Raw genomic sequence first — 56,069 nt, forward strand, 5'->3', positions numbered from 1 at the left:
TCCAGCACCTGGCCGGCATGAAGGACTCGAAGACCATCGTCGCCATCAACAAGGATCCGGAAGCGCCGATCTTCTCGGTGGCCGATTACGGCATCGTCGGCGACCTGTTCGAGGTCGTGCCGGCGCTGGTCAAGGAACTGGGCTAAGCTTTAAAACCGTCAGGTCGGGCAATGCCCGGCATGACGGCTTAGAGCTTCGCGAACGCCCGCTCGATATCGGCAATCAGGTCGTCAGTATCTTCCAACCCGATATTGAAGCGAACCAGAATTCCCGCATCCGCCCAATTCCGGCGCATACCCTGGATCCGGTAAGGCATCACCAGGCTGTTCGCCCCACCCCAGCTGTAGCCGATGCCGAACAATTCCAGCGCATCGACGAAGCGGTCGGTCTGCTCTTCCGTATAGCGTGCATCGAACAGTACCGAGAACAGGCCGCCGGCGCCGGTGAAGTCGCGCTGGAAGAATTCGTGGCCGGGGCAATCCTCGAAAGCCGGGTGCAACACCTTCGCGATTTCCGGCCGGGCCTTGAGCCAGGCCGCCACTTTGCGCGCGGCCGCGTCGTGGGCTTCGAAGCGCAGCTTCATGGTCGGCAGGCCGCGCATCACCAGGTAGGCATCGTCGGCGCTGACACCCATCCCCAGGCGCATGTGGGCCAGGGCGATGCGGTCGATCAGCGCCTTCTCGCGGGTGATCACGGCGCCCATCAACACGTCCGAGCCGCCCGACTGGTACTTGGTCAGCGCCTGCATGACGATGTCGACGCCGAGGTCGAATGCGCGCAGGCCCAGGCCGGCCGACCAGGTGTTGTCGAGCGCGACCAGCACGCCCTTCTCTTTCGCGACTGCGCAAATCGCGCGCAGGTCCGGTACTTCCATCGACACCGAACCCGGCGCCTCGGTCCAGATCAGCTTCGTGTTCGGCTGGATCAGATCCGCGATGCCGGTGCCGACCAGCGGATCGTAGTAGCGCGCCGTGATGCCGAAGTCGGCGCTCAGCCAGCGTCCCAGTTCGCGGTTCGGGTTGTAGACGTTTTCGGGCAGCAGGACGTCGTCACCGGACTTCAGCAGGGCCAGGTCGACCATCGAGATCGCGGCCAGGCCGGACGGCGCCAGCAGGCAGTGCGAGCCGCCTTCGATCTCGGCCAGGCGGGCTTCGAGCCTGAAGGTGGTCGGGGTGCCGTGCAGGCCGTAGGTGTAGGCGTTCTTGTTCTTCCAGTCGCCGCTGCGCATGCTGGCGACGTCCTTGAACAGGACCGTCGAAGCGTGGTGGATGGCGCTGGGGAAGGCGTCGAAGCCTTCGGGAGCGCGATAATCGCTGTGGACCAGGGTGGTTTGGAGGGATTTTTTGCTCATCTTCTACACCATATCGTCATCCCCGCGCAGGCGGGGATCCATGCTGAAGCACCAACGTCGAACCGGTTACCCTACCGCGAGCAATTCGAATCCTGCGGCTCAGTATGGGTTCCCGCCTGCGCGGGAACGACGTTCAACTGTTGCGGGTACTAGTGACACGAACAATCAGGCGACGGTCGCCCAAAGATCATGCGCATCCGCCTTGGTCACCACAACCTCGATGAACTCGCCGACGGCCGGCTTGGCCTTGCCCGGCTGGAGCGCACGCTTGATGTGGACCACGCCGTCGATTTCCGGCGCGTCGGCAGCCGAGCGCCCCAAAGCTTCGCGCGGTCCGACTTCGTCGACCAGCACGCGGATCTTCTTGCCGACCTTGGCCTGCATGCGCTTCAGCGAGATCTCTTCCTGCAGCAGCATCACGCGCGCACGGCGTTCTTCGCGCACGGCTTCCGGCACCGGATTCGCCAGTTCGTTGGCGGTCGCGCCTTCGACCGGCGAGTAGGCGAAACAGCCCAGGCGGTCGATCTGCGCCTCGCGCAGGAAGTCCAGCAGGTATTCGAATTCCTCTTCCGTCTCGCCCGGGAAGCCGGCAATGAAGGTCGAGCGGATCACCAGGTCCGGATTCATCTTGCGCCAGGCCAGGATGCGGTCCAGGTTCTTTTCGCCGCTGGCCGGACGCTTCATGCGCTTCAGGACGTCCGGATGCGCGTGCTGCAGCGGAATGTCCAGATAAGGCACGAGGTTCTCGCCCATCAGCGGGATCACCTGGTCGACGTGCGGGTAGGGGTAGACGTAATGCATGCGCACCCACGCGCCGTACTGTTGCGCCATCTCGCCCAGGGCCTCGGCCAGCTGGGTCATGTGGGTCTTGATCGGGCGGCCGTTCCAGAAGCCGGTGCGGAATTTCACGTCGACGCCGTAGGCGCTGGTGTCCTGCGAGATGACCAGCAGTTCCTTCACGCCGGCCTTGAACAGGTTTTCGGCTTCCTGCAGCACGTCGTGGATCGGACGCGAGACCAGGTCGCCGCGCATCGACGGGATGATGCAGAAGCTGCAGCGGTGGTTGCAGCCTTCCGAGATCTTGAGGTAGGCGTAGTGCTTCGGGGTCAGCTTGACGCCGTGGTCCGGCACCAGGTCGATGAAGGGATCGTGCGGCTTCGGCAGGTGCCGGTGGACCGATTCCATCACTTCGGTGACGGCGTGCGGACCGGTCACGGCCAGCACCTTCGGGTGCACCTTGGTGATGATGTCGTCGCCCGCCGCATCCTTCTTGGCGCCGAGGCAGCCGGTGACGATCACTTTACCGTTCTCGGCCAGCGCTTCGCCGATGGCGTCCAGCGACTCCTGCACGGCGGCGTCGATGAAGCCGCAGGTGTTGACGATCACCAGGTCGGCGCCGGCATAGGACTTGGCGGTCTCGTAGCCTTCAGCGCGCAACTGGGTCAGGATCTGCTCGGAGTCGACCAGGGCCTTCGGGCAGCCGAGCGAGACGAAGCCGACCTTGGGCGCGGCAACGCCGGGCGCGGCCGGAGGAATCACGACCGGGTTCGAAGCCGGGGCCTCGGCGGCGGCGGCTGCGGAATCTTGGGTGGCGGAAAGCGGATTGCGGCGGAGTTCAGGCATGTGGATTGCGACGGAAAATTCTGGGCAATCCGCGATTGTACAGGAAGCGGGGGATCAGGAAAACCGAAGGGTCATTTCAAGGCCTGCTGAGTGGCGGCATGGGATCGCTACGCCACACCGTCGTCCCCGCGAAGGCGGGGACGACGGATTTGAGGGCGCGGGCTCTTCGCGCTGTGATGTTACTTCTTGGTATCCGTCGGCACCCCAAACGGGAAAGTCCCGAACATCGCCTTGCTCTGGCTCTGCATCTGCTCCTGCATCTGCAGGAACAGGTTCTTGCTCTGGTCGATGTAGTTGTTCATCATGCCCTGCATCATCGGGCCCTGGATGTTCATGAACTGGGTCCACATCTCGGTCGAGAAGGGTTTGCCCTCAAGGGCGCCGGCGGCCGAGCCGACGAACTTGTTCTGGATGTCGGTGAAGGCCTGGACATTCTTTTCCAGGTAGGAGCCCATCATGCCCTGCATCGCATGGCCGTAGTAACGGATGATCTGCGACAGCACGGCGCTCGAAAACATCGGCGCGCCGTGTGCTTCTTCTTCCAGGATGATCTGCAGGAGGATGCTGCGGGTCAGGTCTTCGCTGGTCTTGGCGTCGACCACCGTGAATTCGTCGGCGTCCAGCACGAGCTGCTTGACGTCGGACAGGGTGATGTAGGAGCTGGTCTGGGTGTCGTACAGACGGCGGTTCGGGTACTTCTTGATCAGGCGTTCGCTACTCTTTTTTCCACTGCTCATCTCAGGTTCCAAATATTGCGCCGCGGCGCTCTGTTATGCGGTCCGCGGACCGGCTAGCCGAGCCGCGGGCGTCTCCGATTCCAAGAGGATATTCTCTAAAATACCACGTTGCGATCGCAGGCGCAGCAATTATTCAACAGGCAACTCACGTATTTTTAAAGCAAGTTGCCCGTCTATCAAGAACTCAGTCGGCACGTGCCTTCACGTAGCGGCCGGGCGCCGGCTCGATCGGCTGGTGGCGTTCATTGCCCGGCTTGGCCGGCGGCGGGACGTCCTTGCCGCCGTTCTCGGCCAGGAATTTCGCCCATTCCGCCCACCAGCTGCCCTTCACTTCCGTCGCGCCGGCGAACCAGTCGGCAGCGCTCCTGGGGCGGTTGCGACCATTGGACTGGTTCACCCAGTGACTGCGTTTGCCTTTCGAGGCCGGGTTGATCACGCCGGCGATGTGCCCGGACGCGCCCAGCACGAAGCGGTTGGCCTTCGGCTTTTTCGGGTTCAGCAGGTTCATCGAGGCGAACGCCGCTTCCCAGGGCACGATGTGGTCTTCCTTCGAGCCGTAGACGAAGACCGGGCAATCGATCTTGCCGAGGTCGACCTGGACGCCGGCCACCGTCAGCGCGCCCGGCACCTTCAGCTTGTTCTCCAGATAGGTATTCCGCAGGTACCAGCAGAACATCGGGCCCGGCAGGTTGGTGCTGTCGGCGTTCCAGTACAGCAGGTCGAAGGCCGGCGGGGTCTTGCCTTTCAGGTAGTTCTGCTGCACATAGTTCCACACCAGGTCGTTCGGACGCAGCGAGGAGAAGGTCGTCGCCAGGTCGCGTCCCGGCATCAGCCCCCCCTTCGCCAGCTGCTGTTCGCGCAGCGCGACCTGGGTCTCATCGACGAAGACGTCCAGCACGCCGTTGTCGGCAAAGTCGAGCAGGGTCGTGAACAGAGACAGGCTGGCCGCCGGCTGGCGTCCGCGCGCCGCCTCGACTGCCAGCGCGCTGGCGGCGATGGTGCCGCCGACGCAGAAGCCGAACACGTTCACTTTCTCCTTGCCGGAGATCTCGCGGGCGACCTCGATGGCCTTGACCGCGCCCTGGTCGACGAAATCGTCCCAGGTCTTGCTGCCCATAGCCTGGTCCGGATTACGCCAGGACATCATGAATACGGTATTGCCCTGCTCCACCAGATAGCGCACCAGCGAATTTTCCGGCTGCAGGTCGAGGATGTAGAACTTGTTGATGCAGGGCGGCACCATCAGCAGCGGCACCTCGTGCACGGTCGGGGTTGCCGGGGTGTACTGGATCAGCTGGAACAGATCGTTCTCGAATACGACGGTGCCGGGCGTGACGCCGACGTTGCGGCCGACCTCGAACGCCGACTCGTCGGATTGCGAGATCCGGCCCTTCTGCATATCGGCCAGCATGTTCTGCAGACCCTTGGTCAGGCTCTCGCCCTTGGTCTCGATCAGTTTCTGCTGGGCTTCCGGATTCGTTGCCAGGAAATTGGCTGGCGACAGTGCGTCGACAATCTGCTGCACGGCGAAACGGATCTTGTGCTTGTCGCGCGGCGGGGCTTCGACCGCCTCGGCCATCGCCAGCAGGAATTCGGCATTCAGGAGGTAGGACGCGGCGCTGAAGGACGACACCGGGTTCGCCGTCCATTCGGGCGCCGAAAAGCGCTTGTCCTTGAACTCGGGCGTCTTGCCGCTCATGACGTCCTGCCACAGGCGGATCGCCTTCTGCAGGTAGTCGTTGCGCAGGGCTTCGAGTTTGGCCTGCGGCAAGCCGGCGCCGAAATCGCCCAGCATGCGCATCACCGGCGCCGCCTGCTGGGCCATGCCGCCGCCAAACGCCGAGGGGTCGGCGAACTTCATCCAGGATTGCCAAACGGAGGGATCGGAAAACTGCGACATCCATGCAGCGCCAGGCTGCGCGGTAGCTACGGGCGTATTCATATCGGCGTCCATTGTTTAGAATCGGGTATTCGAGCGTGCAACAAAGGAAAGTCTTATGTGGATCGTCGCCATCGGATGGATGTATGTCGTGACCCTGATGGCGGCCACCGAGCCTTCCGTGGTTGGCGGCATCATGACCTTCCTGTTTTACGGCGTGTTGCCATTATCTCTCGTTTTCTACCTGACGGGAGCATGGCGGCGCGGCCGGGCGCGCAAGCGGGAAGCTCAACACTCTAAGCGTCCCGATACGCCCGTTACTTAATGTAGATCAAACTCGCTTGACGCCCGCTGCCCGCACCGTCACGCCGGTAGGAATAGAAACGATCGCGTTCCGTGAAGGTACAGCGGTCGCCGCCGTGCACGCGGGTCACGCCGCCGCGCGCCAGCAGCCGGCGCGCCAGCAGCGGCATGTTCGCCAGATGCTTGCCTTCGCGTCCGGGATAAGGCCGGAACCCCTCCTCTGCTCCACCGTCCGGCAGCGCGGCGCGGAAGGCATCCAGCACGTCTGGGCCGACTTCGAAAGCGTCCGGTCCGATGGCCGGACCAAGCCAGGCCGTGATCTCGCCCGCGCCTTGCGCGCGCATCGCGGCTACGGTGGCGCCGAGCACGCCGCCGGCCAGCCCGCGCCAGCCGGCATGGGCCGCGCCCACCACCTTGCCTTCGAGGTCGGCGAACAGCACCGGCAGGCAATCGGCAGTCAGGATCGCGCACACCACGCCCGCTTGCGTCGCGATGCTGGCGTCCCCGGTGCGCACCGGTCCGCCGGGCTGGACCGTGGCGGCATCGACCACCTCGGCGCCGTGGACCTGCGCGATCCAGGCCGGGCGTCCCGGCAGCAGGGCCTGCAGGCGCGCACGGTTTTCGGCGACGGCGTCGGGGTCGTCCTTCACGTGTAGGCCGAGGTTGAGGCCGCCGCCGCCATTGCCGTCATCGAAAGGCGCAGCGCTGACGCCGCCCAGGCGGGTGGTCGCCAGCGCATCGATGTTGGCAGGCAGGTCCGGCCAGTCCGGCCGGACCAGGTGCCCGGGATGCAGCCCCGGCATCAGGCCGCTTCCGGCTCTTCGATGCCGGCGCGTTCCAGCAATTCCGCGAAATCGGCGGCGAGCGGCACCACCCACTCCATGTGTTCGCCGGTGGCCGGATGGGTCAGGCCCAGGCGGCGCGCCTGCAGCGCCTGGCGGTGGAAGAAGGACAGCAGGTGGGATTTGCCGTACACGGTGTCGCCGACGAGGCTGTAGCCCAGCGACTGCATGTGCACGCGGATCTGGTGGGTGCGGCCGGTTTCGAGGCGGCACTGCACCAGGCTCACCGGGCGGCGGTCCAGTTCGCCCTTCGCCAGCAGCTCGTAGTGCGTGATGGCCGGCTTGGCCATCGGCGCATTCGACACCGCCATCTTGGTGCGCTCGGTCGGGTGGCGGCTGATCGGCGAATCGATGGTGCCGGACAGGCGCGGCGTGCCCCACACGAGGGCGAAGTATTCGCGCTTGACGGTGCGGGCCGCCAGCTGGCGCACCAGGTCGGTCTGGGCTTCGAGGGTCTTGCCGACCACCATCAGGCCGCTGGTATCCTTGTCGAGGCGGTGCACGATGCCGGCGCGCGGCACCGAGACCAGTTGCGGGCAATAATGCAGCAGGCCGTTGAGGAGCGTGCCCGACCAGTTGCCCGAACCCGGGTGCACGACCAGGCCGGCCGGCTTGTTGATCACGAGGATGGACTCGTCTTCATAGACGATGTTCAGTTCCATCGCTTCCGGCGTATAGGCCGTGTCTTCCGGCGCCGGCTGGGGTACGACCAGCACGGTTTCGTCGCCGTAGGCGGTGCCCTTGCCCTTGGCCGGCTTGCCGTCGACCGTGACGTGGCCTTCGTCGAACCATTGCTGCAGGCGGCTGCGCGAGAACTGCGGCACCAGCCCGGCCACGACTTTGTCGAGGCGCTGGCCGCAGTGCGACGGGTCCAGGGTCAGGGTAATCGGCGAGAAGTCGACACCACTCGGCGCCAGGCCGGGTTGTGGTGCGAACTCGGCGTCCAGGTCGTCGTCCAAATCGGGGTCGAGAGGCATTTCCGCCGAATTCGGCGCAGCATTTAATATCACGTTGTTCCCATCGGCTATAATCAGCCGTTCGTTGTATCTCGGTAAAAACTTTCTTGCAAAAAGCTATGCAAAAAAAATTGTCTGTATTGGTTGTGACGGGTGCTCTGCTCAGTTTGTCAGCTTGCGGCTTGTTGCCGGGAAAGTCCGACGAAAGCAAGAACGTGTCAGCATCGAAATTATACGCTGACGCGCGTGAAGAAATGGATGGCGCCCACTACGAAGCCGCCATCAAGCTCTTCGAAAAGCTGGAAACCAACTATCCGTTCGGTACCTATGCGACCCAGGCGCAGATGGAAATCGCCTACGCGCACTATAAAGCCCAGGACCAGGCCGAGGCCCTGGCCGCGGTGGAACGCTTCATCAAGCTGCACCCGAATCATCCGCAGGTCGACTATATGTATTACTTGCGCGGTCTGATCAACTTCAACGACCAGATCGGCTTCATGAGCTTCATCTATTCTCAGGATCCGACCGAACGCGACCCGAAAGCGACCCGCGAAGCCTTCGCCGCCTTCAAGGAACTGGTCGACAAGTTCCCGAACAGCAAATACGCGCCGGACTCGATCCAGCGCATGAACTACCTGATCAACGCGATGGCTTCCTACGAAGTCCACGTGGCGAACTACTACTACCGCCGCGGCGCCTACCTGGCCTCGCTGAACCGCGCCCAGGAAGCCGTCACCAACTTCCCGACCTCGCCGGCGCGCGAGGAAGCGCTGTTCATCATGATCCGCAGCTACGACAAGCTGGGCATGTTCGACCTGCGCGACGACACCCAGCGCGTGTTCCAGACCAACTACCCGAACAGCCACTTCCTGGGCGGCAAGGGCAGCGGCGATGCGCCGTGGTGGAAGTTCTGGGCCAAGTCCGGGCCGCAACCGGCGCCGAAGGATGCTGTGCAGTAAATTGAAACGCCTGCTGATCGCAGGCGTTTTTCTTTTGGCGGCTCCAAAACGTCGTTTCCGCGAAGGCGGGAACCCATACTGAAGCACAGAAATCGGTCGACCTGAACTCTCGCGATCATTCGTCAGATCGCAGCTTCGATCGCTCGGCATGGGTCCCCGCTTTCGCGGGAAAAACGGGGGTTTATTCGACCCGCCGCCTGAACACCCACGCCTTCTCCGTCGACACACTCTCGTCGAACGCATAACCATCGACATCGAAGGCCTTCAATGCCTGCGGGTCGGTAATCCCACGCTCAGCCGCATAACGCGCCATCATCCCGCGCGCCCGCTTGGCGAAGAAGGAGATGATCTTGTACTTGCCGTTCTTCCAGTCCTCGAACACGGGAACGACCAGCGGCACGTTCAAGAGCTTGGGCTTGACCGACTTGAAGTACTCTTCCGACGCCAGGTTCACCAGCGCGGTGGCGCCGTTCGCCGCCAGCGCCTCGTTCAGCGCGCCCGTCACCGTCTCGCCCCAGAAAGCGTACAGGTCCTTGCCGCGCGGGTTGGCCAGCCTGGTGCCCATCTCCAGGCGGTAGGGATGCATCTGGTCGAGCGGACGCAGCACGCCGTACAGGCCGGACAGGATGCGCACGTGGTCCTGCACGTAGTCCAGCGCCCTGGCGTCGAGGCTGCGCGCGTCCAGGCCGGTGTAGACGTCGCCGTCGAAGGACATCACGGCCTGGCGCGCATCAACGTGGTCGGGGTGCCAGCTGGCGTAACGGGTCACGTTCAGCACGGCCAGCGGGTCGGAGATGCTCATCAGGGCGCCGACCTGGGCCGGCGAATACGCCTTCAGCACGCGGATCAGCTCCGCGGCGCGGTCGATGAATTGCGGGGTGGTCCTGCGGTCGGTGGTGGGCGGCGTGTCGAGGTCGAGCGATTTGGCGGGCGAAAGAACGATCAGCATGGGTGAGAAATGCGTACAACAAGTAAAATTGCCGACATGATACCCGCTTCAGCCAAACCCATCGTCATCGATACCAATGTCTGCCTCGACCTCTTCGTCTTCCGCGACCCGCGCTGGGCCGGCCTGCTGGCCGCGCTCGAGAGCGGCGCGGTCCAGGCAGTGACCCGCGCCGATTGCCGCGAAGAATACCTGTACGTCCTGCACTACCCTCACCTGCCGCTCGACGACAGCACGCGCCCGGACGCGGCCGCCCGTTTCGACGCCCTGATCCGTGTGGTGGCGCCGGACAGCCGCGCGATCCGCCTGCCCGTCTGCACCGACCGCGACGACCAGAAATTCCTCGAGATCGCCCGCGACGCCGACGCCGCCATCCTGATCACCAAGGACAAGGCCTTGCTCAAGCTGGCCAAGAAGACCGCGCGCGAAGGCCTGTACCGGATCATGACCCCGGACGCCTGGGTCAAACTCGCCCCTGATATGTGAGAAACGCCATGTCTACACCCATACTTCGATCGCGCCTGCCGGCCGTCGGCACCACCGTCTTCACCCTGATGTCCGCGCTCGCCAACGAGCATGGCGCGGTCAACCTCGGCCAGGGCTTCCCCGACTTCGGCTGCGACCCGCGCCTGCTCGGCCTGGTCGACGAGGCCATGCGCGCCGGCCTGAACCAGTATCCGATGATGTCCGGCGTGCCGCTGCTGCGCGAAACCATCGCCGCAAAAATACAGGCCTTGTACGGCCACGCCTATGATGCCGTGACCGAGATCACCGTCACTGCCGGCGCCACCCAGGCGCTGACCACCGCCATCCTGTGCGCCGTGCATCCGGGCGAGGAAGTCATCATCATCGAACCGGCCTACGACAGCTACCTGCCGGCCGTGCAGCTGGCCGGCGGCGTGCCGGTGACGGTGTCGATGCGGCTAGGCCACAGCGGCTACAGTGTGCCCTGGGACGAGATCGCCGCTGCGGTGACGCCGCGTACCCGGATGATCGTCATCAACAGCCCGCACAACCCGACCGGCTCCATCCTGCGCAAGAGCGACCTGGACGCCCTCGCCGATATCGTCGACGGCACCGACATCCTGATCCTGTCGGACGAAGTCTATGAACACATGGTCTTCGACGGCCAGCAGCACGAGTCGGTCAGCCGCGATCCGAGGCTGGCGGAGCGCGCCTTGGTCGTCTCGAGCTTCGGCAAGACCTATCACGTGACCGGGTGGAAGGTCGGCTACGTGGCGGCACCGGCCAGCCTCATGGCCGAGTTCCGCAAGGTCCACCAGTACAACGTCTTCACCGTGAATACGCCGATGCAGCACGGCCTGGCCGCCTATATGCGCGACCCCAGCCCCTACCTGGAGCTGCCTGCCTTCTACCAGAAGAAGCGCGACCTGTTCCGGGCAGGCCTGGCGAATACCCGCTTCACCCTGCTGCCGGCGGACGGCACCTATTTCCAGTGCGTGAAATACGACGGCATTTCCGACCTGAGCGAATCGGAATTCGCGCAGTGGCTGACGCGCGAGATCAAGGTGGCGGCGATTCCGGTGTCGGCGTTCTACAGCCAGGGCAAGGGGTCGGGGATCGTGCGGTTCTGCTTTGCGAAGCAGGATGAGACTTTGGAGGTGGCGTTGGAGCGCTTGGCGAAGGTGTAAGAAGCATCGTCATTCGCGCGACATGAGCACGTCGTTCCCGCGAAAGCGGGAACCCAAGTTTGCATGCGTTTCGACAACTCGAGCAGAACTTGGATCCCCGCCTTCGCGGGGACGACGTTTCAAGGCAGCGGGCACCGTTACCAGTATGTTGCAGGTAAGCCGCTTAACGTCCCAACTGCTGCAGCCGCCGCTCCACAAACGCCTGCAATTCCGCCGACAAAGTGCCGCTCGCACGCGCCCGCTGGAAGGCTTCCAGCGCCTCCGCATTGCGCTTGTCGGCCTGCAGCGACATCCCCAGTCCCATCCACCACACGCCATTGGCAGGCGCGGTGCGCAGCGCGGCCTGGTACTGCTCGGCCGCCTCGCGGTAGCGCTGTTCGCGCTGCAGGGCGCCGGCCAGGAAGGCGTGATAGTCGGCGTTATTGCCCGCATAGGGCAAGGTACGCGTGAGGGTGTCGATGCCGGAAGCCCCACGTTCGATCTGCAGGCGCGCTAGCAGCATGGCCAGTGCCGGCTGGCGCGGGTCGAGGATCAGGCCGGCCTGCAGATGGCGGATCGCCTCGTCGGTGCGCCTGGCTTCGATCAGCAGGCCGACCAGGGTCTGGCGCGCCGCATCGTGGTTCGGATCCAGCTTCAGCGCCTGCTCCAGCGCGGCGAAGGCTTCCGTCATCCGTCCATCCTGCAGCGCGTTGAGCGCGTGACGGTATTCGCCCTCGGCGCGCTGGACGCCCGATTCCTGGCGGCCCTGGCCGGCGCTGCGCTTGTCCCTGGCGGTGTCGGCAGCGCTTTCGGCGGCGCGCGACGGCGCCGGGGACTTGTCCTCCCGGCGGGCTTCCGTCCTGGCCCTGGCTTTGTCCTTCGGCTTCGCCTCGTGGGTGGCCGCGCGGGCACGGGCCAGCGGGCTGGGCGTGCCTGCCGTCATGCGTGCCTGCAGCTCCGCCATGATGGCCTGGCGTGCGGCGCGGGCTTCGTCGCTGTCCGGCGCATAGCCGTCCACGCTCTTCGGATGCACGCCGGCGGCCGGCGCTGCGTCGAACCTGTCGTCGTGGCGCACGGCCACGGCGGGCGCCGGCGCTGCTGACACGGCCGCAGGCACGCCGGCGACCGGCGCCACGACCGGGACCGAAGTCACACGCGTTTCCGGCGCCGGCACCGCAGCCACGACAGTCGGCTTCACGCCGCTGCGATTCGCCTGGACCTGCGTCCATCCATACCACGAAGCCAGGGCGATGAGCACGGTCGCGCCGGTACCAAGGGCGGCCAGCCTGAGGGTCCGGCCATCGACGCGCTCGCCCAGCCGCTGACGCTCGCGCGCCACCGGCCGGATCTGGAATGGCAAGGACTCGGCGCCCGGCGTGCCGCGCGAGTCGAGGTCCTGGAGCATCTTGTTAATCAGGCTCATCGCAGGCTCGTCATCGTGTGATTGCCCAGCCGACGGTGGCGGCGGCACCGGCCAGCACGGCGCCGATGGCGGCCCAGGGCAGGAAGCGGCGTCCGCCCTTTCCCTTGGTGCTGGTCGCCAGCGTATCCTTCGCGGCTGCGTTTACGTGGGCGCGCGAGATGCTGTGGCCGCCCTCGCCGTAGCACAGCATCAGCGATTTATGTGCCAGCACGTTGACCAGGCGCGGCACGCCGCCGCTGGCCTTGTACAGGCTGGCGATGGCGCCGCTGGAAAACAGGCGGGCGCCAGCAAAGCCGGCCACGCGCAGGCGGTGGGCGACGTAGAAGTCGAGGTCGTCGCGGCTCAGCGGCCCGAGGTGGTAGTGGAAGGTGATGCGCTGGGCCAGCTGGCGGATCGATTCCAGCTCCAGCTTGCGGTTCAGCTCCGGCTGGCCGAACAGCACGATCTGCAGCAGCTTGCGTTTTTCCGTTTCGAGGTTGGTCAGCAGGCGCAGCGCTTCCAGGCTCTCGACCGGGATCGCCTGGGCCTCGTCGAGGCAGAGCAGCACGCGCTTGCCCTGCCCGGCCAGCGCCAGCAGGCGGTCCATGATGGACTTCAGCAGACGGTGCTGGTCGACGTCCTTGTCGAGGGCGATCTCGAGCTCGTCGGCCAGGGCCAGCATCAGGGTGCGCGGCTCCAGGTAGGGGTTCGGAATGTAGGCGGTGACGAAGCTGTCGCCCAGGGTCGCCATGAACTTGCGGCACAGGAGGGTCTTGCCGGTGCCGACTTCACCGGTGATCTTGATGAAGCCTTCGCCGTTGCGCGCCGCCACCAGCAAGGTGTTCAGCGCTTCCTGCGAGCCCGGGCTGCCGAAGAAGAAGCTGGTGTCGGGCGTGATCCCGAAGGGCGGCTCGCGCAGGCCGAAATGGGCCGTGTACATTACCGCATTCCTCGGGTGCGCGGGTCGAGCTGCTCGATGCGGCGGCCGGTGTCGAGCAGGTCGTCGTTCCAGTTGTTGATGCCTTCGACGATGGTCGGCTTGATCAGCACCACCAGTTCGCGCTTCTGGTTGACGCGCTTCTTGGCGCCAAACAGGTTGCCCAGCACCGGCACGTTGCCGGCCACCGGCACCTGCGAATTGTCGACGGTCGAGGACTGGCGCATCAGGCCGCCGATCGCCACCACCTGGCCGTTCGAGCCGCGCACGATGCTGTCCAGCTCCGAGGTCGCCGACGCCGCCAGCGGCAGGTTCAGGTTGCCGGCCGTGCCCAGGCTCACCGACTTGTTCACGGTCGAGACCTGGCTCACCGACGGGTGCACGTGCAGCAGGATGTTGCCGCGGTCGTCGATCTGCGGGGTCACGTCCAGCACCACACCCGAGAAGAAGGCCTGCAGGGTCACGTTCGGCGAGGTGGTGGTATTGCCGGACGCGTTCGCGTTGGTGGTGGTGCTCACGCCGGTCACGTAGAACTCGTCGGTACCGATCTTCAGCACCGCCTTCTGGTTGTTGACCGCTGCCACACGAGGGCTCGACAGCACGTGCACCGTGCCCTGGGTCTCGAGGAAGGAGATCAGGGCCGCGAAATTGCTGGTCTGGACAGCCAGGCCGAACATCGAGCCGGCGGCGCCGGCCGCATTCGACAGCGAGAAGCCGGTGCTGGCCGACAGGCCGGTGCTCGGATCGCTGATGACGCCCGGCTGGCCGCCATTGAAGGGCAGCGGCGTCAGGGTTGAACCCGGCGCCACCAGGCCGCCCGAGACGCGGTTGTCATGACCGCTCCTGATCGAAGCGAAGGACGCCCAGTTCACCCCGCTCTGGAAGCTGTCGTTCAGCTCGACCTCAAGGATCTTCGCCTCCAGGATCACCTGGCGGTCGACCGCCAGCTGGGTCGCCTTCAGGTAGGCGTCGACGTTGCGCAACTCGTCCGGCATGGCGCGGATCACCACCACGCCCGACTGCGGACTGACGACGATGCTGCGCCCGCCCTCCTTCGAGCCGACGATGGCTTCGATGGCCGCCTTCAGGTCGGTCCAGAAGTCGTTGTTCGAGGTGGTACTGACGTCGGTGCTCTCGACCTGGTTCTGGTTCTGGCCGTTGGGGTTGTTCGGGTTGTTCTGGTTCTGGTTGTTGTTCTGGTTGCTGCCGTTGTTCTGGTTGCCGTTGCCGTTCTGGTTGTTGACGGCATTCGCCACCGAGGTCGAGGACACGCGCAGGTTCGACACCCCGCGGCGGCTGCCGACCAGGTAGTTCACGCGGAACATCTTGGTCTGCATGGTCAGCGGCTTGACCGAGATGCGGGTGCCCTCGATCTTGTAGTCGTAGCCGTAGACTTCGCGCACCGCGTCCAGGGTCTCCTCCAGGGTCACGTCCTTCAGGTTGACGGAGATGGCGCCGCTGACGTCCGGATGCACCAGGATGTTGTAGCGGGTGCCGGCGACGATCGAGCGGAAGAACTGCTGGGCGGGAACGTTGTTGAAGGAGACATTGAAGCGCTCTTCCAGCGCAGGGCGCGCCTTCGGCAGCTGGGTCGCGAGGCTGGCTGCAGGCGGCAGCAGGGCATTGGCGACCGCATCGTCGACGGCCGGCGCCGCCGGGCGTCTGGCGGCATCGCGCGCCACTTCATTCTTGATGGCGTCGAAGGTCGTGTTGGCGGGCGGGGTCTGGCAACCGGCCAGCGCCAGCATTGCCGCCAGCAAGGCTGCGAACGGTTTGTTCAGCTGCTTCATTGTCGTCCTCCGCTGCGGTGCGCGGCGCCGGCCGACACGCGGGTCATGCCGCCCGCGCTGTCCTGCACGTACAGGCGCAGCACCTGGAGTTCGCGGCCGCGCTGCAGCTCGACCTCGCTGTCGGCGATGCGGACCACGCGCGCGCCGCGGACGCTGTCGCCCACGCGCACGCCCTGGCCGTCGATCACGGCGATGCGATGACCGCCGGCGGCGCCGAGCATCACCGACTGCAGCTGCGGCGGGACGTCGGCCGCCGCTGCGCCGGGACCGGAACCGGGAGGCGCCTGCAGCGCCGCGGCCGGCGGACGGGTCGGGTCAGGCAGACGCTGGGCCGCTTCCGGAATCGCGGCGGCGGCAGCATTGGCGGCGCCGGCAGCGCCGGCCAGCGCCAACAGCGCCGCCAGGGCCGCGGTCGTGGACAGGGGGGTGGCTCGCTTCATGCTCTTCCTCACAGCTTCATCCATTTCGGGTCCAGGCTCAGGGTGTACAGGGTCAGGGTCAGGCGTACGGTCGGATACTGCTCGACCTGGAGCTGGGCCTTGCCCCAGAACAGCTGGGTGGGCAGCGCTTCGAGCGCCGTCATGTAATCGACCATGTCGAGATAGCTGCCGCGTACCGTCAGTTCGACGCCATGACGGAACAGCAGGTCCGGCTGCTTCGCCGCGATGGGTGCGCCGGCAGCGGCCTTGTCGGCCGGGTCCGCGCCCAGTTCGTTCAGCGAGCCGACCGGCAGGGTCTGCATCGACACCAGCTTCAGGCGGCCGTTGGCGCGCAAAATCGATTCCAGCAGCGGCGCGATGCGCTCGGGCGGCACCAGACCGTTCTGCATGGCGCGCATCTGCTCGCTCATGCGCGCGGTGTCGGCGCGTGTCGCCGCCAGGCGGGTGCGCAGCGCCTGGTCCGGATCGGCCTCGGCTTCCGCGACCTTGCGCCCGATCGCGCTCTCGGTCTCGGCCAGGCTGGCGCGCTGCAGTGAAATCTGGTTCTTCAACAGGTCCTGCTTGCGCTGCAGGGGAGCGAGCAGCGCCGCCTGGCCGAGGAAGGCCAGCACCGCCATCACGGCGGCGAACACCAGCAGGCGTTCACGCTGGCTGAGCGCGTCGATGCGCGCGGCAAGCCGGGACCAGCGCTGCTTCATGGCCGGTCTCCCTTGTCGCCCGCCGCCGCCGACTGCAGGCTGAATTCGACATAGGGGGCGGGGACGCTGCTTTCCTTGCCGTCCGCGCCGGCCTGCTTGAGCGGCGGCGCTTCGCCGATCTGCATGCTGCCGACGGCCTTGCCCTGCAGGACAGGCTCGTTGCGCAGGCGGCCCAGGAAGCCCGGCACCATGGCCGGATCGAGCGCCCTGCCCTGCACGCCGATCTCGCGACCGGCGCCGCCGACGCTGACGGCGGTCAGCCACAGGCCCTCGCGGCTCTGGCGCGCCATCGCGCGGAAGTATTCGGCGTAGCCCTGGGTATTCCCCAGTTCGCCGCGTTCGATCACCTGGGCCACATGCTGCAGCGCCGCGCGCTGCTGCTCGGCCTCGACCATCTGGGCTGCCAGCGCCGGATCGCTGTGGCGCGGCGTGAATTCCGCCGACACGCTTGCCAGCCGCTTCTGCGCGACTTCCAGGCGGCGCGCGACGGTGTTCGCTTCGCCCTGCAGCTGAGCCAGGCACAGCTCGGACCAGGCCCCCATCGCGGCCAGGCCGAGCACCAGCGCACCGGCGGCGATACCCATCGCGCGCGCCGAGAACAGCGTGGTCTGTCTCTGGAAGGCCGGATTGAACAGGTTGATCTGCTGGCTCATCCCGCCGCCCCTTCCTCGCGCAGCGCGGCGCCGATCGCAACAAAGAAGCGCTGCTGGGCCGCCGCACCGAGCAGCTCGGGAACGTACGCGAGGTCGAGCAGCATGCCCAGGTCGAGGGTTTCGACGCGGGTGTAGAGATTACTCGACAGGTATTCTTCCAGGCCCTGGGCGCCGCTCGGCGCCAGCACGAGCCTGGCCACGCCGATGAAGGAGAATTGGCGTTCGAAGTGGTCGAGCGAACGCTGCAGCTCGAGCGTGATCTTGTCGAAGGCCTGGTGCTTGCGTTCGTGGTCGGTATCGAGCAGCTGGGCCAGGGTGGCGTCGATGCGGCGCGACAGATACAGCTCGCCGCGGCAAGACACGGTCAGCAGGCCGCCATCCTCGCCGAAGGACAACATGGCGATGCCACGGCCGTCGGTCTCGAGCATGGTCGACAGGTTACGCTGGGCCATTTCGGGAATGTCGATGGTGCCGAGTTCGACCTTGGCCTGCTGGAACAGGTCCTGGCGCGCCTTGATCGTGCCGTTGCGCGACGCCACCGCGAATACGCTTTGCTGGGGACGCACGGCGGCATTCGGATCGAGCGGGATCTCGACCAGGTCGAAGGTCGCTTCGGCGACCGGGAAATCGAGGATGTCCTTCAGGCGGAAGCGCATCGCGGCCTTGCGCTCGTCGGGCGGCACATTCGGCGCCTCGACCGCCATGATCTGGTAGTCGCCGCCGCCCAGCACCGTGGTGCAGCGGTAATCCTGCGCATGCAAATCCTTGCCGGCCTTTTCGAGGACGTCGGCATTCGCCTGGCCCGGATAGTGACTGGCCACGGTCACCGCCGGTTTGCCGTCGCCGCGGCGCACGCTGGCCGCCACGATGCCGTCGCGTTGCAACACCATTGCCAGCCAGGCGCCTTGTTTCTTTTTTTTCCTAAAAAAACGCATGCGGAGCAATGGTATGGTGACTTTTGAGTGGTTTCGCTAGTCCTTGATTATATTCAACTGTGGTTAAAAGCCGATACCATTTTTTCACTAAGGAAAAATATTCCGAACATTCTTCACAGAACTGACGATTTCCTGTTGTAAGTACACCTCATGGTGGACGGACACTTTCTCCACGTGCGGCGGCAGCAAAAATGATTTTGCGATTAGCGGCCAACTCATGCACACTCGCGGGTGTATTGTTTCTGGCCATTAATTAAATAGTTTGAAGAGATTCGCGGACAGCTTTTTCTCGATGTTCAGGCGCGGGCGCACGGGCGGACCCGCGGCACTGGCGCATCTGTGCGCCTGGTGCGTCCTGGTAAGCGGCTGCCTTGCGGGCACGGCTGCTGCCGCAGCCGATCTCGTCTTCAACGGTGGCGCTGCGGGAAATTGCTCTCTCTCCAGCAAAACCTATACCTGCAATGGCTTCCCGCTGACCACCAACACCGATACGATGACGATCGCCGATGGCTACACGGTCGTCGTCAACAGCAGCGGCGTCAACTTCGACTACAACCAGAGCCTGGCGATGAGCGGCTCGGCAACCCTGAACGTGACCGGCAACCTGAATATCGGCAATATCAAGCCGAGCAATCTGGCGATCAGCAGCGGCAACCTCATCAGTGGCGGAACCTTCACGATCGGCAACCAGGCGCAGTCGATAACCGCCAACATCAGCGCCGTCACCATGAACCTCGGTTCCGGCTCGACGACCAGCATTACCGGCAGCGTCAGCGCGAGCGGCAACGTCTCGATCGGCTCCCACTGCACGATCAACGGCGCGGTGAACGGCAACGTCATCGACACCGACTCGCCGGTGGTCATCAAGGGCAACGTCACGGCCAGGACCAGCTTTACCCTCGCATCCGGCAGCTCGGTTGCCGGCGACATCGTCGCCCCGACGGTCTCCTTGCTGGCTTCGCAAAGCGCGGTCAACGGCAAGATCACCGCCAAGACCTCGCTCCGGCTAGGCGACAAGGTCAACGTGACCGGCGACGTCAGCGCCGGCAACCTCACACTCGACAGTTCCAACGCGATCATCAACGGCAACGCCACGGTCGACCGTGCAACCCTGAACTGGGCCGGCCGCGTCACCAAGATGATCTATTGCACGGGTGGCACGACCAACGGCCAATGCGACTGCGTCACCAACAACAGCGGCTTCCCGGTCAACACGGACCAGGGGCCGCATTGCGCGGTTGCGCCATCCGCCACGCCCATCGACCACTTCCTGATCGTGCACGACGGCAGCGCCAGCGCCTGCACGCCGGAGCCGGTGACGGTCAAGGCCTGCGCCGATTCGGCATGTACGAGCCTCTATACCGGTGGCGTCAGCGTCACCTTGCAGCCGGGGGGCAAGAGCTTCGCCATCGGCTCGAGCGGGGTCAGCATCAACGCGACCGTCAGTCAGTCCGTTCCGGGTACGGCGACGCTGGCGCTCGGTGGGGCCAGCGTAGCGGCCGCCAATGCCCTCCAGTGCAGCAGCACGTCGAACGGCAGCGCGTCCTGCAGCATGAATTTCGATGGCACCATCGGGCTCGGCCTGACCTTGCAGGACCAGTATTCGGCAACCGTCACGCCGTTCACCCTGACAGCCACCGTCTCCGACCCGAAGACGAAATCCTGCGTGCCTGCCTTGGTCGGCCAGCAGAAAACAATACAGCTGAGCTGCGCCTACGGCAATCCGGGTAAGGGCAGCCTGCCGGTCAAGGTGAGCAGCCTCGCCAACGTGGCAAGCAACGACCCGTCGTTCCAGACCCTGAGCGCCGCCGGCGCAAGTACCAGTACCTGCACCGGCAGCGCCCGCGGTTTCCCGATCACCTTCGATAACAACGGCAGCGCGACCTTCTGGATGTACTATGCCGACGTCGGCAAGCTCGGCATCGCCGCCTCGACCTCGGACAATAGTGCGAAGGACGCCAGCGGCAATGTCATCGTCGCGCCATATTCGTTCAGCCTGAAAACCACGTCGCCGACGATCGCGGGCAAGGCCTTCGATGTTACCGTTACTCCTCTCAACGCAGAAGGCGTCACAACCCCCAACTTTGGTCTGGAAGCCACCCCCGAGACCGTAAACTTCAGCATGGGCGCACTCGACACGGTCGGCTGCAAGCTGAATGCGACGGATCTGGGCCAGCTGAGCCTCGTGGACAGCAAAATGACCGGGACCGGCTTCTGGGGTCAGTTCACCTATACGGAAGCCGGCGCCTTCAACATCAAGGCCGAGCAAACCAGCGCCAAGTACCTCGGCGGCGCCAAGCCCCGTCCGGCCGCGGTCCAGACCAGCCTCGGCGCCGCCAGCGGCTGCGGCGCGATCCTCTCGATGCCGGCCTATTTCAAGGTCAAGGAAAGCCGGGTCGCCACTGGCAGGAATTTCTACTATTCCGGCGAGCCGGTCGACGTCACCGTCACTGCCATGAGCGCGCTGGGCAATGTCACGACGCTTTACGACAGCGGCTTCGGCTACAGCAAACCGCTGCTCTTGACCGCCTACGATGCCACCGGCAGCACGCCCATTCCCGCCAGCTCCAACACCACGCCGCCTTTCCCCAATCCCGGCACGCTGTCCGGGCTCGGCAGCTCAAGCGCAGCGCCGCTGCCGGCCAGCGCCTTCGTCAGCGGAGTCGCCACCCTGCCCGCGACGTCGTCCACGCCGCTGGTGTTCACCTTCGCGAACTCGCCGAGCCTGCCATTGAAGATCCGCCTGCGCGCGACGGAAACGGCAGCCGGCGGCGTCAGCTCGAAAGATGCCCCCGCCGGCGGCGAAGACGTCTATGAAGCCCGCAGCGGCCGCGTCACCATCGCCAGCCGCTTCGGCAACGCCAAGGGCGACCTGGCCCTGCCGGTCACCCTGCAGTACTGGACCGGCGGCAGCTGGATCCAGAACACCAGCGATGGGGACGACCTCCATCCGATTCCCACCTCGGCCATCGCGATCCAGGCCGCCTCGCCGCTTCTGCCGCCCGCCTTGACCCCGGCCGGCATCGACCAGAACCGCCAGGTCATCAGCATGACAAAGGGTTTGGGCAGCTTGAGCCTGCACCCCACCGGCGGCACCGGCACCGCGACCGTCGCCATCAACCTCGGCACCGCCACCACGGACACATCCTGTCTGCCCGCCCCGCGTCCCGCCAGCGCCGGCGCGAAGATGCCCTGGCTGCGCGGCCCGAACGGCATCTGCGCACCTTCGGCGGCACCGGCCGCAGACCCGGCCGCGCGCGCCACCTTCGGCATCTACACGCCCGAGGCCAAGCGCCTGATCCACACGCGCGAGGTGTTCAATTGAGGGAGCGCGGCTTCACGATGGTCGAGCTGATCGTCATCATGGTCCTGCTGGGCATCATGGCGGCGGTCGCCGTGCCGCGCTTGATCAACAGCGGCGAGCGCGGCGCCCAGGTGTTCGGCGACCAGCTCGTCAGCGGCCTGCGGCTGGCGGCGACCTCGGCGCGCGCGCATCGCCGCCTCGTCTGCGCCAGCCTGGGCCCCAAGGCGCTGACCCTGCGCATCGCCGTGGAGAACCCGGCGAAATCGGCGCCGGCCTGCGCGAGCCTGCTGGCGAATGCGCCGGACAGCGATTTCTCGACCTCGGATCCGGACGTGCTGGCCAGCGGCTTGAGCGGCAATCTGTACTTCCAGCCGAACGGCGACATCAGCTCTGACGTCGACGGCAAGACCCTGATCGACACCGCGCAGATCACGATTTCCGCGCAAGGCTCGCCCCAGCGCGTCATCACGCTCGCGGGAGGCACCGGCTATGTCGAATAACCGCGCTCGGGTGCGGATGCGCCGGCGCAGCGCCGGTGTCACCCTGGTCGAGCTGATCATCGCCATGGTCATCATCGCCGCCGCCCTGGGCGGGCTGGTGGCGGCCTTCAGCACCGGCAACCGCGCCAGCGCCGACCCGCTGATCCTGCAGCAGAAGGTGGCGATCGCGGAGAGCCTGATGGGCGAGATCCTGCTCAGGCCCTACGGTCTGAACACCACCGCTTATAACCCCATCGTGCGCGATACTTTCATCGATGTGAGGGATTTCGACGGCTATGGAAAGAACCTGTCCGGCATCCGCGACGCCAGGAACAATCCGATCGCCGGCCTGGAGTCGTACAACGTGACCGTCAGCATACCCCTCGACGACACGCTCTCGAAGCTGAGAGCCGGCACACCGAATCTGAAGATCACGATCACCGTCACCTACAAGATGGACGCCAGGCCCGAGGACGCCTTCGTCCTCACCGGATGGCGCACACCCCCATGAACAAGGAACGCGGCTTCACCCTCGTCGAACTGGTCGTCGTGATCACGGTGACCGGCATCATCGCAGGCATCTTCGCGATGCAGTTCGGTCCCGCTCTGCAGAATTACCTGGCGGTGGGCCGGCGCGCCAACCTGACCCACATGGCCGACACTGCCCTGCGTCGCATGGTCACGGAGATCCACACCGCGGTGCCGAACTCGCTGCGCCTGCTGCCCGCGCAAAGCGCGAACGGCGCATCCTGCCTGGAGATGGTGCCGAGCAGCGATGGCGGTCGCTTCCGCACGGCCGCCGATACGCAGTGGGACCAGGACAATCCGGGGAACCCGTCGAAGTGGCTCGACCTGACCCAGCCATCCGTGGCCTTCGACGTGCTCACGCTCTTTACCACCACGCCGGTGCAAGGCGATTGGGTCGTGATCGGCAACCAGAACACTGCCGACGTCTATACGGGCGTCAGCCGAGGCCAGGTCGAATCCGTCACCACCCCGCCCGCCAAGCTCGGGACGTCCCGCATCACACTGCAGGCAGCGAAGCAGTTCCCTTATGGGTATGAGGGCGGCCGCTTCTACATCGTGCCGAATACCCTGCAGGCAGTCACCTATATGTGCAGCGCACCGGCACAGGATGGCAGCCGCACCCTGACCCGCATCGTCGGCTATGGCTTCAGCGGCACCCAGAGCTGCCCGGTCACCACCGGCAGCGACGCGATCTACCCTGGCGGCAAAAGCTCAATCGTCAGCACCAAGGTCGGCAACTGCAACTTCGCCTACGACCCCAGCCAGGGCGCGACCGCGCAGAGCGGCTTCGCGCAGCTGCAACTGACACTCACCGACAACGGCGAAACCGTCACGCTCACGGTCGGCTCGCAAGTGGAGAACATGCCGTGAAACGTCCGCCGATGTTGCGAACACAGGGCGGTTTCGCCTACATCGCCGCCGTCATCCTGCTGGTGCTGATGGCCGGTATGGCGACCGCCATCGTGCGCCTGAACACGAGCCAGGCGAATGCCGCCACCGGCGCGGCGCTCGGTGCGCGCGCCAGCCAGGCGGCGCGGGCCGGTCTCGAATGGGCGTTTTACCAGCTGAAAATGAATAACGCGCAGGGCTGCGCGGCAAAGGAGGACTTGAACGACTTCCAGAAGGACAGCGGCTTTTTGGTCACCGTGCGCTGCAAGCCTACGAGCTACAATGAGGGGCAGGATCCGGTCAGCGGCGACGTGGTAGTCAAGAACCTGTACCAGGTCGAGGCGGTGGCCTGCAACGGCAGCTCGGGGTCGTGCCCTGACAATGGCAGTAGTGCGCAGGTGGACTATACCGAGCGGCGGCGGGTGGCGACGGTGTGCATGACGCCGGCTGGCGGGGATTGCTACTAGGGGATCGGGCCAGGAGGACGGGATCGGCGAGCGCCGATCCCGGAACGAAGATTATTCGCAGTCGCTTGCGGTGGTCGTGCCCACGGTGACGGTCGGCGCGGCTGTCGCGGTGGCCGGAGGGGTGTACAGCACGTAGCATTTGGTCGCGTTGGCGTTGCCGGCCAGGCTCTTCGGCACCAGGGCGATCTGGCTGCCGGTAGTGGCCGGCTTCACCGTGGCGCTGGCGTTTTCGGTAGCGCTGTACGCAGTGTAATCGTTGGACGAGATGCCGGCTGCGGCGAGGATGCCGCCAGTCGTTCCCATCGGGTAGCCATTCGCCACTTCGATATTCACGCCCTCGACCGGCACCGTGTTCGGTGTCGCAGCGGTCGACACCACGCCAGGGTTGACCAGGATCTTGCCATGAACGATGGCGGCCGCGGAAGACAGCGCACCCTTGGCCGCGTTAACGCTGGCCAGGCGAGCATCGCCGCTAAGGTTGGCAAACTTCGGCAGCGCAGTCGCCGCCAGAATGCCCAGGATAACGATCACGACGATCAGTTCGATCAGGGTGAAACCGCCCTGCGCCTGGACCTTGATATTCTTGTTCATCAAACTCTCCGAATGAAGTGAGGTTTTGCGGTTTCGACGCCGCTCGTGGTGGTTTAAGACCGCCTATCCGCTGACTTGATTCAGGGCCAGGCTTTTCTTGCTTGCGCGCAGAAATTCTACCTTGAATCTAAGCAATCTAGATGTACTAAAGGAAAAACTTTCAGTGTTTTTGGGTAAATACACAAGAGTTTTGTCGCGCGGGTCAAACACCCAGCCCGGAGCGCCGATCTCCCTGGGGTCGGGCGCATAGTATTCGCCCAGGTAATTCGCGGGCTTCCAGGCCAGCAGCTTGATCGGATTGTCGGCCGCCAGGCGCTGCAGCTCCTGGTCGCGGCCGCTGGACATCAGCTGGCTGCTGCGTACCTGCAGCGAGGTTCGCAGCGCAGCCACGACCTGGCGCGCCGCCGCGATCTCGGCCTGCTCGCGGTAGAACTCGAAGCGGTCCAGCGCGACGGCGCTGACGATGCTCGATACCACCATCACGGCGGCGAATTCCAGCAGCGTGAAACCGCGCTGGGCTTTGTGTGGAAATCCTGGCTTCATTTGTTGTGCAGGGCAGCTTTGCCCAGGTCCCAGATCGGCAGGAAGATACCCAGCGCCAGCACCAGCACCATCACGCCGAGGAAGGTGATCAGGATCGGCTCGATCTGGCTCGACAGGGTCTTCAGTTCGTAATCGACTTCGCGTTCGTACATCATCGCGATTTCGTCCATCAGGTCGTCGAGCGAGCCGGATTCCTCGCCGACGGCGATCATCTGCAGCACGATCGGCGTGAACACCTGCGCATTGGTGGCGGTGCGCAGGATGCTCTCGCCGCGTTCGACGCCGTCGCGCATCTGCTCGATGCGCATCGCCAGGTAGGCGTTGTCGGCGGTCTGCGACACCACCGTCAGCGCCTGCACGATCGGCACGCCGCTGCGGATCGACAGCGCGAAGCTGCGGGCGAAGCGCGCCATGGTCGCCTTGTGGACGATCTTGCCGGCGATCGGCAGGCGGAGTTTGTAGCGGTCCCAGGCCAGCCTGCCGGCGCCGCTACGGGTCCAGGCGCGAAAGCCGAAGAACATGCCTGCGGCGGCGACGCCGAATGCCGGCCACCACGCCACCGTGAAACGCGAAAAGCCGATCAGGATCCGCGTCATCAGCGGCAGCTCGGCGTGGAAGCTGTTGAAGACCTTCTCGAACTGCGGAATCACGAACAGGTTCACGACAATCATCGCTACCGCCATCGCAATGATCACGAAGCTCGGATAGCGCAGCGCCGTCTTCACGCGCTCGCGCATGTCGCGGTCGAACTCCAGGTGATCGAACAGGCGCAGGAAGACTTCCTCCAGTCGCCCTGTCATCTCGCCGACGCGCACCATCGCCAGGTAGAAGGGCGAGAAGCACTCGGGGTGGCGACGCATCGCGGTCGACAGTTCGCGGCCGGCGTCGAGCGACTCGCGCAGGTCGCGGATCACGACCGCAAAGCTCTTGTTGACGGCCGACTCCTGCAGTCCGCCCAGCCCGCGCATGATCGGCACGCCCGACTTCAGCAGCGTATAGATCTGGCGGCTGAACAGCTGGACGTCGAGCGAGGTCACCTTCTTGCGCGTCAGGCGCGCCCACAGGCCGTCCTCTTCGCCGCCGGACACGGAGGCCGACTTGCGCGTGGTCGGGCTGATCTCGATCGGGGTCACGCCGCCGCCGAACAACTGGTCGGCGACCGCGCCGGCGTCCAGGCCCTCGAGCACGCCAGCCACCAGTTCGCCGCTTCCGTTGCGGCCTTTGTAGGCAAAGAACGGCACGCTTTAGTCCTCGAGCTGGTTACTGACGCGCATGGCTTCTCCCACCGTGGTCTTGCCCTGCACCGCCAGGCGCACCGCGCTGCGGCGCAGGGTCTCGCCGCGCATCTCCGCATGGGCCGCCTTCAGGAAATGGCCGGGGTCCGGATGGTTGATCGCTTCGTGCACGGCGCGCGTCATCTCGAGCAACTCGTAGACGCCGGTGCGGCCGCGGTAGCCGGTACCGTTGCAGTGCGAGCATCCGCGCCCGTGGAACAGCGGCACGCTCTCGGCGCGGTCACCCAGTTCCGCACGCAGCCAGGCGCGCTCCGGCGCCGGCGCCGCATACGGCTGGGCGCAGCTCTCGCAGATCACGCGCACCAGGCGCTGCGCCAGCACGGCCTGCAGCGAGCCGCCCACCATGTAGCGCGGCACGCCCATGTCCATCAGGCGCAGCGGCGTGCTGGCGGCATCGTTGGTGTGCAGGGTCGACAGCACCAGGTGACCGGTCATGGCGGCGCGCAGGCCGATCTGAGCGGTCTCCTGGTCGCGCATCTCGCCGACCAGCACGATGTCCGGGTCCTGGCGCAGCGCGCTGCGCAGCACGCGGGCGAAATTCAGTTCGATCTTGTCGTTCACCTGCACCTGGTTGATGCCCGGGAGGCGGTATTCGACCGGGTCCTCGACCGTGATCAGCTTCTTCTCGACCGAGTTGAGTTCGGCCAGCGCGCTGTACAGCGTGGTCGTCTTGCCGGAACCCGTGGGGCCGGTCACCAGCACCAGGCCGTTGGGGCGCTGGACGATGGCGCGGAAGCGCTCGACCAGGCGCGGATGCATGCCGATCGCGTCCAGGCGCAGGTTCATGCCGACCTGGTTCAGCAGACGCATGACGACCGATTCGCCGTACTGGGTCGGCATGGTCGAGATACGCACGTCGATGCGCTGGTTGCGGACCTTGACCGCGAAGCGGCCGTCCTGCGGCAGGCGCTTCTCGGAGATGTCGAGGTCGGCCATCAATTTGAGGCGCAGCGCCAGCGGGGTCGCGATCTTGATGTCGGCCTCGGTCTGCAGGTGCAGCACGCCGTCGATGCGAAAGCGGATCTGCAGGCGGCCGTCCTGCGGCTCGATGTGGATGTCGGAGGCACGCACCTGGGCGGCATCGTCGAACACCGACTGCAGCAGCTTGACCACCGGCGCTTCTTCGAGCCCGGAGTTGGATGCCAGGGCGCCGAAGTCGACCGAGGTGGTGTCGCCCAGGTCCTGCTCCAGCTCGCGCGCCAGACCGGTGATCTCGCCGGTGCGGCGGTAGATGCGGTCGATCGCCTGCAGCACCTCGGTCTCGTTGACCACCGCCAGCTCGATGGTCTTCTTGAGCAGGCGCGCGATCTCGTCGTAGGCGAACAGGTCGGTCGGATCGGAGACACCGACCAGCACGGTCTCGCTGCGGTCTTCCAGCACCAGCGCACGGAAGCGCCGCGCCTGGGTCTCGGGCATCAGCCGGACCACGTCCTGGTTGATGTTGTAGAACTTGAGATTGATGTAAGGGATGCCGAGCTGGCGCGCCAGTGCGCCGGAGATCTGCTCTTCGGTGACGAAGCCGCTCTCGACGAACACCCGGCCCAGCTTGCGCCCGGTGCGCTTCTGGTCACCCAGCGCCGCATTCAGCTGCTCTTCCGACAGGAGCTTCTGTTGCACCAGGATTTCCCCAAGCCGGACTTTTTCTGGCCTCGCCATGACACCCTTTAACGTTTTGTAGGACTAGTCCTTCAATTGTAAAACAGAAAGTCCAAACATTGACTCATGGAATTAAGTTCTGTCGTCCATACGTAACGTCAAGCGTATTCGCCATGTAATATGACCAACACCAAACCGGGGTCAGAGCACTTTTCTCACCAAATTCGGGGTCAGAGCACTTTTTGAGGAAATTGCCCCAAAGACACAATTACTTCTCCGCCCCCTGTATAGCCGGCGCCGCCATCGTGGAAGCGACTGGCTGAGAAGTGAGTAAAGGACATTGCCCGAAAATGTGCTCTGACCCCGAACTTAGCGAATAAAGTGCTCTGACCCCGAATTTTTGATAGATGGAGGACGCATGCGTCGTGCCGTACGCCGGCGGATTTTTTTGATGCGCCATGGCAGCGTTACTTATTTCGATACCGCTGGTAAGCCCTACCTTCCGGAGACTGTGCCGCTGAACGAGGATGGCCGGGCGCAGGCCGATGCGGCCGGTCTTGCTTTTGCTGCTGCCGGTGTGCGCTTCGACCGCGTGATCGTTTCCGGGCTGCCGCGTACCGTCGAGACCGCGGCGCGGGTGCTGGCGGTGACCGGGCAGGCGATCGCACCCGAGATCTGGCCGGAACTGGAGGAGATTCGCGGTGGCCGGCTGTCCAAGATTCCGACCGCCGAGCTGAAACGCGCCTTCACCGGGGCTTTCGAGGGCCTGGTGCCGGCCGGACAGCGCTTCCTGGGCGGCGAGTCGGTGGGCGAGCTGATGGACCGCGTCCACCCGGCCATCGAGCGGCTGCGTGCCGATGCGGACTGGGACACGGTGCTGCTGGTGCTGCACGGCGGCGTCAATTGCGCGATCCTGTCGCTGGCACTCACCGGCCAGCGGCTTTTCCTGGGCGGCCTTGCGCAGGCGCCGGGATGCATCAATGCGCTCGACGTCGGAGAGGATGAGCGCGACTGGGTGGTGCGCTGCGTGAACCACAGCCCGCCGGAGCCGCTGCAGCCGCAGGCGCGGGCGACCACCATGGAGTTGTTGTTCGAGCAGTACCGCAAGTCGCGTTAAAAAAGCACGCTCGTTCTGGCTTGCGCTATTATTTAGCGGAAAAAGCAGCATGGGCCCCCGCCTGCGCGGGAACGACGGCACTAAGGGAGACACGATGTTCGAAGAGATGATAGGCACCAAGCCAGTATCCGAACGCCAGCGCTTCGACGGCGCAGCCCTCGGCGCCTGGCTTCAGCAGCATGTGGAAGACTACCCCGGCGGCACGCCGGCGGTGGAGCAGTTCAAGGGCGGCCAGTCGAATCCGACCTTCAAGCTGTCCGCCGGCGGCCGTCATTATGTCTTGCGCGCCAAGCCCGGCCCCGCGGCCAAGCTGCTCCCTTCGGCGCATGCCATCGACCGCGAATTCCGCGTGATGGACGCGCTGCACAAGGCCGGCTTCCCGGTCGCGCGCCAGTACGCCCTGTGCCTGGACGAATCGATCATCGGCCGCGCCTTCTTCGTGATGGAATTCGTCGAAGGCCGCGTTCTGTGGGACCAGTCCCTCCCCGGCATGAGCCGCGAAGAGCGCGCCGCCATCTACGACGAACTGAATCGCGTGATCGCCCAGCTGCACACGATCGACTACGCCGCCATCGGCCTGGGCGACTACGGCAAGCCCGGCAACTACTTCGGCCGCCAGATCGAGCGCTGGACGAAGCAGTACCAGGCCTCGCAAACCGAGACGATCGAGGCGATGGACAAGCTGATCGCCTGGCTGCCGCAGCACATCCCGCCCGGCGACGATACGTCCATCGTGCACGGCGACTACCGTCTCGACAATATGATCTTCCACCCGACCGAGCCGCGCATCCTGGCCGTGCTGGACTGGGAGCTGTCGACCTTGGGCCATCCGGCTGCCGATTTTTCCTACCACTGCCTCAGCTGGCATATCCCGCCCGGCAAGTTCCGCGGGATCGCCGGCCTCGACCTACCCGCCCTGGGCATTCCAAGCCAGGACGAGTACATCGCCGCCTACAGCCGGCGCACCGGCCGCACGATCCGCCGCGAGGATTTCGACTTTTATCTCGCCTACAACCTGTTCCGCCTGGCCGGCATCATGCAGGGCATCATGAAGCGCTATGTCGACGGCACCGCTTCCAGCGCCCAGGCGCTCGAGAACGGCAAGGCTGCGCGGCCGATGGCGGAGATGGCCTGGCAGTTTGCGATGCGCAGCCGCTAAAAGCGCTGAGAGCCTGCTTGCTGAACCTGGGTTCCCGCCTGCGCGGGAAACAACATACTGGGAACACTTATGGACTTCGACTACTCCACCCGCTGCAAGGACCTGCAATCCAGGCTGCTCGCCTTCATGGATGATCACATCTACCCCAACGAGAAAGCCTTCAAGGAAGAAGTCGACCGCAACGGCCAGCAGCAGGGAAACCGCTGGATCCCGACCGCCCTGGTCGAGAGCCTGAAGCCGATCGCCCGCCAACAGGGCCTGTGGAACCTCTTCCTGCCGCGCTCCGAACGTGCGCCCGAGGGCCTGGCCAACCTCGACTATGCGCCGCTGTGCGAGATCATGGGCCGGGTCGCGTGGGCGCCCGAAGTCTTCAACTGTTCCGCGCCCGACACCGGCAATATGGAGACGCTCGAACGCTACGGCACCGAGGAACACAAACGCCAGTGGCTCGAACCGCTCCTGAACGGCGAGATCCGCTCCGCCTTCGCGATGACGGAACCCGACGTCGCCTCCTCCGACGCCACCAATGTCGAAACCCGCATCGAAAGAGACGGCGACGACTACCTCATCAACGGCCACAAATGGTGGATCTCGGGCGCCGGCGACCCGCGCTGCAAGCTCTTCATCGTGATGGGCAAGACCGATCCGGCGGCGGCCCGCCACCAGCAGCAGTCGATGATCCTGGTCCCGAGCGATACGCCCGGCATCACGATCAGGCGCCCGCTGCCCGTGTTCGGCTACGACGACGCTCCCCACGGCCACTGCGAGATCCTGTTCGAGAACGTCCGCGTGCCGGCGTCGAACATCCTGCTGGGCGAAGGGCGCGGTTTCGAGATCGCCCAGGGCCGCCTGGGACCGGGCCGCATCCACCACTGCATGCGTGCGATCGGCGTCGCGGAGCGTGCGCTGGAACTGATGTGCAGGCGCCTCGACAGCCGGGTCGCCTTCGGCCGCAAGATCTCGGAACAGGGCGTCTGGCGCGAACGCATCGCCGAAAGCCGGATCCGCATCGATACCGCGCGCCTCCTGACCCTGAAGACGGCATGGCTGATGGACACCGTCGGCAACAAGCAGGCCCAGTCCGAGATCGCCATGATCAAGGTGCTGGCCCCCACCGTGGCCCAGCAAGTGCTGGACTGGGCGATCCAGGCGCATGGCGCGGCCGGGGTCTCGGACGACTTCCCGCTGGCCTACCAGTGGGCCGGCAACCGCACGCTGCGCCTGGCCGACGGTCCGGACGAAGTCCACCGCAACGCGATCGCCAAACTGGAGCTGGCAAAATATAGCTGATAACATCGCTTCATGGCGGCGCATGGGCTCCGCGTAGCAGGCGGGGTTTGCGGTGCAGCTGTTTCAACGACGTTTTCTTCCTTCGATCCGCTCACGGCTGATCACGCTGGTATTCGCCTGCGCGCTGCCGATCCTGCTCGGCTACTTCACCTTCGCGCGCGATGCCGACCGCCGCGAGGCCCAGCACGTGGTCCAGGATGCGCAGATGATCGCGCGCGCCCTGGCGGCGGCCGTCGACCGCGACCTCGACAGCGGCGAGACCGCCGCGCGCGCCCTCGCCAACCAGCCCAGCCTGGCGGCCGGCGACCTCGCCACCTTCCATGCCGTCGCGCGCCGCCTGCTGCGGCCGGAATTCCCCGTCTACGCCTTCGTGCTGAGCGGCGCCGACGGCCGTGACCTGCTCGACACCCGCCATCCCTGGGGCACGCCGCTGACCACCAGCGGCAACGAAGCCGACGTCCGGCGCGTGTTCGAGACCGGCGATGCGGTCACATCCGGCCTGCACCGCGGTAACGCCACCCAGCCCTGGGTGATCTCGATCGCGGTGCCGGTCTGGCGCGACGGCAAGGTGGCGTATGCGCTATCGGTCGAGCAGCGCCCGCGCCGCATCGTCGGACTGCTGGCCGGCCAGCAGCTGCCCGTGGGCTGGGATGCCTACGTCTACGACAACCACGGCCGGATGGTGGCGCGCAGCGGCGAGGCGGTGCGCGGGATCGGTTCGCCGATTCCACCCGAGCTGCGCGATGCCCTGCTGCGCAGCCCGAGCGGCAACGTGACCCTGTCGCGCCCGGGACAGGGAATCTTCAACGCCGCCTATGCCGGCACGCCCCTGCACGGCTGGACCGTCACCATCGGTTTTCCGCGCGACGCCGCGCGTGACCTGCTGGGCCGTTCGCCCGGCGCGACCCTGGCCGGCATCGGCTTCCTGATGGCGATCAGCCTGCTGCTGGCCTGGGGCATCGGCGGCTCGATCGCGCGCGACGTCCGCGCCCTGACGGAACCGGCGGCCGATCTCGGACGTGGCCGCGCGCTTCACATTCCTGTGCTGCGAACCCAGGAAGCCGCCACGGTGGCGCGCGCGCTGCGCAAGGTCGAGGGCGACCTGCTGCAATACCGCCAGGGCCTGGAAGCCCTGGTGGCGGCCCGGACCAGCGAGCTGCAGCGCTCCAGCGCCCTGCTGGCCAATGTCTACGCCAGCGCGCCGGTGGGCCTGGCCTTCCTCGACCGCGGCCTGCGCATCATCATGATCAACGACTACCTGGCGGCGGTGAACGGGATCCCGATCGCGTCCCATATCGGCCGCACCCTGCCGGAACTGTTCGGCGAGCGCGGGGTGGCGATCGAGGCGCATTACCGCCAGGTCCTGGCCAGCAAGCGTCCGCTGATCGACGTCGAGGACAGCGGCGAGCCGCCGGCCGAACCGGGCGTGATGCGGCACTGGATCTCCAGCTACTATCCGGTCTACGATGCCGACGGCGAGATGGTCGGCATCAATGCGGTGGTGCTCGACATCACCGAGCGCAAACGCCAGGAAGAACGCAACCGCGACAACGAGGCCCTGTTCCGCGCCCTGTTCGAAGGCGCCGCCGACGCCCACGTGCTGGTGGCCCTCGGCGCCGGCTACCTGAGCGCCAACCGGGCCGCGGTGGAGCTGTACGGCTGTGCCGATCTGGCCGAGCTGCTGCAGCTGTCGCCGGCCAGCGTCTCGCCCGAATTCCAGCCGGACGGCCGCCGCTCCGAGCAGCTCGCCCACGAATACATGCGGCGCGCGATCGACACCGGCTTTTGCCAGTTCGAGTGGATCCACATGCGCCGCGACGGCACCCTGTTCCATGCCGACGTACTGCTCAACAGCGTCGAGATCGGCGGCAAGGGCATCGTGCACGGTACCGTGCGCGACATCACGGCGCGCGTCCAGACCGACGCCGCCCTGCGCGCCGCCAGCCAGCGTATCGAGCAGAACGAACGCATGATCCGCACCGTGACCGACCACCTGCCGGCCCTGGTCGGCTACTGGGACGCCCAGCTGCGCTGCCAGTTCGCCAACCGCCCCTATCTCGAATGGCTGGGCCGCCCGGCCGCCGAGGTGATCGGCCATACGGCCCAGGAGCTGCTGGACGATGCCCAGATGGCCCAGGTCCGGCCCTACCTGGACCGGGTGCTGGCCGGCGAGCCGCAGTTCTTCGAGCGCCAGCTGCAGCGCCGGGATGGCGCCGAGCCGATCCAGGCCTGGGGCAGCTATATCCCGGACTTCGACGATGCCGGCCAGGTGCGCGGCTTCTACATGCTGCACTCGGACGTGACCGAGCTGAAACGCACCCAGTCGCGCCTCGAGGACGCCCTGCACGCCGCCGAAGCGGCCAGCAGCGCCAAGGGCCAGTTCCTGGCGAATATGAGCCACGAGATCCGCACGCCGATGAACGCCATCATCGGCCTGGCACGCCTGCTCGAAGAGGCGAAGCTGGAACGGCGCGAACGCGCCTACGTGACGCGGATGCAGATGGCGGCGAGGTCGCTGCTGTCGATGCTGAACGACGTGCTCGATTACTCGAAGGTCGAAGCCGGCCAGCTGGTGCTGGAACGCACCGGCTTCCGCCTCGACGAGGTGCTGGCCAGCGTCGCCGTGCTGGGCACCGCCGCCGCCTGGCACAAGGGCATCGAGCCGGTGTTCGCGGTGGCGCCGGACGTACCGCCGCGCCTGGTGGGCGATCCGATGCGCCTGCAGCAGGTGCTGCTGAACCTGGTCGGCAATGCGATCAAGTTCACCGAACGCGGCGAGGTCGTGCTGTCGATCGGGCTGGCCGACAGCAGCGACGGCCGGGCCGAACTGGCCTTCGAGGTGCGCGACACCGGCATCGGCATCGCGCCGGAGCAGCAGCAGCGCATGTTCGAAGCCTTCTCGCAGGCCGACAGCTCGACCAGCCGCAAGTACGGCGGCACCGGCCTGGGACTGGCGATCAGCCGCCGCCTGGTGGAGCTGATGGGCGGCGACCTGCGCGTGGACAGCGTGCCCGGCAAGGGAGCCCGGTTCCGCTTCTCCGCCTGGTTCGGGCTGGACGGCGGCGCGGCGCCAGCGCTGGCGGCGCCCGGCGATGCCAGGAGCGTGCTGGTGGCCGACGACAACGCCAGCAGCCGCGAAGCGCTAGCGCAAGCCCTCGAAGGCCGCGGCTGGGACGTCGAACGCGCGGCCACCGGCGCCGAGGCCCTGGCCCTGCTGCGCGGTACGCGCCGCTTCGACCTGGCCTTCATCGACAGCGCGATGTCCGACCTCGACGGCGCCTCGGTGCTGGCTTTCGCGCGCAGCGACGGCGCGCTCGCGATGCCGCGCTGCGCCCTGCTGGCGGCCGATCCCGAGCGCGAGCGCCTGGATGCGCTGACGGCCGACCTGAAAGTCGACGCCGTGCTCGGCAAGCCCTTCACCCCGGCCACGCTGGAGGACGCGCTGGCCGAGCTGCGTGACGGCCGGGCGGCGGGCGAGAGGGGGCCGGCGGCGCCATCGCTGGTCGGCCGCCTGAGCGGACTGCGCGTGCTGGTGGCCGAGGACAACCTGCTGAACCAGGAAGTGGCCAGTTTCGTGCTCCAGCACGCCGGCGCCGAGGCCGACTTCGCCGGCAACGGCCAGCAGGCGATCAGCATGCTGGCCGACGGCAGCCGCCACTACGACGCCGTGTTGATGGACCTGCAGATGCCGGTGATGGACGGTTTCGAGGCCGCGCGCGCGATCCGCGCCATGGGTTATGGAACGCTGCCGGTCCTGGCGATGACGGCCAACGCCATGGAGGAAGACCGGCGCCGCGCCCTGGAGGCCGGCATGGACGGCTACCTGGCCAAGCCGATCGACGTCGACGAACTGGTGCAGGTCTTGCGGCGCCGCACCGGCCGCGGCGAGGACGGCCAGGCGGACCCGGTCGGCGCGGCGCCGGTGATGTTGCCGGGCCTGCTGGCCGGCATCGACCTGAAGGCCGCCCTGCCGCGCTTCGGCGGCAGCTTTGCGAGCTTTGCCGCCGTGTTCAGGCGCTTCGAAAGCTCGCAGGGCCCAGTGATCGGCGAGGTGCGCGCCCTGCTGGCCGCCGGAGACCGGGTCCGCGCCGGCCAGCTGATCCACCGCCTGCGCGGGGTCGCGGCCAACCTCGGCGCCACCGAACTGGCCAGCCGCGCGCTCGACCTCGAACAGGCGCTTCGCTTCGAGGACGAGGCTGCGCTGGCACTGCGCCTGGCGCGGCTGGAAGGCGCGATGACGACCGTGCTGGAAGCCGCGCGCGAGCTGCCGGCCGAGGCGTCCTCCGCGCCGCCGCAGGCCGGCATTGCCGACGCCGGCCTGGAACGGCCGACCGTCCAGGACGAGTTGGCGCATTTACGCGATTTGCTACAAAATAACAACATGAAGGCGATGGCGCAGTTCGAGTCGCTGCGCCCGGCCCTCGCACGGCTGGCGCCGCAGGCCCTGCCGGCGCTGTCGGAGGCGGTGGCCACACTGCGCTTCGAAACCGCGGCCGCGCTGGTGGAGCAACTGGCAGGGACACTGAGGATCAAGGAGGAGGATGCATGAGCTGGACCGACATGGCCATCAACGGTCGCATCCTGGTGGTCGACGACGCGATGGAAAACATCCAGATCCTGCACGCCGCCCTGCAGGACGAGCACGAGGTGCTGTTCGCGATGGACGGTCCGCGCGCGCTCGAGATCGCCCGCACCCAGCATCCCGACCTGATCCTGCTGGACGCCGTCATGCCCGGCATGGACGGCTATGCCCTGTGCCGCGAACTGTTCGCCGCGCCCGAGACCAGCGACATCCCGGTGATCTTCGTCACCGCCCTCAAGTCGCCGGAGGACGAGACCCGCGCCCTGGGCGCCGGCGCCGCCGATTTCATCAGCAAGCCGGTCAACGCCGCCGTGGTGCGCGCGCGGGTACGCACCCAGCTTACCGTCAAGCGCCAGCGCGATGCCCTGCGCGAACTGATCCTGACCGACGCCCTGACCGGGGTCGCGAACCGCCGCGCCTTCGACGAGCGCCTGGAGACGGAATGGCGGCGCTGCGGCCGCGCGCAGCTAGCGGTGTCGCTGCTGCTGGTCGACATCGACCACTTCAAGCTCTACAACGACCATTACGGCCATCCGGCCGGCGACGCCACCCTGGTGCAGGTGGCCGGCGCGATGCGGCGCGCCGCCGGCCGCACCCAGGACCTGGTGGCGCGCTACGGCGGCGAGGAATTCGCGATCCTGCTGCCCCAGCTCGACGAAGTGGGCGCCACCGGCGTCGCGCGGCGCCTGATGCACGAGCTGGAGGTGCTGGACCTGCCGCACGCGGCCTCGCCCACCAGCGCGCGCCTGACGGTCAGCATCGGCATCTCGTCGATGGTTCCGGGCGAGCACAGCAGGCCCGCCGACCTGGTCCAGGTGGCGGACGCCCTGCTCTACCAGGCCAAGGCCGGCGGCCGCAACCAGTACCGGACCAGCGCCGGCTGACGGGGCCTCAGGCGGCCGGACGCCGTTTGAACATGCCCATGCCCTCGACCGTGCAGACGGTCTCGCCGTGCTGGTTGATCGCGACCCACTTCGACCACACCACGCCGCGGTCCGGCTTCGTGTTCGAGGCCTTGACCCGGGTGGTCTGGTAGTGCACGTTCAGCGTGTCGCCGGCGCGTACCGGCGCCAGCCAGCGCACGCTGTCGAGGCCCGGCGAACCCATGCTGGTGGACTTCGCCAGCAGGCCGTCGACCACCATCCGCATCATCATGCCGCAGGTATGCCAGCCGCTGGCGATCACGCCGCCGTAGATGGAGTGCGAGGCCGCTTCCCTGTCGACGTGGAAGGGCTGCGGATCGTAGGCCGAGGCGAAGGCGATGATCTCCTCTTCGGTCACGGCACGGGTGCCGAGGTCGATGTCCTGGCCCGGGAAGAAGTCTTCGAAATACCAGTCGATGCTGTTTTCGGCACTCATGGCGCCTCCGCTGCCGCCGCCTGGCCGGTGAAATCCGGCTGCGCCATGAAGCGCGCCAGGTGGTGGTCCGAATCGCCCAGCGTCAGTTCGATCGTGCTCAGGCGCTTGAAGTAATGGGCCGCCGCCAGTTCGTCGGTGACGCCCATGCCGCCGTGCAGCTGGACCGCCTGCTGGCCGACGAAGCGCGCCGCCTGGCCGACCCGGTACTTGGCTGCCGACACCGCCTGCCGGCGCGCGGCCACTTCGCCGCCGCGCAGGCGCACGGCCGCCAGCAACGCCATCGAACGGGCCTGCTCGAGGTGGATGTACATGTCGGCCATGCGGTGCTGCAGGGCCTGGAACTTGCCGATCGGGACCCCGAACTGCTGGCGCGTCTTCAGGTACTCGAGGGTGGCGGCGAACAGCGCGTCCATCGCGCCCACGGCTTCCGCGCACAGCAGGCCGGCGCCGTAGTCGAGGGCCGCTTCGAGCAGCGGCCAGCCGGCGCCGGGCTGGCCGATCGCGGCCGCGGCGTCGACCCGCACGCCGTCCAGGCGGACGTCGGCGGCGCGCTGCCCGTCCAGCATGCGGTATTCGGTGACGTGCACGCCTTCGGCATCGGCCGGTACCGCGAACAGGGCGATGCCGTCCTCGCCGCGCTGCCCGCCGCCGCTGCGTGCGGACACGACCAGCATCCCGGCCTGGGCGCCGTGCAGCACCACTTTCTTCTCGCCGCTGAGGCGCCAGCCCCCGCCGTCGCGTTCGGCGCGGGTCGCAATGTCGCGCATGTCGTGGCGCGACTGGCGTTCGCCCAGCGCGCAGGCCAGCTTCAGTTCGCCCGCCGCGATCCGTTCCAGCAGGGCCCCGTGGCCGCCGCCCAGGCGCAGGAATTCGGCGCCCAGCACGGTGGCGAAATAGGGTTCGACCACCAGCCCGCGGCCCAGCTCCTGCATCACGACGAACATGTCGACGGCGTCGCCTGAAAAACCGCCCTGCTCTTCCGGCACCGGCAGCGCGGTCAGGCCCAGCTCGGCCATCGTGGCCCATGCCTGTTCCGAGGTGCCGGCGGACGAGCGCACGATCTCGCGGCGCGCCTCGACGCCGTAATCGCGCGCGATCCAGCGCTTGAGGGCGTCGGCCAGTTGCAGCTGCTCTTCCTTGAATGCGAAGTCCATGCTCATTTTCCTTACAAGCGTTCCTTACAGGCCCAGGATCATCTGGGAGATGATGTTGCGTTGGATCTCGTTCGACCCGCCGTAGATCGAGGTCTTGCGATAGTTGAAGTAGTGGGACAGCAGCGGCGCGGCGAAATCGTCGTCGAAGACGCTGTGTTCGCGCTCGCCCTCCAGGTAGGCTTCGTCGAAGGGCAAGGCCATCGGGCCGGCGGCTTCGACCATCAGTTCCGTGAGGCGCTGCTGGATCTCGGTGCCGCGCACCTTCAGCACCGAGGCTTCCGGTCCCGGCGCCTTGTCCGCTTGCGCCAGCACGCGCAGCACGGTGGTTTCGAGCGCCATCAGTTCGATTTCGAGCTCGGCCACCCTGGCGCCGAACAGCGGATCCTCGATCAGCGGACGGCCGTTCTTCTGCTCGCGGCCGGCCAGGCGCTTCAGGCGCGCCAGCTCGCGCTTGGAGCGGCCGACGGCGGCGATGCCGGTGCGCTCGTGGCCCAGCAGGTATTTGGCGTAGGTCCAGCCACGGTTCTCCTGGCCGACCAGGTTGGCCGCCGGCACCCGCACGTTGTCGAAGAAGACCTCATTCACCTCGTGGTCCTCGTCCAGCATGATGATGGGCCGCACGGTGATGCCGGGGCTGTGCATGTCGATCAGGAGGAAGGAGATGCCCTCCTGCTTGCGCACACCCGGATCGGTGCGCACCAGACAGAAGATCATGTCGGCGTGCTGGGCCAGCGTGGTCCAGGTCTTCTGGCCGTTGACGATGTATTCGTCGCCCTCGCGCACGGCGGTGGTCTTCAGCGACGCCAGGTCGGAGCCGGCGCCCGGTTCGGAATAGCCCTGGCACCACCAGTCCTCGCAGGACAGGATGCGCGGGAGGTAGGTGTCCTTCTGCGCCTGGCTGCCGAAAGCCATGATCACCGGCGCCACCATGTTCACGCCGAAGGGCATGATTTGCGGCGTGCCGGCGCGCGCGCATTCTTCCTCGAAGATGTGGCGCTGCGCCGGCGTCCAGCCGGGACCGCCGTATTCCTTCGGCCAGCCCGGCGCCACCCAACCCTGGCGCGCCAGGATCTTGTGCCAGCGGACGTAGTCGTCCTTGCCGAGCCGCAGGTGGTTGAGCACCTTGTGCTGCAGGTCGGACGGCAGCTCCGCCTCCAGGAAGGCGCGTACCTGGTCGCGGAAGGCCAGGTCTTCGCTCGTGTAATTCAGGTCCATGGGGTCTCCTCGTTGTTCTTTGCGGCGCGCCAAAAAAGCACGATCGTTCCAAAGATTGTACCCGAATTTGCTCAGCCGTTTGGACGAAAAAAAAGCGGGCCGCAGCCCGCTGGAGAGGTGTTGCCTGCGCTCCTGGATCAGCGCGCGCGACGACGGCCGAGACCGGCGACGCCCAGCAGGCCGGCGAGCATCAGCGCCACGGTCGACGGTTCCGGCAGGTCGGTGGCGTCGGCCAGGTTGCCGCTGCCATTACCGTTACCGTTACCGATGCCGATGCTGATGTCGGTGTTACCGCCGATGCCACCGTTGCCGCCGGAGCCACCGATACCGCCCTCGGTCGAGGTATTACCGTTGCCGGTCAGCTTGTCGGTGCCGGTGTTGGCGCCGGTTTCGGTGGGCGCACCGGTGTTCGGGGTGGTGATGCCACTGTTGGCACCGCCATTGTTACCGGCCTGGGCGCCGCCGCCGGCGGTGGAGTTGCCGGCGCCGGAATTGCCGCCCGAGTTGTCGACGATCTTGTAGCCGTCCGGGGTGGCCACCACCGACATGCCGTCGCCCGCCAGGGCGGCCGCCTTGGCGGTGCTCAGGCCGGTCACATAGACACCGTCGATGCCTTGGCGCAGGGATACCTTCATGTCGCTGCCGACGCTGGCGCTGACTTTCTGGTACAGGGCCTGGACCAGGGCGTCGCTGCCAGCGCCGCGGTTGACCCCGGCGATCACGCTCGAGTCACCCACTGCGCCGGCAACATTGCTGCCGTTGACGATGCCGGCGCCGCCCGCTGCCGGGATGACGTCTGCATGCGCCACGCATGCACCGGCCATCAAGGCTGCCCCGATGAGATAACGTATTGTCATTTCGCGCTCCTTACTGAATGTTAAAATTATGATTACTACAATTGCTGAGTAACCATAACACGAATGCAAGAAGGGCAAATTTCAATTGAAACGCATAAAAAAAGGCTGCTCCCTAGGGAACAGCCTGTTTTTTGGGCCTTGTCGGAGTAGTCCGACAGCAAAATCAGATATTACCTTATCAATAACGACTCAGTTGCCGCTTTGTTTCAATCCTGACATGTATGGCATGGTGCGCGATGCCATACGCGTATCGGCCTTCAGCATGCCGGCCTCGTCGGCCAGGATATGGGCGGCTTCCTGCAGGTAGACGTCCTTGGCATTCTTGGCGGCCTTCTCGGCGGCGATTTCCGCCGCCAGGCTGCGCTCGTCACCCTGCAGGCCGTCGTCGGCACGCGGCGCGCCCTTCAGCACCACATTGCTCTTCTTCGGCGCGGTCGGGTTCGGCGCCTTGGCGCGCTGCTCCTTGCTGCCCGGACCGGCCACCGGCTCGTCGGCTTTGCCCGGGTCCTGGGCGTCCGCCAGGCGCGATTCGCGCAGGCGGGCCTTGGCTTCCTGGTTCTCGCGTTCCTTGCGGCGCACCGCTTCGTTCAGCGAGATGACGTTATCCTTGCGCAGCTTCAGGGCTTCGGCGATGTCCTGCTCGATATCGCGGAATTCCTTGTCCTTGGCGACCCGGGCATCGTGGCGCTTCTGCAGCGGCGTGATCAGTTCCTTCAGGTCGCCGGCAGGCAGGTAGGTTGCCGGCTTGATCTGCACCCAGGGCAGCGCATTGTCGTAGGACGACTCGCCGAAGTTCTCGGCATCGGAGGTCACCGGCAGCTTGATGTCCGGCGTCACACCGCGCAGCTGGGTGGTGCCGCCGTTGATACGGAAGAACTGGGCGATGGTCATCTTCAGCTCGCCGTACTTCATCTTGTCGTTCTGCGAGAAGCGGTCGAGGTTGATCAGGGTCTGGACCGTGCCCTTGCCGAAGCTGGGCTCGCCGATCACGATGCCGCGGCCGTAATCCTGGATCGCGGCGGCGAAAATCTCGGACGCCGAGGCCGAACCGCGGTTGATCAGCACGCCCATCGGACCGTCCCAGGCCAGGCCGGCATTCGTGTCGCTCTCGACGTCGATGCGACCCTCGGCGGTGCGCTGCTGCACCACCGGACCCTTGTCGATGAACAGGCCGGTCAGTTCGACCGCCTCGATCAGCGAGCCGCCGCCGTTGTTGCGCAGGTCGATCAGGACGTTGTCGACCTTCTCTTTCTTGAGTTCGCCCAGGATGCGCTGGACGTCGCGGGTTGCGCTCTTGAAGTCCTTGTCGCCCTTGCGGCGGGCCTCGAAGTCCTGGTAGAAGGTCGGCAGCGAGACGATGCCGATGCGGCGCTTGACGCCGTTTTCTTTCACTTCGATGATCTGCTTCTTGGCCGACTGTTCTTCCATGCTGATCTTCTGGCGCACCAGCGGGATCGTGACGTGCTTGCCGTCCTGGCCGGCGTCGGCCGGCAGCACGTCAAGGCGCACGGTGGAGTTGCGTTCGCCGCGCACCAGCTGCACCACGTCGTCGATGCGCCAGCCCATCACGTCGGTGAACGGGCCATTGCCCTGGGCGACGCCGACGATGCGGTCGCCGACCTTCAGCTTGCCGGACTTGTCGGCCGGGCCGCCGGGGACGACCTCGCGGATCACCGTGTAATCGTCGCGCGACTGCAGCACGGCGCCGATGCCGTCCAGCGACAGGCGCATCATGATGTCGAAGTTCTCGGCCGAGCGTGGGCCCAGGTAGTTGGTGTGCGGCTCGATCGCGGTGGCGTAGGCGTTCATGAACATCTGGAACACGTCCTCGTTGTTCAGCTTCTTGAGGCGGTTCTGGTAGCCCTCATAGCGCTTGTCGAGGGTCTCGCGGATGCCCTTGTCGTCCTTGCCGGCCAGCTTCAGGCGCAGCCAGTCGTTCTTCACACGCTTGCGCCACAGGTCGCGGGCTTCGTCCTCGTTCTTCGCCCACGGGGCTTTCTCGCGGTCGATCTGCAGGGTTTCGTTGGTGGTGAAATCGAAATTGCCCTTCTGGACCAGTTCGCGCGCATAGGCCATGCGGTCGCTGAAGCGCTGCTGGTAGACGTTGAAGATCTGGAACGGCAGGGTCAGGTCTTCGTTGTTGATGGCGTCGTCGAACTTGGTGCGGGCCGGCGCGAACTGGTCGAGGTCGGCCTGGGTGAAATACAGCTTCTCGCTGTCGAGGGTCTTGAAGTAGTTGTCGTAAATCTTGGCCGACATCACGTCGTCCAGCGGCATCGCCTTGTAGTGGTAGCGCGCCAGCACGCGCGATGCCCACAGCGCCGCCTGGGTCTGGGCAGCGGTCGGCTTCAGCGGGCCCGCGTTGGTCTGGGCCGCATTGGTCTGGGCCGCGTTGGCCTGCACTTTTTCCGGCTGCGCCGTGACGACGTGGGCGGAAAAGGCCAACGCCAGCGCAACCATCAACATCTGCTTCTTCATTGTTCGTTTCTCCGGGCGGATTCTCTCGTGCGACCAATTCTACAGGATACCAGGGCGACGTAGAGTCGGCCTGCACGCATATTCAGCCGAGCTTAAGTCTGCGCCACCCAGCGAAGCTCAGGCTTTTACAAATTGAAACAGACTCGGTCGGAACCAGAACATGGCGATCGCTGTCACCATGATAATCACCAGCCAGGGCCAGCTGCGCGCGGCCAGCCGCCAGTCCACCGGGGACGGCCAGAAGGACAGGAATTGCGGCGCCAGCAGAAGGGTCAGGGCCAGGTCGGCCGGACCGAAGCTCCAGGCGCCGCGGGTGCGCCACCAGGCCACCGCAAGCGGCACCAGCAGCACCAGCAGCGGCGCCAGCGCGGCCGGGGCCGCGTTATACCAGCGCAGGTTGGCGAAGGTGACCGAGCCCAGCTCCCAGGTGCGTCCCTGGCGGCGCGGGATGATCGAGAAGCCGGTCGGGTCGGCGCCCAGCAGCAGGCCGACCGCAAAATGCGCCAGCTCGTGGCACAGGGTGCCGACCGCGCTGAACACGAAGAACAGCGGATGCAGCGAGGTCACCATCCAGATCAGGAAGGCCAGCGCCAGCGAGGGCACCAGGTAGAGCAGGATGTCGGCCATCCCGGCGCTTCCCTCAGCCCTTGTAGAAGCAGCGCCCGCAGGCCTGGCGGTAGCTTTCGTTGCCACCGATGCTGACCTGCTCGCCTTCGCGGATGCGGTGGCCTTCGGCGTCGACGCGGATATTCATGGTCGCCTTCTTGCCGCAGGTGCAGATGTTCTTGATTTCCTCGATGTCGTCGGCCAGCGCCAGCAGGTAGGCCGAGCCGGGGAAGGGATCGCCGCGGAAATCGCTGCGCAGGCCGTAGCAGATCACCGGCACGCCGCGTACCTGTGCCAGGCGGTGCAGCTGCACCACCTGCTCCTTGGTCAGGAACTGCGCTTCGTCGACCAGCACGCAGGCGACGTCCGGGGCGCTGGCAAGGAAATCGGTGTCCTGGTCGAACAGGCCGACTTCGCGCTGCGGCCCCAGGCGCGAGGTGATCAAGCCGACGCCGTAGCGGTTGTCGATGGCGGCCGTGTACAGCTGGACTCCCTGGCCCTGCTCTTCGTAGTTGTGGGCCACCTGCAGCAGCGAGGTGGATTTGCCGGCGTTCATCGCCGAATACCTGAAATAGAGTTTTGCCACTGCGCGTTCCGCCTGTGTCCCACTGGACTTGTTAACTTGCAAAATTATAGCAAGCGGACCGCCAATGGAAAACCGCCCGGCACCAGAATCGGCCTCCGGGCGGCGCCCAAGGCGCAGCGCTCAGCGACTGCGGCGGCGCATCAGGCCGACCAGGCCCAGCCCCGCCAGCAGCATGCCGTAGGTGGCCGGCTCCGGCACCGCCAGCACGACGTTGTTGGCGGTCGGCCAGACGCCGACGCCGCCGTCGGTGGCGATCGTGACCGCCGCCAGCGGCACGGTCGATACGAAACCGAGGAAGTCGGTGGTCGCGGCGCCGGCCACTCCATAGCTGAGCGCGCTGCCGTCGATGGCCGTGAGGATCAGGTTGCCCGTGGTGTACTGGCCGAAGACGTCGGAGCCGAAGAAGTTGCCGCCGAAGGCGCTCACCCCGCCGCTGAAGTTGGAGAACACGATCGGGGCGATCGGCGTGTTATTCGACAGCCAGAAATCGCCGCCGTCGCCGCCCGCGCCGTACAGGCCGGTGGCCGAGTAGGCGTTATACGTATAGGCGCCCGCGCTGCGGGTCAGGGTTTCGCCGTACAGCGTGACCGTCAGGTCGTCTTAGGTGTCGACGCCGGGCGCCTGCACCGCGGCCAGGAACTCGGCCTGGCTGGTGTAGACGGTGATGTCGGCCTGGGCGGCCGCGGCCGCGCACAGCAAGGCCGCGGCGCAGAAGGGTTTCAGCAGAGACATTTTGGTAGGCACGATTGCACTCCTGTTGTCGAGACATCGATCGGACAGCCTTTGGGCTGGCATCAGTAGATATCAGGAATACAAGCCATGTTGCAATCGTGCCAACAGCCGTTTTACGCCCACCTTGCGGTGCATAAAAGTGCGCGCAGGGGCGGCTCAGAACGTCTTACTGTCCCGGGTGATACTTGCGCTCGAGTTGTTTCTCGATGTCCTCTTTATAGAAGAGGACGTCCTTGAACTGGCCGCGGCTGTACATCTCGGCCTGGTCGTTGAAGTGCGGCGACTTCGGATCGCCGCTTTCCCCGCCCGCCAGGATGCTCTTGGCGCGCAGGCGCGGACCGAACTCCACGGCGGCGACGAAGCTGTTGCCGCGGTCGCCGTAGATGCGCCTGGTGGTCTGCTTGGCCGTCATGCCGAAGGAGGCCAGCGAACCCCAGTTGGCCGAGCTGAAGCCGACCGGGATGCTGGGCTTGCTGTCGTCGTAGTGCTGGTCGACCTCGCCGCTGATGCGCTGGAAGCGGTTAATCTCGCCCCAAGGCGTCTTCCAGCTGCCGAAATCGGCCTGCAGCTTGTCGGAGGCACGCGCCAGCGACGCCAGGCGTTCCTGGGCGCTCAGGCGGGTCTGGATGAAGTCGACCACCGGGGTTTCCTGGGCGCGGGCGCGCTGGGCCGCCTGCTTGACCATGTCCTGGCCCCAGTAGACCGCCAGCGAGGTCGGGACCGAGTCCACAGCCCAGCGCAGGTCCCAGGCGCGGAGCAGCGCCACCTGCTCGGCCAGGCGCGCCTTGAGGGCGTCGCCCTGCGGCAGCGCGTCCCAGTCCCTGACCAGGGCCGGCACCAGCGGCTCGAAGGCGGTCAGGTAGGGATCGTAGGCCTTGCCGATCAGGCTGTCGAGGGTCAGGTCCTTCGCGTCGTGCAGCACGCGTTCGGCGTGCACGCCGCGGGCGTTCTGCGGCAGCGACCACATATATTTCGGGTAGGCCTTGCAGTCCGGGCTGCTGGCGCCGAAGCCGGTGCAGGGCCAGTTGTTGGTGTTCGAGATATAGCCGCTCTTCGGATTGAAGACCGTGATGGTTTCCTTCACCTCGTGCAGGCCCTTCCACTCGGTGGCCGGATCGCTGCCGTCGACCGGATGGGTCCAGTCGAAGCGCGGATCGCGGCGCGGGATGAAGTTGCCGTGGAAGTAGGCGATATTGCCGTCGGCATCCGCGTACACGGTGTTGTTCGAGGAGTTGGTGCGCAGGTCCATCACCTTCAGGAAGGCGGCGTAGTCGCGCGCCTTGGTGCGGCCATAGGACTGCTCGAGGGCGTGCACCGGATCGTCCATCATCCTGACGGCCACCCACTTGCCGCCCTCTTCCCGGATCACCGGGCCGTGGTGGGTGAAGTAGGCGGTGACGCTGCGGCTGGCCATGCCGTCCGCGGTCCTGTACGGCAGCACGATGGTCCTGCTGCGCACTGGGCGTTCTTCGTTGCCGTACTTGTAGTAGAACTTGCCGTCGCGCTCGGCCACGGTTTCCAGGTATTCGTCGATGACGTCGCCGCCGCCCGAAGTATGCATCCAGCCGAGACGCTCGTTGAAGCCCTGGTAGATGAAGAACTGGCCCCAGGTCACGGCGCCGTAGGCGTTCAGGCCTTCCTCGCTGACCATGTGGACTTCGGGACGGAAGTAGAACGAGGTGTGCGGGTTAATCATCAGCAGCGCGTGCTTGCCGGCGCTGAGCCGGGGCGCGATCGCGAAGCCGTTCGACCCCTGCGGCTCCTTGTCGAAACCCTTGCCCAGGTCGGCCATGGCGAATGACATGGCAAGCGCGGGCGCCGGCCGCTTTTCATAGAAGGCTTCGAGCTGTTTCAGGTTGATCGACTCGATGTCGCCGCCGATGCTGCCCTCGCTGAAGCTGAGCGCCATCCAGGGCTCGAAGCGGGTCAGCAGCTTCGGCTTCACCTGGGGATGGCTGGCCAGGTACCAGTTCAGGCCATCGGCCCAGCCGTTCATCAGCTTCTTCAGCCAGGCCGGGCTGGCCGCATACTTGGCCTTCAGGTCGGCCGGGTCGATGTAGAGCTTCATGCGCAGGTCGCGCCAGAGCGCCGATTCCCCCTCGACCTCGGCCAGGCGTCCCATCGCATTGATGTAATTGAGTTCGACCCGGCTGAAGTCGTCCTCGGCCTGGGCGAACACCATGCCGAACACCGCGTCCGCGTCACGCTTGCCGAACACGTGGGGGATGCCCCACTTGTCGCGCAGGATGGTCACGCGCTGGGCGGCCTTCTTCAGGCGCGCCAGTTCGGCGGGCGAGAATTGGGCGACAGACTGCGCGGCGGACTGCACCGCGGCTTTCGGCCCGGCCGCAGTGGCAGCGGTGGCAGCAACCGCGGCCGGCGGCAAGGCAGCCAGCACGGCCAGGCTCATGGCGGTCGAGGCGAACAGGCGGGAAGTCTGCATCATTGGTCTCCTGGGGATGCCGTTATCGTTATCGTTATGGTTATCGCCCGCGCGCTCAGGCGGCGCCGAGGTGCACCAGCTTCTGCTTCAGCACATCGTTTTCGCCGATCAGGGTGGCGACGCGGTCCTTCAGCTCGGCCACCTGGGCCTTGAGGGCCTTGATCTGGTCTTCGGGCGTCTCGAACTCGGCCTCTTTCTTCGGCTTGGCGGCGCTCTTCTGCTCGCGCACCTGGCGTGCGGCCTGCTGCAGTTCCTTCTTTCCGCCGGCGACCGCCGCCACCTGGGCTTCCTTCGGCAGCGAGGCGACGTTGGCGGCGGAGCTGATCGAGATGGCGCCGCTGCGCACCGCGTCCACCAGTTCCGGCGCCGCGGTCTTCTGGATGCGCTCGATCTGGCTGATGGTGTTGGCCGATACGCGCGCGGCGCGGGCCACCTCCTGGCGCGTGTTCCACGGCGGCGCGAACGGGACGGCCTGGTCGGCTTCGGTCTGCAGGTCGTCGTCGGTCTTTTGCACCACGCGCGCGGCCAGGATCTCCTTCTTGCGCAGGGCCATCAGGCCGCGCTGGAAATCGGTGACGCTGCGGCGCGCCAGCTGGTTGTCGATCATCCACAGCTTGACGTCTTCGATCGAGTCGAAATTGTCGTTCTGGACAGTCCGGAACGGGATCTCGTGCTGGGTGCAGATGGCGTAGCGGTTATGGCCGTCGATCAGCACGTCGCGCCACAGGATCAGCGCCTCGCGGCATCCTTCGGTAAGCAGGCTGCGTTCCAGGGCTTCGTGTTCGGCGGGAGTGAGGGGGTCGACGTAGCTACGGAGTTCGTCGTTAATCGTGATATTCAATTCTGGTCCTTGCAGCAACAACTGGACCCGCATGCTACCACCTTGCATGCTTCTTCAAAAGCAAGGACTGCGTTGACGACGAGGCATCATTAACATAAGCTTAATGATTTTCAGCGTAAATACCATGACGACCCGGCCCGACCACCGCATGCATACGGCGCCCGCCTCGAAGGGGCGGCTGGCGCTCGCCTTCCTGCTGCTGTTCACCGCCTACCAGTTGCCCGAGGGCCTGGGCGGCCACATCCTGCACAGCTTCCCGGTCCAGGCCGCGCTGATGATCGCCTTCCTGCCGGTCGCCTGGCTGGTGGGCCGCTGGCTCGGCCACCCCGGGCTGGGCGCCTGGTACCTGGGCTTGCGGCCGGGTTGGGGCCTGCTGCTGGTGGTGGCCTTCGCGCTGGCGCTGCTGGCCAAGATCACGGCGCTGGCCGTCGGCAGTGGCGCCGGCATCTACAGCATCGCCTTCCCGCCGGGGCTGACGGCCGGCGCGATATTGCTGTCCGTGCTGACCCTGCTGCCCGAAACCTTCATCCCCTCGATTGCCGAGGACATCGTCACCCGCGGCTTCCTGATGCGCGCCCTGCCCGCGCTGTCGCGGCGGCGCCTGTTCATCGTCTGCTCGGCCCTGCTGTTCACCCTGAATCATATTTACCGCTTCCAGGAAGGCGCGCTCGAACTGGGCCGGATCTTCTGCTTCGGCCTCGCCTATGCGGCCGCCTTGTACTACAGCCGCTCGCTGTGGGCCGCGGTCGGGCTGCACTGGGGCTGGAATTTCGCCGGCCAGCTGGGCGACCGGGTCGCGAACATCGAGCTGCTGGATCCGCTGCTCGGGCCGGCCCTGTCCTCGCTGACGCATCTGGCGATGCTGGGCGTGGTCATGCTGGCCGCCGGCCGCCGCCCGCGCCCGGGTTCGACGATCTTGCCTGTTTGACTTCGAATCGCCCCCGCGGCGGGAGCGGCTGTGCTAGAATTCGGCGCCCGCCTGCAAGGGCTATTCACACTACGCCGGTGTGACGAAATTGGTAGACGTAGCGGACTTAAAATCCGCCGGGGCAACCCGTACCGGTTCGATTCCGGTCACCGGCACCATCAGGATCTAGCCGATCCGCTCTCCCAACCATCGCTGGAAGTCGCCAACCATGTCGCCGTCGAGCACGTGGCCGGCCGCATACTCGCGGTATTCCAGCGGCACCCCCAACTCCTCCAGCAGCGCACGCGCCTTGTGGGCGAAATGGATGCCGAGGGTCTGGTCGCCCACGCCGTGGCTGACGAAAGCCTGCAGCCTGCCCAGCCGCGGATCGCTGCGGTCCACCAGCGGCAGGATCTCGGGCAGGATGCGGCCGCTGAGCAGGCCGAAACCGGCCACGCTGCGCGGCGCCGTCAGCCCGACACTGGCGCTCATGATGCCGCCCTGGCTGAAGCCGGCGATCCAGGTCTTTTGCGGGTCGACGCCATGCGCCACCGGCAGCTCGCCGATGAACCGCAGCAGCTTGAGCCTCGACTCCTCGGCCTGGTCGGGGTCGATGGCCGGTCCGGTGGGCGTGAACTTCACCTGGAACCAGCCGAAGCGGCCGGGCGCGAACACCAGCGGGCCGCGCAGCAGGATCACGGCCATGCGCGGATCGAGCCGGCGCGCCATCTCGACGAATCCCGACTCGTTGGCGCCGACGCCGTGCAGGAGCAGCAGGCAGGGAGCGGCGCCCTGCCCCGCTTGCGGCGGGCGGATGCGGTAGGCGAGCCCGGACACCGGGTCCGTGAGAAGTTCAGCCAGCGTGTCGGACATATCGTTCCTTTTCATTCTCTTCATTCGAAAGCGTAGGCGTCCATGGCGAGTATCCCATGCTCGTAGCTGGCGTGGATCTGCCTGGCCCTGGCGCCGGGTCCCGCCGCGCCCATCGCCACGTACAGCGGCAGCAGGTGCTCGTCGGTCGGATGGTTTTCGGCGGCGAAGGGCGCGGCGCGGCGGTAATCCAGCAGCGCGGCCCGGTCGTCGTCCTCCAGGCGCGCCTTCATCCAGGCCTCGAACTCCGCCACCCAGTGCGGCACCGGGGCGTCCAGATGCTGGCCGCGGAACTCGTACAGATTGTGGGTCAGCGAGCCGGAGGCCAGCACCAGCACGCCCTCGTCACGCAGCGCGGCCAGCGCGCGCCCGATCTGCTCGTGCACCGCGGGGCTGGCGCCGCGCACCACCGACAGCTGGGCAACGGGAATGTCCGCGTCCGGATACATCAGGCGCAGCGGCACCCAGGCGCCGTGGTCGAGGCCGCGCTGCATGCTGCGGCCGACGGGAATGCCGGCCGCCTCGAGCAGCGCGGCGGCGCGCTCGGCGGCCTCGGGCGCGCCCGGGGCCGGATAACGCATCTCGAACAGGGCGCGCGGAAAGCCGCCGAAGTCGTGGATGGTCTCGGGCTGCGGCGCCAGGCTCACCGCCGGGCTGTTGGCGGTCTCCCAGTGCGCGGAGACGACCACGATGGCCCGCGGCCGCGGCAGGGACTTGCCGAGCTCCTGCAGGAAGCGGCGCGCGGGACTGTCCTGCAGCGCCAGCATGGGCGAGCCATGGGAAACGAATAGTGTGGGAAGCCTGTTCATGTCTTACCTCGTTCGATCAACAGCCTCCAGTGTAATCTTCCCGATCGCTGGAATAAACGGGTCAAAGCTCACAATACTGTTCCTGAAAGTGGAACAATTGCCAATTTAATCGCCCCAGACCGGCGCGGCAAACACCTCGGAGAGGAAATCGATCGCCACTCTCACCTTCGGCGCCAGGAATTTCCTGGACGGGTAGACCGCGTAGATGCCGAGCGTGTCCGCGCGGTAGTCCGGCATGATCTCCTTCAGCCGGCCCTCCGCCAGGTCGGCCCCGACCAGGAAGCTGGGCTGGAGGATGATGCCCTGGGCCTGCAGCGCGGCGGCGCGGCAGGTGTCGCCGCTATTGGTCCGCATGCGCGGCGACACCTTCACCGTCACCTCGCCGGCGGGTCCGGCAAAGCGCCAGTGCTCGCCCGCCGAGAACAGGCTGTACGAGATCACGTCGTGCGCCGGCAGCTGGTCCGGGCGCGTGGGTTCGCCGCGCGCCTGCAGATAGGCGGGCGAGGCGCACAGGACCAGCCGCGTCGACGCCAGCTTGCGGCCGACCAGCGAGGATGCCGGCAACTGCCCGATGCGCACCGCGAGGTCGATACCTTCGTCGACCAGGTCGGCCACCCGGTCGGACAGCGTGACGTCGAGCGCCAGGCCCGGGTGGCGCGCCATCAGCGCCGGCCACAGGGGCGCCAGGTGCATGAGGCCGAAGCTGACCGGAACGTTTGCCTTGAGCAGCCCGCTCGCCTCGCCGCTGCGCGAAGTGATCTCGGCCTCGGCTTCGTCGAGGTTTTCCAGCAGCTCGCGGCAGCGGGCGTGGAAGACCTCGCCTTCCGCCGTCGGCGACAGCCTGCGCGTGGTCCGGTGCAGCAGGCGCACGCCCAGCCTTTGCTCGAGCTCGGCCACGTAACGCGACACCGCCGCCTTCGACATCGCCAGCGCGTGCGCAGCACCGGTGAAGCTCCCGGCCTCGACCACGGCCGAGAACACCTTCATTTCCTGGAATTTGTCCATCATCTCGGCAAGTGAAACAATTTGGCCGATTCTACGACGATTATCCCGACATGCCTCAAGAACCGTGGAGCACGACGCGATTACGGCCTTCGCGCTTGGCCCGGTAGAGGGCGGCATCGACCTGGGCCAGCAGTGCCTCCGGCGAAGACGGCTCGTTGCCGGCGAAGGTGGCCGCACCGATACTGACGGTGGCCTTGCCGCCGGCCTGCGCCGGGTCGGGTGGCGCGCTCTGCTCGACGGCGGCGCGGATCCGCTCGGCGACGGCAGCGGCGCCGGCCAGGGATTGCTGCGGCAGGATAACCGCGAACTCTTCGCCGCCGTAGCGGGCCGCCAGATCGTAGACCCGGACCTGTTTCGCCACGATCGCGGCCACCCGCTGCAGGCATTCGTCGCCCGCCGGATGACCGTAGCTGTCGTTGTAATGCTTGAAGTGATCGACGTCGAGCAGCAGCAGGGACAGGGGATGGCCGTTCCGGCGCGCCTGCTCCCATTCCCTGTGCAGGGTCTCGTCGAAGCAGCGGCGGTTCGCGATGCCCGTCAGTCCGTCGCGCATCACCAGGCGTTCCAGCGCCAGCTGCGCTTCCTTCTGCACCGTCATGTCGCGCCAGGTCTCGAGCACCCCGAACAGCTGTCCTGAACTGCTGTAGACCGGGCCGGCATCCATCACCAGGAAGCGCCGCTCGCCGGTGCGCGGCATGTCGCACCACCCCGCTCCGCTCACGGTGCCCCGCTGCTGGCCGTCGTCATAGACCCGGTACAGGGTCTTTGCGTCCTCGATGCGGCCGTTCAGGATCAGGTCCGCCAGCGTCGGCCGCGCCGCATGGTAGAAGCCCAGCGAGTGATTGGCCGTCCCCACCATCTCGGCCGCCGGAATGCCGGTCAGGCGCTCGCAGGCATGGTTCCAGATCGCCACCCGCCCCTGCGCGTCGAGCACGAACGCCGGAACGACCAGCTGCACCAGCAAGGCGGCGGCGAAGTCATGGATGCCGTCTTCCGGCGAAGGCGGCACCTGCCGGTTCGGTACTTCCTTGCTCATATTGCTTTCCATGCGGCAATTGCGGGAGGGAAGGCAATGTAGTATGAACGGAGGCGTCCCGTCAACAAAAGACCGCCGATCGGCGGGATCTGTTGTCCGGCGTCCGCGGCGGGCGCCGCGCTCAGGACTCTTCGTCGCCCGCCTCGAGGGGAGCGAGAATGTCGTTGACCGGCGCATCGGGGGCCACGTTGAGCGCCCGCAGCGTGTCCTGCGCGACCGCCGCGAATACCGGCGCCGCCACCGTGCCGCCATAGTGGCCGCCGGCCGAGGGCTCGTCGATCATGACCGCAACGATCACGCGCGGCGCCGACGCCGGCGCGAAGCCGACGAAGGCGGCGACATAGGTATTCGTATAACGGCCGCCGACCGCCTTGTGGGCGGTGCTGGTCTTGCCGGCCACGCGATAGCCCGGAATCCGGGCGCGCGGCGCGGTGCCCCCGGGTCCGGCGGCGCGCTCCATCATGTCGCGCACGGCGTTCGCGGTCGCGCCCGAGATCACCGGCTGGGCGGGCGGCGCGGCGTCCGCCTTCAGCAGCGTCACCGGGACCACGTCGCCGTCGCGCGCGAACATCAGGTAGGACTGCGCCATCTGCATCAGCGAAGTCGAGACCCCGTGGCCGTAGCTGATCGTGGCCTGCTCGATCGGCTTCCAGGCGGCGTAAGGCCGCAGCCTTCCCGCCGCGCTGCCGGGGAAGCCGAGCGCCGGCGCCTGGCCGAAGCCGGCCCTGGTGAGCAGCGCCCACATCTCGCGCGGCGCCATCCGCAGCGCCAGCTTGGCGGTGCCCACGTTGGAGGATTTCTGCAGCACTTCCGCCACTGTCAGGGCGCCGTGGCGGCTGGCGTCGTGGATCGTCGCCCGGCCGATCGACAGGCTGCCCGGCGCGGTCTCGACGATGGTGTCCGGCGTCGCCAGGCCGCTCTCGAGGGCCTGGGCGATGGTGAAGGGCTTCATCACCGATCCCGGCTCGAAGGTGTCGGTCAGCACCCGGTTGCGTAGCTGGGCGCCGGTCAGGCGGCCGCGGTCGTTGGGGTCGTAGTTCGGCAGGTTGGCCAGCGCCAGCACCTCGCCGGTGCGCACGTCGAGCACCACGATGCCGCCGGCCCGGGCCTGGTGCTTTTCCAGCGCCGCCTTCAGGTGCGACTGCGCGATGTGCTGGATATTGCGGTCGATCGACAGCGTCAGGTCCTTGCCGTCGCGTGCCGGGCGCGTCGTGCCCATGTCCTCGAGCAGGTGGCCGAGGCGGTCCTTGAGCACCCGGCGGCTGCCGGCGGCGCCGGCCAGGCTGGCCTGGTGGGCCAGTTCCATGCCTTCCTGCCCGGCGTCCTCGATGCTGGTGAAGCCCACCACGTGGGCGGTCAGCTCGCCGCAGGGGTAGTAGCGCTTGTATTCCCCGCGCGTCTCGATGCCGCGGATGCCCAGTCGCAGGATGCGCTCGGCGCTATCCTGCTCCACCTGACGCTTCAGGTAGACCAGGCTGCGCGGCGAAGCGAGCTTCGCGTCCAGCTCCACCCGGCCCAGGCCGAGCAGCCGCGCCAACGCGTCCAATTGCTGCGGAGCGGCGCCGCGCACCTCGTCGGGCACCGCCCATACCGCCTTGACCGGCAGCGACATCGCAAGCACATGGCCATTGCGGTCGAGGATGCGTCCGCGACTGGCCGCCAGCTCCTGCGTGCGCACCTGCCGCGCCGCGCCCTGCTGGCGCAGGAACTCGTCGGAAACCAGCTGCAACCAGACCGCGCGCCCGGCCAGCACGGCGAATGCCGCGAACATCAGGAACAGCACCAGGCGCGAACGCCAGGCCTGCGGATCTTGGCAAACCGGGCGCATGGTTCAGTGGTGCTCGCCGAGCCCGTCGTCGAAGGAACTGAGATCCGCTTCCAGCACCGGCAACGCCAGCGCGAAGCGGATCGCCAGCAGGCGCAGGGCAAAGCCGGTCCCGATGGCGCTGAAGGTGGCGAGCCCGGCACCGACGCCGCCGTGCAGGAGACCGACGTACAGCATGCCGGTCACCAGCGAGACGGTGGCGTACAGGTCGCGCCGCAGCACCAGCGGCACCTGGTTGCACAGGACGTCGCGCAGCAGGCCGCCGAACACCCCGGTGGTCATCCCCATCAGGATCACGACGACCGGGTTGGCGCCGGTGGAGGCCGCGATATCGCAGCCGATCACGGTAAACGCCACCAGCCCGAGCGCGTCCATCCACAGGAAGGCGGTCTTCAGCCTGTGCATACGGCGCGCCAGCAGGGCGGCGACAATGGCCGCGCCGACCGTGAAGGCCAGGTATTCGGGATGCGCGACCCAGCCGAGCGGATAGTGGCCGAGGATGATGTCGCGGATGGTGCCGCCGCCGAGGGCGGTGACGGTGCCCACCACGCACAGGCCGAACAGGTCCATGCGCCGCCGCATGCCCATCAGGGCCCCGGACGCCGCTTCGGCGGCGATGGCGACCAGGTAAATCGTGTGAAGCAGGGTCATTCAGGGTCCGCTATGGGCGACTGCAGGAAACGCGGCCATGGTACGATTCGCGCATCCATGTGTCCAATGCATTATTTTTCTGAATGTCATTCATTCTTTGCATAACGTGAACATCAAGCAACTCGAGCACCTGTTGGCCCTGGCACGCACGCGCTCCTTCAGCCGCGCGGCGGAACAGCTGTTCATCACCCAATCGGCCCTGAGCCGCAGCATCCAGGCCCTCGAAGAAGAACTCGGCGCGCCCCTGTTGGACCGGATCGGCAAGCGCAACGAACTGACGCCGCTGGGCAAGGACGTGGTGGCGCGCGCCGAGCGGCTGGTGCGCGATGCCGGCGAGCTGCGCCGCAGTGCCGAGCTGTTCATGCAGGGCGAAGGCGGGTCGATGCGGATCGGCATGGGCGCCAACCCCGGCGCCATGCTGATGACACCCCTGCTCTGCCATATGGCGCAGGCGCATCCGAAAGTCCAGGTCGCCATCACGCGCGGCCCGACCGAACTGCAGCTGATGCAGCTGCGCGCCAACCGCCTCGACGCGCTGATCGTCGATGCCCGCAGCGTCGCGCCGTCCGCCGACCTGCGGGTCGACATCGTGGGGGAACTGCGCACCTGCTTCGTCTGCCGCGCCGATCATCCGCTGGCCCGGCTGGCCAGCGTGACGCTGGCGCAGGCGCTGGCCTACCCGATCGCGTCGGCGCCCTTGTCGGACGAAATTGCCCGCCTGCTGGCCGAGCTCTACGGACCGCAGGCCGACCCGGAACACATGACGACGCTGCA

General features: G+C 66.4%; 51 protein-coding genes, 1 tRNA gene and 1 pseudogene (1 of these 53 running past the window's edge). 18 read left to right on the forward strand and 35 right to left on the reverse strand.

Going from position 1 to position 56,069, the window contains the following annotated elements:
- Nucleotides 1-146 (forward strand): annotated as a pseudogene (locus AC1DOP_RS22520) (electron transfer flavoprotein subunit alpha/FixB family protein); the annotation flags it as partial.
- A 41-nt stretch (nt 147-187) separates the two neighbouring features.
- On the opposite strand, the gene AC1DOP_RS22525 reads toward AC1DOP_RS22520, so the two are convergent.
- From AC1DOP_RS22525 to phaC, 4 genes are all read right to left on the reverse strand, one after another.
- Nucleotides 188-1,351, reverse strand: a complete 1,164-nt coding sequence (locus tag AC1DOP_RS22525) for a cystathionine beta-lyase (RefSeq protein ID WP_441933158.1) — start codon at nt 1,349-1,351, stop codon at nt 188-190.
- A 165-nt stretch (nt 1,352-1,516) separates the two neighbouring features.
- Nucleotides 1,517-2,974: a 30S ribosomal protein S12 methylthiotransferase RimO gene (gene rimO, locus AC1DOP_RS22530; RefSeq protein WP_441933160.1), complete on the reverse strand. Its 1,458-nt coding sequence runs from the start codon at nt 2,972-2,974 to the stop codon at nt 1,517-1,519.
- 179 nt (nt 2,975-3,153) lie between these two features.
- On the reverse strand, nt 3,154-3,711 hold the full coding sequence (gene phaR / locus AC1DOP_RS22535; protein ID WP_441933161.1) for a polyhydroxyalkanoate synthesis repressor PhaR: 558 nt from the start codon (nt 3,709-3,711) through the stop codon (nt 3,154-3,156).
- Between the two features lie 184 nt (nt 3,712-3,895).
- The gene (gene phaC, locus AC1DOP_RS22540; RefSeq protein WP_477253459.1) at nt 3,896-5,653 is read right to left on the reverse strand and encodes a class I poly(R)-hydroxyalkanoic acid synthase; all 1,758 of its coding nucleotides are present in this window, start codon (nt 5,651-5,653) and stop codon (nt 3,896-3,898) included.
- Nucleotides 5,654-5,708: 55 nt separating this feature from the next.
- Here phaC and AC1DOP_RS22545 point away from each other — a divergent pair, with 55 nt between their 5' ends.
- Nucleotides 5,709-5,915 (forward strand): hypothetical protein, encoded by a 207-nt coding sequence (locus AC1DOP_RS22545; RefSeq protein WP_477253461.1) that lies wholly within the window; start codon nt 5,709-5,711, stop codon nt 5,913-5,915.
- On the opposite strand, the gene pgeF is transcribed toward AC1DOP_RS22545, so the two are convergent.
- Both pgeF and AC1DOP_RS22555 read right to left on the reverse strand, forming a co-directional pair.
- Nucleotides 5,908-6,696, reverse strand: a complete 789-nt coding sequence (gene pgeF / locus AC1DOP_RS22550; RefSeq protein ID WP_477253463.1) for a peptidoglycan editing factor PgeF — start codon at nt 6,694-6,696, stop codon at nt 5,908-5,910. The genes AC1DOP_RS22545 and pgeF overlap by 8 nt on opposite strands.
- Entirely contained in the window at nt 6,696-7,712 is a 1,017-nt protein-coding gene (locus tag AC1DOP_RS22555) for an RluA family pseudouridine synthase (protein WP_477253465.1), read from the reverse strand. Before AC1DOP_RS22555 ends, pgeF begins: the two co-directional genes overlap by 1 nt.
- 98 nt (nt 7,713-7,810) lie before the next feature.
- On the opposite strand from AC1DOP_RS22555, the gene AC1DOP_RS22560 reads away from it, so the two are divergent.
- Nucleotides 7,811-8,650: an outer membrane protein assembly factor BamD gene (locus tag AC1DOP_RS22560; protein WP_441933168.1), complete on the forward strand. Its 840-nt coding sequence runs from the start codon at nt 7,811-7,813 to the stop codon at nt 8,648-8,650.
- 181 nt (nt 8,651-8,831) lie between these two features.
- Here the strand turns inward: AC1DOP_RS22560 and yaaA are convergent, their stop codons facing one another.
- Nucleotides 8,832-9,599, reverse strand: a complete 768-nt coding sequence (gene yaaA / locus AC1DOP_RS22565; protein WP_441933169.1) for a peroxide stress protein YaaA — start codon at nt 9,597-9,599, stop codon at nt 8,832-8,834.
- Between the two features lie 36 nt (nt 9,600-9,635).
- Here yaaA and AC1DOP_RS22570 point away from each other — a divergent pair, with 36 nt between their 5' ends.
- Together AC1DOP_RS22570 and AC1DOP_RS22575 are read left to right on the forward strand one after the other, a co-directional pair.
- Nucleotides 9,636-10,082, forward strand: coding sequence for a putative toxin-antitoxin system toxin component, PIN family (locus tag AC1DOP_RS22570; protein WP_441933171.1), 447 nt, complete (start codon nt 9,636-9,638; stop codon nt 10,080-10,082).
- 8 nt (nt 10,083-10,090) lie between these two features.
- On the forward strand, nt 10,091-11,248 hold the full coding sequence (locus AC1DOP_RS22575; protein ID WP_441933173.1) for a pyridoxal phosphate-dependent aminotransferase: 1,158 nt from the start codon (nt 10,091-10,093) through the stop codon (nt 11,246-11,248).
- Between the two features lie 163 nt (nt 11,249-11,411).
- Here AC1DOP_RS22575 and AC1DOP_RS22580 read toward each other — a convergent pair whose 3' ends face one another.
- From AC1DOP_RS22580 to pilM, 7 genes are read right to left on the reverse strand one after another with little or no spacing between them, the layout of a single operon-like run.
- On the reverse strand, nt 11,412-12,650 hold the full coding sequence (locus AC1DOP_RS22580; RefSeq protein WP_441933175.1) for a tetratricopeptide repeat protein: 1,239 nt from the start codon (nt 12,648-12,650) through the stop codon (nt 11,412-11,414).
- Between the two features lie 10 nt (nt 12,651-12,660).
- A complete protein-coding gene (locus tag AC1DOP_RS22585) occupies nt 12,661-13,569 on the reverse strand; it encodes an ExeA family protein (RefSeq protein ID WP_441933177.1) in 909 nt (302 codons plus the stop codon).
- On the reverse strand, nt 13,569-15,356 hold the full coding sequence (mshL, locus tag AC1DOP_RS22590; protein ID WP_441933179.1) for a pilus (MSHA type) biogenesis protein MshL: 1,788 nt from the start codon (nt 15,354-15,356) through the stop codon (nt 13,569-13,571). Before mshL ends, AC1DOP_RS22585 begins: the two co-directional genes overlap by 1 nt.
- A complete protein-coding gene (locus AC1DOP_RS22595) occupies nt 15,353-15,796 on the reverse strand; it encodes a hypothetical protein (protein ID WP_477253470.1) in 444 nt (147 codons plus the stop codon). Before AC1DOP_RS22595 ends, mshL begins: the two co-directional genes overlap by 4 nt.
- Before the next feature lie 8 nt (nt 15,797-15,804).
- On the reverse strand, nt 15,805-16,494 hold the full coding sequence (locus tag AC1DOP_RS22600) for a hypothetical protein (RefSeq protein WP_441933182.1): 690 nt from the start codon (nt 16,492-16,494) through the stop codon (nt 15,805-15,807).
- A complete protein-coding gene (locus AC1DOP_RS22605) occupies nt 16,491-17,147 on the reverse strand; it encodes a PilN domain-containing protein (RefSeq protein ID WP_441933184.1) in 657 nt (218 codons plus the stop codon). Before AC1DOP_RS22605 ends, AC1DOP_RS22600 begins: the two co-directional genes overlap by 4 nt.
- The gene (gene pilM / locus AC1DOP_RS22610; RefSeq protein WP_441933186.1) at nt 17,144-18,037 is read right to left on the reverse strand and encodes a type IV pilus biogenesis protein PilM; all 894 of its coding nucleotides are present in this window, start codon (nt 18,035-18,037) and stop codon (nt 17,144-17,146) included. The genes AC1DOP_RS22605 and pilM overlap by 4 nt, the downstream gene beginning before the upstream one ends.
- Before the next feature lie 307 nt (nt 18,038-18,344).
- Here pilM and AC1DOP_RS22615 point away from each other — a divergent pair, with 307 nt between their 5' ends.
- The 5 genes from AC1DOP_RS22615 to AC1DOP_RS22635 are packed head-to-tail and all read left to right on the forward strand — an operon-like array spanning nt 18,345 to nt 23,748.
- A complete protein-coding gene (locus AC1DOP_RS22615; RefSeq protein WP_477253473.1) occupies nt 18,345-21,407 on the forward strand; it encodes a DUF6701 domain-containing protein in 3,063 nt (1,020 codons plus the stop codon).
- Nucleotides 21,404-21,886: a pilus assembly FimT family protein gene (locus tag AC1DOP_RS22620; protein WP_477253475.1), complete on the forward strand. Its 483-nt coding sequence runs from the start codon at nt 21,404-21,406 to the stop codon at nt 21,884-21,886. The genes AC1DOP_RS22615 and AC1DOP_RS22620 overlap by 4 nt, the downstream gene beginning before the upstream one ends.
- Complete coding sequence (locus AC1DOP_RS22625) at nt 21,876-22,376, forward strand: prepilin-type N-terminal cleavage/methylation domain-containing protein (protein WP_477253477.1); 501 nt, start codon at nt 21,876-21,878, stop codon at nt 22,374-22,376. Before AC1DOP_RS22620 ends, AC1DOP_RS22625 begins: the two co-directional genes overlap by 11 nt.
- The gene (locus AC1DOP_RS22630; RefSeq protein WP_477253479.1) at nt 22,373-23,263 is read left to right on the forward strand and encodes a type II secretion system protein; all 891 of its coding nucleotides are present in this window, start codon (nt 22,373-22,375) and stop codon (nt 23,261-23,263) included. The genes AC1DOP_RS22625 and AC1DOP_RS22630 overlap by 4 nt, the downstream gene beginning before the upstream one ends.
- A complete protein-coding gene (locus AC1DOP_RS22635) occupies nt 23,260-23,748 on the forward strand; it encodes an MSHA biogenesis protein MshP (protein ID WP_477253481.1) in 489 nt (162 codons plus the stop codon). The genes AC1DOP_RS22630 and AC1DOP_RS22635 overlap by 4 nt, the downstream gene beginning before the upstream one ends.
- 51 nt (nt 23,749-23,799) lie before the next feature.
- Here AC1DOP_RS22635 and AC1DOP_RS22640 read toward each other — a convergent pair whose 3' ends face one another.
- From AC1DOP_RS22640 to AC1DOP_RS22655, 4 genes are all read right to left on the reverse strand, one after another.
- The gene (locus tag AC1DOP_RS22640) at nt 23,800-24,339 is read right to left on the reverse strand and encodes a prepilin-type N-terminal cleavage/methylation domain-containing protein (protein ID WP_477253483.1); all 540 of its coding nucleotides are present in this window, start codon (nt 24,337-24,339) and stop codon (nt 23,800-23,802) included.
- 63 nt (nt 24,340-24,402) lie between these two features.
- On the reverse strand, nt 24,403-24,882 hold the full coding sequence (locus tag AC1DOP_RS22645) for a type II secretion system protein (RefSeq protein WP_477253486.1): 480 nt from the start codon (nt 24,880-24,882) through the stop codon (nt 24,403-24,405).
- Entirely contained in the window at nt 24,879-26,123 is a 1,245-nt protein-coding gene (locus AC1DOP_RS22650; RefSeq protein ID WP_441933200.1) for a type II secretion system F family protein, read from the reverse strand. The genes AC1DOP_RS22645 and AC1DOP_RS22650 overlap by 4 nt, the downstream gene beginning before the upstream one ends.
- A gap of 3 nt (nt 26,124-26,126) precedes the next feature.
- Nucleotides 26,127-27,833, reverse strand: a complete 1,707-nt coding sequence (locus AC1DOP_RS22655; protein WP_441933202.1) for a GspE/PulE family protein — start codon at nt 27,831-27,833, stop codon at nt 26,127-26,129.
- A gap of 358 nt (nt 27,834-28,191) precedes the next feature.
- Between AC1DOP_RS22655 and AC1DOP_RS22660 the strand changes: the two genes are divergently transcribed.
- The 5 genes from AC1DOP_RS22660 (at nt 28,192) to AC1DOP_RS22680 (ending at nt 36,805) form a co-directional block, all read left to right on the forward strand.
- Nucleotides 28,192-28,890, forward strand: coding sequence for a histidine phosphatase family protein (locus AC1DOP_RS22660; RefSeq protein WP_477253489.1), 699 nt, complete (start codon nt 28,192-28,194; stop codon nt 28,888-28,890).
- A gap of 94 nt (nt 28,891-28,984) precedes the next feature.
- A complete protein-coding gene (locus AC1DOP_RS22665; protein WP_477253491.1) occupies nt 28,985-30,049 on the forward strand; it encodes a phosphotransferase in 1,065 nt (354 codons plus the stop codon).
- A gap of 69 nt (nt 30,050-30,118) precedes the next feature.
- Nucleotides 30,119-31,339 (forward strand): acyl-CoA dehydrogenase family protein, encoded by a 1,221-nt coding sequence (locus tag AC1DOP_RS22670; RefSeq protein WP_477253493.1) that lies wholly within the window; start codon nt 30,119-30,121, stop codon nt 31,337-31,339.
- A 52-nt stretch (nt 31,340-31,391) separates the two neighbouring features.
- Nucleotides 31,392-35,888: a PAS domain-containing protein gene (locus tag AC1DOP_RS22675; protein WP_477253495.1), complete on the forward strand. Its 4,497-nt coding sequence runs from the start codon at nt 31,392-31,394 to the stop codon at nt 35,886-35,888.
- Nucleotides 35,885-36,805 carry a diguanylate cyclase gene (locus AC1DOP_RS22680; protein WP_441933211.1) on the forward strand — a complete coding sequence of 307 codons (921 nt, stop codon included), beginning with the start codon at nt 35,885-35,887 and terminating at the stop codon, nt 36,803-36,805. The genes AC1DOP_RS22675 and AC1DOP_RS22680 overlap by 4 nt, the downstream gene beginning before the upstream one ends.
- A gap of 7 nt (nt 36,806-36,812) precedes the next feature.
- Here AC1DOP_RS22680 and AC1DOP_RS22685 read toward each other — a convergent pair whose 3' ends face one another.
- The 11 genes from AC1DOP_RS22685 to AC1DOP_RS22735 form a co-directional block, all read right to left on the reverse strand.
- The gene (locus AC1DOP_RS22685) at nt 36,813-37,280 is read right to left on the reverse strand and encodes a MaoC family dehydratase (protein ID WP_441933213.1); all 468 of its coding nucleotides are present in this window, start codon (nt 37,278-37,280) and stop codon (nt 36,813-36,815) included.
- Nucleotides 37,277-38,434 carry an acyl-CoA dehydrogenase family protein gene (locus tag AC1DOP_RS22690; protein WP_441933215.1) on the reverse strand — a complete coding sequence of 386 codons (1,158 nt, stop codon included), beginning with the start codon at nt 38,432-38,434 and terminating at the stop codon, nt 37,277-37,279. Before AC1DOP_RS22690 ends, AC1DOP_RS22685 begins: the two co-directional genes overlap by 4 nt.
- Nucleotides 38,435-38,458: 24 nt before the next feature.
- Nucleotides 38,459-39,649, reverse strand: coding sequence for an acyl-CoA dehydrogenase family protein (locus AC1DOP_RS22695; RefSeq protein ID WP_441933217.1), 1,191 nt, complete (start codon nt 39,647-39,649; stop codon nt 38,459-38,461).
- Nucleotides 39,650-39,786: 137 nt separating this feature from the next.
- Entirely contained in the window at nt 39,787-40,506 is a 720-nt protein-coding gene (locus tag AC1DOP_RS22700) for a PEP-CTERM sorting domain-containing protein (RefSeq protein WP_441933219.1), read from the reverse strand.
- 189 nt (nt 40,507-40,695) lie between these two features.
- The gene (locus AC1DOP_RS22705) at nt 40,696-42,984 is read right to left on the reverse strand and encodes a carboxy terminal-processing peptidase (protein WP_477253499.1); all 2,289 of its coding nucleotides are present in this window, start codon (nt 42,982-42,984) and stop codon (nt 40,696-40,698) included.
- Between the two features lie 117 nt (nt 42,985-43,101).
- On the reverse strand, nt 43,102-43,611 hold the full coding sequence (locus AC1DOP_RS22710) for a hypothetical protein (protein WP_441933223.1): 510 nt from the start codon (nt 43,609-43,611) through the stop codon (nt 43,102-43,104).
- 13 nt (nt 43,612-43,624) lie between these two features.
- Nucleotides 43,625-44,176 (reverse strand): thymidine kinase, encoded by a 552-nt coding sequence (locus AC1DOP_RS22715; RefSeq protein WP_441933225.1) that lies wholly within the window; start codon nt 44,174-44,176, stop codon nt 43,625-43,627.
- Nucleotides 44,177-44,296: 120 nt separating this feature from the next.
- Nucleotides 44,297-44,626 (reverse strand): PEP-CTERM sorting domain-containing protein, encoded by a 330-nt coding sequence (locus AC1DOP_RS22720; protein ID WP_477253502.1) that lies wholly within the window; start codon nt 44,624-44,626, stop codon nt 44,297-44,299.
- 150 nt (nt 44,627-44,776) lie between these two features.
- Nucleotides 44,777-44,920 (reverse strand): hypothetical protein, encoded by a 144-nt coding sequence (locus AC1DOP_RS22725; RefSeq protein ID WP_477253504.1) that lies wholly within the window; start codon nt 44,918-44,920, stop codon nt 44,777-44,779.
- Between the two features lie 154 nt (nt 44,921-45,074).
- Nucleotides 45,075-47,354, reverse strand: a complete 2,280-nt coding sequence (locus tag AC1DOP_RS22730; RefSeq protein ID WP_477253506.1) for a penicillin acylase family protein — start codon at nt 47,352-47,354, stop codon at nt 45,075-45,077.
- A gap of 52 nt (nt 47,355-47,406) precedes the next feature.
- Complete coding sequence (locus AC1DOP_RS22735) at nt 47,407-48,192, reverse strand: hypothetical protein (protein ID WP_441933231.1); 786 nt, start codon at nt 48,190-48,192, stop codon at nt 47,407-47,409.
- Nucleotides 48,193-48,316: 124 nt separating this feature from the next.
- Here AC1DOP_RS22735 and AC1DOP_RS22740 point away from each other — a divergent pair, with 124 nt between their 5' ends.
- Nucleotides 48,317-49,120 (forward strand): CPBP family intramembrane glutamic endopeptidase, encoded by an 804-nt coding sequence (locus AC1DOP_RS22740; protein ID WP_441933233.1) that lies wholly within the window; start codon nt 48,317-48,319, stop codon nt 49,118-49,120.
- Between the two features lie 73 nt (nt 49,121-49,193).
- Nucleotides 49,194-49,278 (forward strand) — tRNA-Leu (locus AC1DOP_RS22745).
- Nucleotides 49,279-49,285: 7 nt separating this feature from the next.
- Here the strand turns inward: AC1DOP_RS22745 and AC1DOP_RS22750 are convergent.
- The 6 genes from AC1DOP_RS22750 to AC1DOP_RS22775 form a co-directional block, all read right to left on the reverse strand.
- Nucleotides 49,286-49,972: an alpha/beta hydrolase gene (locus tag AC1DOP_RS22750; protein WP_477253509.1), complete on the reverse strand. Its 687-nt coding sequence runs from the start codon at nt 49,970-49,972 to the stop codon at nt 49,286-49,288.
- Nucleotides 49,973-49,992: 20 nt separating this feature from the next.
- The gene (locus tag AC1DOP_RS22755; protein WP_477253511.1) at nt 49,993-50,778 is read right to left on the reverse strand and encodes a dioxygenase family protein; all 786 of its coding nucleotides are present in this window, start codon (nt 50,776-50,778) and stop codon (nt 49,993-49,995) included.
- A gap of 105 nt (nt 50,779-50,883) precedes the next feature.
- Nucleotides 50,884-51,783: a LysR family transcriptional regulator gene (locus tag AC1DOP_RS22760; RefSeq protein WP_441933883.1), complete on the reverse strand. Its 900-nt coding sequence runs from the start codon at nt 51,781-51,783 to the stop codon at nt 50,884-50,886.
- Nucleotides 51,784-51,838: 55 nt separating this feature from the next.
- Nucleotides 51,839-52,819, reverse strand: coding sequence for a sensor domain-containing diguanylate cyclase (locus AC1DOP_RS22765; RefSeq protein WP_441933239.1), 981 nt, complete (start codon nt 52,817-52,819; stop codon nt 51,839-51,841).
- A gap of 121 nt (nt 52,820-52,940) precedes the next feature.
- Complete coding sequence (locus AC1DOP_RS22770) at nt 52,941-54,647, reverse strand: peptidoglycan D,D-transpeptidase FtsI family protein (protein ID WP_477253513.1); 1,707 nt, start codon at nt 54,645-54,647, stop codon at nt 52,941-52,943.
- A gap of 3 nt (nt 54,648-54,650) precedes the next feature.
- Nucleotides 54,651-55,295 carry a trimeric intracellular cation channel family protein gene (locus AC1DOP_RS22775; protein WP_441933243.1) on the reverse strand — a complete coding sequence of 215 codons (645 nt, stop codon included), beginning with the start codon at nt 55,293-55,295 and terminating at the stop codon, nt 54,651-54,653.
- Between the two features lie 106 nt (nt 55,296-55,401).
- Here AC1DOP_RS22775 and AC1DOP_RS22780 point away from each other — a divergent pair, with 106 nt between their 5' ends.
- Nucleotides 55,402-56,069: the 5' portion of a LysR family transcriptional regulator gene (locus AC1DOP_RS22780; protein WP_441933245.1), read on the forward strand. It continues 232 nt past the right edge of the window; the window shows 668 of its 900 coding nt (coding positions 1-668); it begins with the start codon at nt 55,402-55,404; the stop codon falls past the right edge of the window.

The sequence above is a fragment of the Massilia sp. 01N410 genome (assembly GCF_056399665.1).

What these genes read in the sequence shown, in the direction of transcription:
- AC1DOP_RS22525 (WP_441933158.1), bottom strand. Translation starts at nt 1,351, where the DNA reads ATGAGCAAAAAATCCCTCCAAACCACCCTGGTCCACAGCGATTATCGC.
- rimO (WP_441933160.1), bottom strand. Translation starts at nt 2,974, where the DNA reads ATGCCTGAACTCCGCCGCAATCCGCTTTCCGCCACCCAAGATTCCGCA.
- phaR (WP_441933161.1), bottom strand. Translation starts at nt 3,711, where the DNA reads ATGAGCAGTGGAAAAAAGAGTAGCGAACGCCTGATCAAGAAGTACCCG.
- phaC (WP_477253459.1), bottom strand. Translation starts at nt 5,653, where the DNA reads ATGAATACGCCCGTAGCTACCGCGCAGCCTGGCGCTGCATGGATGTCG.
- AC1DOP_RS22545 (WP_477253461.1), top strand. Translation starts at nt 5,709, where the DNA reads ATGTGGATCGTCGCCATCGGATGGATGTATGTCGTGACCCTGATGGCG.
- pgeF (WP_477253463.1), bottom strand. Translation starts at nt 6,696, where the DNA reads ATGCCGGGGCTGCATCCCGGGCACCTGGTCCGGCCGGACTGGCCGGAC.
- AC1DOP_RS22555 (WP_477253465.1), bottom strand. Translation starts at nt 7,712, where the DNA reads ATGCCTCTCGACCCCGATTTGGACGACGACCTGGACGCCGAGTTCGCA.
- AC1DOP_RS22560 (WP_441933168.1), top strand. Translation starts at nt 7,811, where the DNA reads ATGCAAAAAAAATTGTCTGTATTGGTTGTGACGGGTGCTCTGCTCAGT.
- yaaA (WP_441933169.1), bottom strand. Translation starts at nt 9,599, where the DNA reads ATGCTGATCGTTCTTTCGCCCGCCAAATCGCTCGACCTCGACACGCCG.
- AC1DOP_RS22570 (WP_441933171.1), top strand. Translation starts at nt 9,636, where the DNA reads ATGATACCCGCTTCAGCCAAACCCATCGTCATCGATACCAATGTCTGC.
- AC1DOP_RS22575 (WP_441933173.1), top strand. Translation starts at nt 10,091, where the DNA reads ATGTCTACACCCATACTTCGATCGCGCCTGCCGGCCGTCGGCACCACC.
- AC1DOP_RS22580 (WP_441933175.1), bottom strand. Translation starts at nt 12,650, where the DNA reads ATGAGCCTGATTAACAAGATGCTCCAGGACCTCGACTCGCGCGGCACG.
- AC1DOP_RS22585 (WP_441933177.1), bottom strand. Translation starts at nt 13,569, where the DNA reads ATGTACACGGCCCATTTCGGCCTGCGCGAGCCGCCCTTCGGGATCACG.
- mshL (WP_441933179.1), bottom strand. Translation starts at nt 15,356, where the DNA reads ATGAAGCAGCTGAACAAACCGTTCGCAGCCTTGCTGGCGGCAATGCTG.
- AC1DOP_RS22595 (WP_477253470.1), bottom strand. Translation starts at nt 15,796, where the DNA reads ATGAAGCGAGCCACCCCCCTGTCCACGACCGCGGCCCTGGCGGCGCTG.
- AC1DOP_RS22600 (WP_441933182.1), bottom strand. Translation starts at nt 16,494, where the DNA reads ATGAAGCAGCGCTGGTCCCGGCTTGCCGCGCGCATCGACGCGCTCAGC.
- AC1DOP_RS22605 (WP_441933184.1), bottom strand. Translation starts at nt 17,147, where the DNA reads ATGAGCCAGCAGATCAACCTGTTCAATCCGGCCTTCCAGAGACAGACC.
- pilM (WP_441933186.1), bottom strand. Translation starts at nt 18,037, where the DNA reads ATGGTGTTGCAACGCGACGGCATCGTGGCGGCCAGCGTGCGCCGCGGC.
- AC1DOP_RS22625 (WP_477253477.1), top strand. Translation starts at nt 21,876, where the DNA reads ATGTCGAATAACCGCGCTCGGGTGCGGATGCGCCGGCGCAGCGCCGGT.
- AC1DOP_RS22630 (WP_477253479.1), top strand. Translation starts at nt 22,373, where the DNA reads ATGAACAAGGAACGCGGCTTCACCCTCGTCGAACTGGTCGTCGTGATC.
- AC1DOP_RS22640 (WP_477253483.1), bottom strand. Translation starts at nt 24,339, where the DNA reads ATGAACAAGAATATCAAGGTCCAGGCGCAGGGCGGTTTCACCCTGATC.
- AC1DOP_RS22645 (WP_477253486.1), bottom strand. Translation starts at nt 24,882, where the DNA reads ATGAAGCCAGGATTTCCACACAAAGCCCAGCGCGGTTTCACGCTGCTG.
- AC1DOP_RS22655 (WP_441933202.1), bottom strand. Translation starts at nt 27,833, where the DNA reads ATGGCGAGGCCAGAAAAAGTCCGGCTTGGGGAAATCCTGGTGCAACAG.
- AC1DOP_RS22660 (WP_477253489.1), top strand. Translation starts at nt 28,192, where the DNA reads ATGCGTCGTGCCGTACGCCGGCGGATTTTTTTGATGCGCCATGGCAGC.
- AC1DOP_RS22665 (WP_477253491.1), top strand. Translation starts at nt 28,985, where the DNA reads ATGTTCGAAGAGATGATAGGCACCAAGCCAGTATCCGAACGCCAGCGC.
- AC1DOP_RS22670 (WP_477253493.1), top strand. Translation starts at nt 30,119, where the DNA reads ATGGACTTCGACTACTCCACCCGCTGCAAGGACCTGCAATCCAGGCTG.
- AC1DOP_RS22680 (WP_441933211.1), top strand. Translation starts at nt 35,885, where the DNA reads ATGAGCTGGACCGACATGGCCATCAACGGTCGCATCCTGGTGGTCGAC.
- AC1DOP_RS22685 (WP_441933213.1), bottom strand. Translation starts at nt 37,280, where the DNA reads ATGAGTGCCGAAAACAGCATCGACTGGTATTTCGAAGACTTCTTCCCG.
- AC1DOP_RS22690 (WP_441933215.1), bottom strand. Translation starts at nt 38,434, where the DNA reads ATGGACTTCGCATTCAAGGAAGAGCAGCTGCAACTGGCCGACGCCCTC.
- AC1DOP_RS22695 (WP_441933217.1), bottom strand. Translation starts at nt 39,649, where the DNA reads ATGGACCTGAATTACACGAGCGAAGACCTGGCCTTCCGCGACCAGGTA.
- AC1DOP_RS22700 (WP_441933219.1), bottom strand. Translation starts at nt 40,506, where the DNA reads ATGACAATACGTTATCTCATCGGGGCAGCCTTGATGGCCGGTGCATGC.
- AC1DOP_RS22705 (WP_477253499.1), bottom strand. Translation starts at nt 42,984, where the DNA reads ATGAAGAAGCAGATGTTGATGGTTGCGCTGGCGTTGGCCTTTTCCGCC.
- AC1DOP_RS22710 (WP_441933223.1), bottom strand. Translation starts at nt 43,611, where the DNA reads ATGGCCGACATCCTGCTCTACCTGGTGCCCTCGCTGGCGCTGGCCTTC.
- AC1DOP_RS22730 (WP_477253506.1), bottom strand. Translation starts at nt 47,354, where the DNA reads ATGATGCAGACTTCCCGCCTGTTCGCCTCGACCGCCATGAGCCTGGCC.
- AC1DOP_RS22740 (WP_441933233.1), top strand. Translation starts at nt 48,317, where the DNA reads ATGACGACCCGGCCCGACCACCGCATGCATACGGCGCCCGCCTCGAAG.
- AC1DOP_RS22750 (WP_477253509.1), bottom strand. Translation starts at nt 49,972, where the DNA reads ATGTCCGACACGCTGGCTGAACTTCTCACGGACCCGGTGTCCGGGCTC.
- AC1DOP_RS22755 (WP_477253511.1), bottom strand. Translation starts at nt 50,778, where the DNA reads ATGAACAGGCTTCCCACACTATTCGTTTCCCATGGCTCGCCCATGCTG.
- AC1DOP_RS22760 (WP_441933883.1), bottom strand. Translation starts at nt 51,783, where the DNA reads ATGGACAAATTCCAGGAAATGAAGGTGTTCTCGGCCGTGGTCGAGGCC.
- AC1DOP_RS22765 (WP_441933239.1), bottom strand. Translation starts at nt 52,819, where the DNA reads ATGAGCAAGGAAGTACCGAACCGGCAGGTGCCGCCTTCGCCGGAAGAC.
- AC1DOP_RS22770 (WP_477253513.1), bottom strand. Translation starts at nt 54,647, where the DNA reads ATGCGCCCGGTTTGCCAAGATCCGCAGGCCTGGCGTTCGCGCCTGGTG.
- AC1DOP_RS22775 (WP_441933243.1), bottom strand. Translation starts at nt 55,295, where the DNA reads ATGACCCTGCTTCACACGATTTACCTGGTCGCCATCGCCGCCGAAGCG.